This window comes from Rhizobium sp. AB2/73, assembly GCF_020871915.1.
Classification (GTDB): domain Bacteria; phylum Pseudomonadota; class Alphaproteobacteria; order Rhizobiales; family Rhizobiaceae; genus Rhizobium; species Rhizobium dioscoreae.
In genome coordinates, this window is sequence record NZ_CP067072.1 from 1,141,090 (window position 1) to 1,197,848 (window position 56,759).

General features: G+C 59.9%; 53 protein-coding genes and 1 pseudogene (2 of these 54 only partly in view). 26 read left to right on the forward strand and 28 right to left on the reverse strand.

Translation table 11 applies throughout. The features are described 5' to 3' along the window. The 8 genes from I8E17_RS24965 to I8E17_RS25000 form a co-directional block, all read right to left on the reverse strand. Positions 1-1,162, reverse strand: partial view of a hydantoinase/oxoprolinase family protein gene (locus I8E17_RS24965; RefSeq protein WP_069610036.1) — the 5' portion only. 377 nt of this gene lie to the left of the window's left edge; only the first 1,162 of its 1,539 coding nucleotides appear in the window; it begins with the start codon at positions 1,160-1,162; its stop codon lies beyond the left edge, outside the window. Further along, the gene (locus tag I8E17_RS24970) at positions 1,159-2,235 is read right to left on the reverse strand and encodes a DUF917 domain-containing protein (protein ID WP_069610037.1); all 1,077 of its coding nucleotides are present in this window, start codon (positions 2,233-2,235) and stop codon (positions 1,159-1,161) included. Before I8E17_RS24970 ends, I8E17_RS24965 begins: the two co-directional genes overlap by 4 nt. A gap of 67 nt (positions 2,236-2,302) precedes the next feature. Then, positions 2,303-3,898, reverse strand: a complete 1,596-nt coding sequence (locus I8E17_RS24975; protein WP_069610038.1) for an ABC transporter substrate-binding protein — start codon at positions 3,896-3,898, stop codon at positions 2,303-2,305. A 41-nt stretch (positions 3,899-3,939) separates the two neighbouring features. Further along, positions 3,940-5,073, reverse strand: a complete 1,134-nt coding sequence (locus I8E17_RS24980) for a DUF917 domain-containing protein (protein WP_069610039.1) — start codon at positions 5,071-5,073, stop codon at positions 3,940-3,942. Continuing rightward, entirely contained in the window at positions 5,066-6,622 is a 1,557-nt protein-coding gene (locus tag I8E17_RS24985) for a hydantoinase/oxoprolinase family protein (protein WP_069610040.1), read from the reverse strand. The genes I8E17_RS24980 and I8E17_RS24985 overlap by 8 nt, the downstream gene beginning before the upstream one ends. 17 nt (positions 6,623-6,639) lie before the next feature. Next, positions 6,640-8,286 (reverse strand): ABC transporter ATP-binding protein, encoded by a 1,647-nt coding sequence (locus tag I8E17_RS24990; protein ID WP_069610041.1) that lies wholly within the window; start codon positions 8,284-8,286, stop codon positions 6,640-6,642. Positions 8,287-8,289: 3 nt separating this feature from the next. Then, positions 8,290-9,171, reverse strand: a complete 882-nt coding sequence (locus I8E17_RS24995) for an ABC transporter permease (protein ID WP_069610042.1) — start codon at positions 9,169-9,171, stop codon at positions 8,290-8,292. Next, positions 9,171-10,199 carry an ABC transporter permease gene (locus I8E17_RS25000; RefSeq protein ID WP_069610043.1) on the reverse strand — a complete coding sequence of 343 codons (1,029 nt, stop codon included), beginning with the start codon at positions 10,197-10,199 and terminating at the stop codon, positions 9,171-9,173. Before I8E17_RS25000 ends, I8E17_RS24995 begins: the two co-directional genes overlap by 1 nt. A 137-nt stretch (positions 10,200-10,336) precedes the next feature. On the opposite strand from I8E17_RS25000, the gene I8E17_RS25005 reads away from it, so the two are divergent. Beyond that, a complete protein-coding gene (locus I8E17_RS25005; RefSeq protein ID WP_069610044.1) occupies positions 10,337-12,691 on the forward strand; it encodes a LuxR C-terminal-related transcriptional regulator in 2,355 nt (784 codons plus the stop codon). Positions 12,692-12,714: 23 nt separating this feature from the next. Here I8E17_RS25005 and mnhG read toward each other — a convergent pair whose 3' ends face one another. The 6 genes from mnhG to I8E17_RS25035 are packed head-to-tail and all read right to left on the reverse strand — an operon-like array spanning position 12,715 to position 18,715. Continuing rightward, positions 12,715-13,098 (reverse strand): monovalent cation/H(+) antiporter subunit G, encoded by a 384-nt coding sequence (gene mnhG / locus I8E17_RS25010; protein ID WP_069610045.1) that lies wholly within the window; start codon positions 13,096-13,098, stop codon positions 12,715-12,717. Continuing rightward, positions 13,095-13,376, reverse strand: coding sequence for a K+/H+ antiporter subunit F (locus tag I8E17_RS25015; RefSeq protein WP_068393522.1), 282 nt, complete (start codon positions 13,374-13,376; stop codon positions 13,095-13,097). Before I8E17_RS25015 ends, mnhG begins: the two co-directional genes overlap by 4 nt. Then, positions 13,373-13,849, reverse strand: coding sequence for a Na+/H+ antiporter subunit E (locus I8E17_RS25020; protein WP_069610046.1), 477 nt, complete (start codon positions 13,847-13,849; stop codon positions 13,373-13,375). Before I8E17_RS25020 ends, I8E17_RS25015 begins: the two co-directional genes overlap by 4 nt. Further along, on the reverse strand, positions 13,849-15,459 hold the full coding sequence (locus tag I8E17_RS25025; protein WP_069610047.1) for a monovalent cation/H+ antiporter subunit D: 1,611 nt from the start codon (positions 15,457-15,459) through the stop codon (positions 13,849-13,851). Before I8E17_RS25025 ends, I8E17_RS25020 begins: the two co-directional genes overlap by 1 nt. Then, the gene (locus I8E17_RS25030) at positions 15,456-15,794 is read right to left on the reverse strand and encodes a Na+/H+ antiporter subunit C (RefSeq protein WP_069610048.1); all 339 of its coding nucleotides are present in this window, start codon (positions 15,792-15,794) and stop codon (positions 15,456-15,458) included. Before I8E17_RS25030 ends, I8E17_RS25025 begins: the two co-directional genes overlap by 4 nt. Further along, on the reverse strand, positions 15,794-18,715 hold the full coding sequence (locus I8E17_RS25035) for a monovalent cation/H+ antiporter subunit A (RefSeq protein WP_346016510.1): 2,922 nt from the start codon (positions 18,713-18,715) through the stop codon (positions 15,794-15,796). The genes I8E17_RS25030 and I8E17_RS25035 overlap by 1 nt, the downstream gene beginning before the upstream one ends. A gap of 78 nt (positions 18,716-18,793) precedes the next feature. On the opposite strand from I8E17_RS25035, the pseudogene I8E17_RS25040 reads away from it, so the two are divergent. Beyond that, a pseudogene (locus I8E17_RS25040) lies at positions 18,794-19,078 on the forward strand (helix-turn-helix domain-containing protein); the annotation flags it as partial. A gap of 304 nt (positions 19,079-19,382) precedes the next feature. Further along, a complete protein-coding gene (locus I8E17_RS25045; protein ID WP_069610051.1) occupies positions 19,383-19,943 on the forward strand; it encodes a cytochrome b in 561 nt (186 codons plus the stop codon). Positions 19,944-20,000: 57 nt separating this feature from the next. On the opposite strand, the gene I8E17_RS25050 is transcribed toward I8E17_RS25045, so the two are convergent. After that, positions 20,001-20,387, reverse strand: coding sequence for a VOC family protein (locus tag I8E17_RS25050; protein ID WP_069610433.1), 387 nt, complete (start codon positions 20,385-20,387; stop codon positions 20,001-20,003). Positions 20,388-20,518: 131 nt separating this feature from the next. Between I8E17_RS25050 and I8E17_RS25055 the strand changes: the two genes are divergently transcribed. The 3 genes from I8E17_RS25055 to I8E17_RS25065 all read left to right on the forward strand — a co-directional run bounded on the left by I8E17_RS25055 (position 20,519) and on the right by I8E17_RS25065 (position 22,916). Next, entirely contained in the window at positions 20,519-21,061 is a 543-nt protein-coding gene (locus tag I8E17_RS25055) for an NUDIX domain-containing protein (protein ID WP_307777818.1), read from the forward strand. A 65-nt stretch (positions 21,062-21,126) separates the two neighbouring features. Then, a complete protein-coding gene (locus I8E17_RS25060; RefSeq protein WP_069610052.1) occupies positions 21,127-21,657 on the forward strand; it encodes an adenylate kinase in 531 nt (176 codons plus the stop codon). Positions 21,658-21,884: 227 nt separating this feature from the next. Further along, positions 21,885-22,916, forward strand: coding sequence for a 2-oxoglutarate and iron-dependent oxygenase domain-containing protein (locus I8E17_RS25065; RefSeq protein ID WP_069610434.1), 1,032 nt, complete (start codon positions 21,885-21,887; stop codon positions 22,914-22,916). 165 nt (positions 22,917-23,081) lie between these two features. On the opposite strand, the gene I8E17_RS25070 is transcribed toward I8E17_RS25065, so the two are convergent. Together I8E17_RS25070 and I8E17_RS25075 are read right to left on the reverse strand one after the other, a co-directional pair. Beyond that, positions 23,082-23,402: a 2Fe-2S iron-sulfur cluster-binding protein gene (locus tag I8E17_RS25070; protein ID WP_069610053.1), complete on the reverse strand. Its 321-nt coding sequence runs from the start codon at positions 23,400-23,402 to the stop codon at positions 23,082-23,084. Between the two features lie 29 nt (positions 23,403-23,431). Then, positions 23,432-24,664 carry a cytochrome P450 gene (locus I8E17_RS25075; protein ID WP_219511664.1) on the reverse strand — a complete coding sequence of 411 codons (1,233 nt, stop codon included), beginning with the start codon at positions 24,662-24,664 and terminating at the stop codon, positions 23,432-23,434. Between the two features lie 123 nt (positions 24,665-24,787). Here I8E17_RS25075 and I8E17_RS25080 point away from each other — a divergent pair, with 123 nt between their 5' ends. Further along, positions 24,788-25,669, forward strand: a complete 882-nt coding sequence (locus I8E17_RS25080) for a helix-turn-helix domain-containing protein (RefSeq protein WP_229002155.1) — start codon at positions 24,788-24,790, stop codon at positions 25,667-25,669. Between the two features lie 148 nt (positions 25,670-25,817). After that, entirely contained in the window at positions 25,818-26,744 is a 927-nt protein-coding gene (locus I8E17_RS25085; protein WP_069610054.1) for a cation transporter, read from the forward strand. 87 nt (positions 26,745-26,831) lie between these two features. On the opposite strand, the gene I8E17_RS25090 is transcribed toward I8E17_RS25085, so the two are convergent. From I8E17_RS25090 to phnF, 3 genes are all read right to left on the reverse strand, one after another. Further along, positions 26,832-27,998: an acyltransferase gene (locus I8E17_RS25090; protein ID WP_229002156.1), complete on the reverse strand. Its 1,167-nt coding sequence runs from the start codon at positions 27,996-27,998 to the stop codon at positions 26,832-26,834. Between the two features lie 130 nt (positions 27,999-28,128). Continuing rightward, positions 28,129-28,950 carry a class I SAM-dependent methyltransferase gene (locus tag I8E17_RS25095; protein ID WP_113366196.1) on the reverse strand — a complete coding sequence of 274 codons (822 nt, stop codon included), beginning with the start codon at positions 28,948-28,950 and terminating at the stop codon, positions 28,129-28,131. A gap of 101 nt (positions 28,951-29,051) precedes the next feature. Continuing rightward, on the reverse strand, positions 29,052-29,810 hold the full coding sequence (gene phnF / locus I8E17_RS25100; RefSeq protein WP_069610056.1) for a phosphonate metabolism transcriptional regulator PhnF: 759 nt from the start codon (positions 29,808-29,810) through the stop codon (positions 29,052-29,054). 222 nt (positions 29,811-30,032) lie between these two features. Between phnF and I8E17_RS25105 the strand changes: the two genes are divergently transcribed. The 11 genes from I8E17_RS25105 (at position 30,033) to I8E17_RS25155 (ending at position 39,691) form a co-directional block, all read left to right on the forward strand. Beyond that, complete coding sequence (locus I8E17_RS25105; RefSeq protein ID WP_069610057.1) at positions 30,033-31,280, forward strand: extracellular solute-binding protein; 1,248 nt, start codon at positions 30,033-30,035, stop codon at positions 31,278-31,280. A 9-nt stretch (positions 31,281-31,289) separates the two neighbouring features. Then, entirely contained in the window at positions 31,290-32,174 is an 885-nt protein-coding gene (locus tag I8E17_RS25110; protein WP_083258013.1) for a sugar ABC transporter permease, read from the forward strand. Next, entirely contained in the window at positions 32,171-33,010 is an 840-nt protein-coding gene (locus I8E17_RS25115; RefSeq protein ID WP_229002157.1) for a carbohydrate ABC transporter permease, read from the forward strand. Before I8E17_RS25110 ends, I8E17_RS25115 begins: the two co-directional genes overlap by 4 nt. Positions 33,011-33,018: 8 nt before the next feature. After that, positions 33,019-33,819, forward strand: coding sequence for a PfkB family carbohydrate kinase (locus I8E17_RS25120; protein WP_219511662.1), 801 nt, complete (start codon positions 33,019-33,021; stop codon positions 33,817-33,819). Positions 33,820-33,951: 132 nt separating this feature from the next. Further along, positions 33,952-34,413: a phosphonate C-P lyase system protein PhnG gene (locus tag I8E17_RS25125; protein WP_229002158.1), complete on the forward strand. Its 462-nt coding sequence runs from the start codon at positions 33,952-33,954 to the stop codon at positions 34,411-34,413. A gap of 2 nt (positions 34,414-34,415) precedes the next feature. Then, complete coding sequence (gene phnH / locus I8E17_RS25130; RefSeq protein ID WP_069610060.1) at positions 34,416-34,961, forward strand: phosphonate C-P lyase system protein PhnH; 546 nt, start codon at positions 34,416-34,418, stop codon at positions 34,959-34,961. Continuing rightward, a complete protein-coding gene (locus I8E17_RS25135; RefSeq protein ID WP_069610061.1) occupies positions 34,961-36,055 on the forward strand; it encodes a carbon-phosphorus lyase complex subunit PhnI in 1,095 nt (364 codons plus the stop codon). Before phnH ends, I8E17_RS25135 begins: the two co-directional genes overlap by 1 nt. After that, positions 36,052-36,963 (forward strand): alpha-D-ribose 1-methylphosphonate 5-phosphate C-P-lyase PhnJ, encoded by a 912-nt coding sequence (locus I8E17_RS25140; RefSeq protein WP_069610062.1) that lies wholly within the window; start codon positions 36,052-36,054, stop codon positions 36,961-36,963. Before I8E17_RS25135 ends, I8E17_RS25140 begins: the two co-directional genes overlap by 4 nt. Then, on the forward strand, positions 36,963-37,790 hold the full coding sequence (locus I8E17_RS25145; protein ID WP_069610063.1) for an ATP-binding cassette domain-containing protein: 828 nt from the start codon (positions 36,963-36,965) through the stop codon (positions 37,788-37,790). Before I8E17_RS25140 ends, I8E17_RS25145 begins: the two co-directional genes overlap by 1 nt. 13 nt (positions 37,791-37,803) lie before the next feature. Further along, positions 37,804-38,550, forward strand: coding sequence for an ATP-binding cassette domain-containing protein (locus tag I8E17_RS25150; protein WP_069610439.1), 747 nt, complete (start codon positions 37,804-37,806; stop codon positions 38,548-38,550). Continuing rightward, the gene (locus I8E17_RS25155) at positions 38,537-39,691 is read left to right on the forward strand and encodes an alpha-D-ribose 1-methylphosphonate 5-triphosphate diphosphatase (protein WP_069610064.1); all 1,155 of its coding nucleotides are present in this window, start codon (positions 38,537-38,539) and stop codon (positions 39,689-39,691) included. Before I8E17_RS25150 ends, I8E17_RS25155 begins: the two co-directional genes overlap by 14 nt. An 84-nt stretch (positions 39,692-39,775) precedes the next feature. Here I8E17_RS25155 and I8E17_RS25160 read toward each other — a convergent pair whose 3' ends face one another. Next, entirely contained in the window at positions 39,776-40,585 is an 810-nt protein-coding gene (locus tag I8E17_RS25160; RefSeq protein ID WP_069610065.1) for an SDR family oxidoreductase, read from the reverse strand. Positions 40,586-40,591: 6 nt separating this feature from the next. Next, positions 40,592-41,785, reverse strand: coding sequence for a phytanoyl-CoA dioxygenase family protein (locus I8E17_RS25165; RefSeq protein ID WP_069610066.1), 1,194 nt, complete (start codon positions 41,783-41,785; stop codon positions 40,592-40,594). 107 nt (positions 41,786-41,892) lie between these two features. Between I8E17_RS25165 and I8E17_RS25170 the strand changes: the two genes are divergently transcribed. Beyond that, on the forward strand, positions 41,893-42,912 hold the full coding sequence (locus tag I8E17_RS25170) for a LacI family DNA-binding transcriptional regulator (RefSeq protein ID WP_069610067.1): 1,020 nt from the start codon (positions 41,893-41,895) through the stop codon (positions 42,910-42,912). Between the two features lie 46 nt (positions 42,913-42,958). On the opposite strand, the gene greA is transcribed toward I8E17_RS25170, so the two are convergent. Further along, the gene (gene greA / locus I8E17_RS25175; protein WP_069610068.1) at positions 42,959-43,441 is read right to left on the reverse strand and encodes a transcription elongation factor GreA; all 483 of its coding nucleotides are present in this window, start codon (positions 43,439-43,441) and stop codon (positions 42,959-42,961) included. Positions 43,442-43,759: 318 nt separating this feature from the next. On the opposite strand from greA, the gene I8E17_RS25180 reads away from it, so the two are divergent. Further along, entirely contained in the window at positions 43,760-44,386 is a 627-nt protein-coding gene (locus tag I8E17_RS25180; RefSeq protein WP_069610069.1) for a LysE family translocator, read from the forward strand. Between the two features lie 26 nt (positions 44,387-44,412). On the opposite strand, the gene I8E17_RS25185 is transcribed toward I8E17_RS25180, so the two are convergent. Together I8E17_RS25185 and I8E17_RS25190 are read right to left on the reverse strand one after the other, a co-directional pair. Next, positions 44,413-45,096 (reverse strand): GNAT family N-acetyltransferase, encoded by a 684-nt coding sequence (locus I8E17_RS25185; RefSeq protein ID WP_069610440.1) that lies wholly within the window; start codon positions 45,094-45,096, stop codon positions 44,413-44,415. Beyond that, a complete protein-coding gene (locus I8E17_RS25190) occupies positions 45,096-45,587 on the reverse strand; it encodes a MarR family transcriptional regulator (RefSeq protein ID WP_069610441.1) in 492 nt (163 codons plus the stop codon). The genes I8E17_RS25185 and I8E17_RS25190 overlap by 1 nt, the downstream gene beginning before the upstream one ends. 635 nt (positions 45,588-46,222) lie before the next feature. Here I8E17_RS25190 and I8E17_RS25195 point away from each other — a divergent pair. The 3 genes from I8E17_RS25195 to I8E17_RS25205 all read left to right on the forward strand — a co-directional run bounded on the left by I8E17_RS25195 (position 46,223) and on the right by I8E17_RS25205 (position 49,286). Next, positions 46,223-47,032 carry a WecB/TagA/CpsF family glycosyltransferase gene (locus I8E17_RS25195; RefSeq protein WP_112721811.1) on the forward strand — a complete coding sequence of 270 codons (810 nt, stop codon included), beginning with the start codon at positions 46,223-46,225 and terminating at the stop codon, positions 47,030-47,032. After that, positions 47,029-48,288 (forward strand): NAD(P)/FAD-dependent oxidoreductase, encoded by a 1,260-nt coding sequence (locus I8E17_RS25200; RefSeq protein ID WP_069610070.1) that lies wholly within the window; start codon positions 47,029-47,031, stop codon positions 48,286-48,288. The genes I8E17_RS25195 and I8E17_RS25200 overlap by 4 nt, the downstream gene beginning before the upstream one ends. A gap of 251 nt (positions 48,289-48,539) precedes the next feature. Further along, positions 48,540-49,286, forward strand: coding sequence for a hypothetical protein (locus tag I8E17_RS25205; protein ID WP_083258014.1), 747 nt, complete (start codon positions 48,540-48,542; stop codon positions 49,284-49,286). Positions 49,287-49,354: 68 nt separating this feature from the next. Here I8E17_RS25205 and I8E17_RS25210 read toward each other — a convergent pair whose 3' ends face one another. From I8E17_RS25210 to I8E17_RS25220, 3 genes are read right to left on the reverse strand one after another with little or no spacing between them, the layout of a single operon-like run. Further along, the gene (locus I8E17_RS25210; RefSeq protein WP_069610072.1) at positions 49,355-50,908 is read right to left on the reverse strand and encodes a hypothetical protein; all 1,554 of its coding nucleotides are present in this window, start codon (positions 50,906-50,908) and stop codon (positions 49,355-49,357) included. A 59-nt stretch (positions 50,909-50,967) separates the two neighbouring features. Next, a complete protein-coding gene (locus I8E17_RS25215; protein ID WP_229002159.1) occupies positions 50,968-52,074 on the reverse strand; it encodes a cellulase family glycosylhydrolase in 1,107 nt (368 codons plus the stop codon). A 23-nt stretch (positions 52,075-52,097) separates the two neighbouring features. Continuing rightward, positions 52,098-54,260, reverse strand: coding sequence for a GumC family protein (locus I8E17_RS25220; RefSeq protein WP_113366198.1), 2,163 nt, complete (start codon positions 54,258-54,260; stop codon positions 52,098-52,100). A 243-nt stretch (positions 54,261-54,503) separates the two neighbouring features. Between I8E17_RS25220 and I8E17_RS25225 the strand changes: the two genes are divergently transcribed. Beyond that, on the forward strand, positions 54,504-55,916 hold the full coding sequence (locus I8E17_RS25225; protein WP_069610075.1) for a lipopolysaccharide biosynthesis protein: 1,413 nt from the start codon (positions 54,504-54,506) through the stop codon (positions 55,914-55,916). Next, positions 55,913-56,759, forward strand: the 5' portion of a protein-coding gene (locus I8E17_RS25230) for a glycosyltransferase family 4 protein (protein ID WP_069610076.1). The gene runs 296 nt beyond the window's last position; 847 of the gene's 1,143 nt are visible here — the first part of the coding sequence; the start codon lies at positions 55,913-55,915; its stop codon lies beyond the right edge, outside the window. Before I8E17_RS25225 ends, I8E17_RS25230 begins: the two co-directional genes overlap by 4 nt.

Genomic DNA, 56,759 nt, shown 5'->3' on the forward strand with positions numbered 1-56,759 from the left:
CCATATCGCGGATTCGTTCAAGGCTTGCCTTAACGAAGGCCGGATCGAGATCGCGAACGCGATCCCTGTCTCCCATCTCGATCAGACCGGCGGCGACGGCGACGTCCGAAGTCGTCAGCGTGTTGCCACCAAAGACGCGAGCCTCCGTCAGGATGCGGTAGCCGACCGAACGCGGGCCGATCTTGCCAGTTTCCGGATCGATGATCGTTCCGCCGCCAAGGGCGATCGGCAGGAGATCGGGCATACGGAACAGGGTGCGCACGCCGCCAATGTGGACGATATTGTTGGCCTCGCGCGGAAAGCCGCCGACGAGGCAGCCGATATCCGAAGTGGTGCCGCCGACATCGACCACCATGGCGTCGCTCAAGCCGGTCAGGAAGGCGGCACCCCGCATCGAATTCGTCGGACCGGAGGCAAAGCTGTGAACCGGATTGGTGGCCGCGACATCCGCTAGCGCCACCGTACCGTCGTTCTGCGTCAGGTAAAAGGGCGCGGCGACACCTGCTTCGCGCAGCGCGTCCGAAAACGCCTGCACCGTGGTCCTGCCGAGCGACTGCAACGCCGCATTGAGAAGTGCGACATTCTCGCGCTCGAGCAGACCGATCCGACCGAGGGTATGAGACAGCGTGATCCTCGCATCCGGGATCACCGACCGAACGATCTCAGCCGCCTTGACCTCGCATTCGGTGGTCAGCGGCGAGAACGTCGCGGATATCGCGATCGACGTGATGCCGGCATCGCGGACCTGCATCGCGGCATCGCGGATCTCGTCGGGGATCATCGGCACGAGCGGGCTGCCGTCATATTCATGACCGCCATGAACCATGAAGACGAGCGGATCGACTGCCGCACGCAGGTCGTCTGGCCAATCGCACATCGGCGGCAGGGAAGCGCCGGTCGGGAGTGCAATGCGGATCGCAGCCACCCTTTCCAGTCGCGCCCGTTCGACAACGGCGTTGGTAAAATGCGTGGTGCCGATCATGACGGCGTCGATCGGCCGGCCGGATACGCCGGCATGGCCGGCGACGTGGCTCAGGGCCGACTTCACGCCTGACATGACGTCCTGCGTGGTGGGAACCTTGATGGAAGCGATGATCGTCTCACCGTCGATCAGAACGGCATCCGTATTAGTGCCGCCAACGTCAATACCGATGCGTTTCATGCGAATACCGATCTGAAATCAATGTCGTAACCGAAGGCGCGAGGACCGACCGCAGCGATCCCTGCTGGCGAGGTCAAAAGCTGAGGTGCGGGCAGCGCAATAACGGTCACGCGCTGGCCGTAACGCACGGATTCCGTGCCGATGGCGCTGCCGGAAATCGTATCGAGCAGGCAAAGGAGATCCGGCGTCATTGCCACCGGCTCGCCATCGCGGAAAGCGACCGCCCATTCATTCTGGAAAGCGAGCTCCATTCGGGAGCCCTTGTCGGTGTCAATGCCCTCGATCACGGTTCGCCCGCGAAGGAAGCCGCCTGTGGTTTCGCGTGCCACATCGATCACCTTGCCGCGAAACAATTGCTTGCCGCCCTCGTGATCGAGAACTGCCTTCACGGGGTCGTCATGACGGGCACGCGCCTCGATGACGGCGCGGCCAAGCTCCGTAGCCTTCGTTATGGTGTAATGAATGCCCCAGTCCTTCACCTCGCGACCGGTGCGCGGCGCCTTGCAGGTGGCGGCAGTCGATCCAACCTCCGTGCAGACCTTGCGCGAAATTCGCTCCATCCATTTCCAGGATGCGGCCTTCGTGACGATAACCTCGTTGTCGCGTACGTCGACGAGGGAAAGCGGATACATCGGCAGATTGCCAATGGCGAAGGAGGTCATCTGCGCCTCGGGATAGGCTCGTCCCATCGCATCGGCATTGACGACCGGCCGGCCCAGCATCGCGGCGGCGAGAAAAGAGGAGAGCGCATTCGAACCACCGATCTCGACGCTCATGATCGCGCGGAAGGGCTTGCCGAGATAATCCTCCATGACCTCGACGGCGCGCGCCAGATGCACGGGATCGCTGAGACGCTCCTGCCCAACCAGCGGCGCGCCCATCTTCGAGACGACCGCAACCATATCGTCGTCATCGAGCGCCATCGGATCCATCACCTGCACGCGACGCCCCTCGGCATAGAGCCTTCGAAGGTTAAGGGTCGAGATATAGGGATTGCCACCGCCGCCGGTTCCCAGAATCCAGGCTCCCGTTGCGAGCGGCTCGATATTGTCTTCGGAAAATTCCTGAAGCATGTTTCACCTTCGGCAATAGCTCCCCGACCCCAAATGGGGCCGGGTCTATGTCATGTGCAGGCGAAGGTCAGTTCGCCTTGCAGTCCCAATGGAAGTTCGAGAAGTTCAGATCCCAGCTCTGCATGGGAATGAACTCATAGCCCTGAAGGCACTTGTTCGCCGCATAGCGCCGGTTTGGCGATACCGCCCATACGTCGGGTTGCAGCTCGGCGAGCTTGACCTGCAGCTCCTTGTAGGTCGCGCTCTGCTCCTTGATATCGGTGGTCGACCTCGCCTTGTCGATCAACGCATCGACCTCGGGATTCTGCAGCCATTCCATCGACATCCACGTGCCGGAAGCCTTGGAGTGATACTGATTATAAAAAATCGCATCCGGCGACGGGTAGTTGGGCGAGATGTTGACCTGTGTCGAGGCCGGCGTGGTCTCGGGTTTGGAGGAGAGCTCGACGATGCGGTTCCAGGGCTCGGGCTTGATGTCGAGCGTGATGCCGATCTGTTCGAGATTGGCCTGCATCAGCAGCGCTACTTCGGATTCGAAAGCGAGCGAGGCGACATAGCTGTTGACCAGCGTGATCTTCTGGCCGGCATATTTGGATTTGGCGAGCTCTTCCTTCGCCTTTTCGAGGTCGAAGACGCCGGGCTGGATATCGTCGTTGTGCGCATCCTTGAACACGGTCGAGAGCGGGCCGGTCATGTCGAAGCCCGGATAGATCGCTTCCTGAATGGTCTTGTAGTCGGTGGCATAGGCGATTGCCCGGCGCACATGCACGTCGTCGGTCGGATAGACCTTGCTGTTCAGCTTGATGACGAAGCCGCCGGCCGTCGTCGACTGGAGCAGCTTGTAGCCCGGCATCTTGCCGATGGTTTCATAGGTGTCGTTGCCAAGACCATGCGAGGAAAGTCCGAGCTCGCCCTTTTCGGCAAGCGCCTTGACGGTAGCGTCGTCGCTCGTCTGGACGAAGCGCACCTCGTCGATCGGCGTTCCCTTGGTCCAGCCGAGGAAATAGTCCGGATTACGTGCGATCACCATATCGGCGGAGCGATTGTAGCTGACCAGCTTGTAAGGACCCGAGCCGGCCGAATGCTCGCCCACATAGGCTTCGCCCCATTTGTCGTCCGGCTTGGAATTGCTTTCGATCAACTTCTCGTTCAGCGCCATCATCAGCGGCGTCACGGCCATGAACGGCGAGAACTGCCGGTCGAGCTTGACGATGACGGTTTTGTCATCAGGCGCGGTGACATTGTCGGGCTGCACAAGGCCAACGACGAGGTTCGAGGGACCCTTGTTGATACCGATCAGGCGCCGGATCGACCAGACGAAATCGGAAGCCTTGACGGGCGTGCCATCCTGGAACTTGGCGTCATCGCGAATATGGAAAGTGTAGGTCAGCCCATCCTGGGAGATGTCCCAGGATTTTGCCAGATGGGGCACGATCTCGCCCGAAGGGCTGACGGTCGTCAGCGCGTCATACATGTTCACGATCGCCATATAGCCTGTGTAGTCTGTGACCTTGGCCGGATCGAGCGAGCTGAAAATCTGCATCGTGTTGACGGCAATCGACACCTTGTCGGCCGCCGACGCAGCAACCGAAGTTAGCGGCAACGCCAAGGCGCTCGCAAGCAGAAGCGTGGAAAGACGCAGATTTCTGGAACCCATCTTCATTCTAGTTCTCCTCTTTGATGCGGGAACTGCCCCGCTTATGGTTAGGCTGCCTTCCGGCCCGGAGCCGGCAACGGCGAATAGGTGATGTCCGGATAGCCGAAGGCGGCAGGACCGACGACCTCAAGCGCGCGGGCGCTGCGCAGCAGCTCGTGGCAGGGAATGGCGACGACGGCGACGCGCTGGCCGTAGCGCAGCATTTCGGTTGTGATCGGATAGCCGGTATCGACATCGAGCAGCACGATCAGATCCGGCACGCAGACCTCGATCACACCATCGCGGCGGAAGACCAGAAATTCGTTCTGGATCGCCACGTTCGCCGTCTGGCCGTTGCAATCATCGAAGCCGGCAAGTTCCATGTCACCGACGACGAAGCCGCCGCGCAGATGGCGTTTGAGATCAGTGATCTTGCCGTTGAACACCCGCCGTCCGCCTTCCAGTGCGCAGACGGCGGCAATGGGATCTTCCTGCGCCTTGCGGGCCTGGATCACCGCTTCGCCCAGCGCGATCGCCTTGGTGAAGCTTTTTGGAATACCGTACTGATGGACATAGTGAGCCTGCATCGGCGCCGTCGCCAGCATGGCGGCACCGCCCTGCGCGACCACGCAGGCGCGCGCCATGCGCTCATGCCAGACTTCCGATACGGCATGGCTGAAAATCACCGCATTGCCATGCAGGTCGCACATGACGGAAGGCGTCGAGCTGTGACCATAGATCGAAAAGGTCGTCATCTGCATTTCGGGGAATGCGCGGCCCATGCCGTCGCAATCGAGGATGGGAAGACCGCCTAGCGCCGCCGTCACAAGCGGGTTCATCGCATTTGCGCCGCCGATTTCCTCGCAGACGATCGCGTCGATCGGCGTGCGGATCAGCTCTTCCATCGCCCGCAGGCAGCGCAATCCTTCACGCCCCTCGCGGATGCGCTCGACGCCGACGACCGGTGCCCCGATACCGCCAATCGACATGCAGAGCGCGTCCGCTTCGATGGCGTCGGTCGCCAGAACCTTCATCTCGTAACCGGCCTTCATCGCCTCCAGAGCCAGAAGCTTGCCCTGATAGGGATTGCCGCCGCCGCCGGTGCCAAGGATGCCCGCCCCGATTTCCAAAGCATCGAGATCCTCTGATGTCAGCCGGCGCAGAGCGGCATCATCATATTTCTGCTTGCGCGTCTCAGGCATGATGGCCTCCCATTTCACCGACGACCTTGACATGGATGCGCGTGGCGTTGCCTGGCAGATAGGCAAGAGGCGTATCCTCGCGCTCGATAACTTCCAGGGTTTCCGCGAGAGCGCCGGCTGCGATCGCCTTTTCGCGCGCCTCCGCTTCGGCTTCCGCGAGCACGCTCTCGCGTGTGCGGCCATTGACGAGCGAGAAGACGCGATCCGTTTCGCCGCTGATCTGGGCGATGGCGGCGCCGACTGCGTTTGCGACGGCAAAATTCTCGGGAAGGATCACCTCCAGATCGCCGATACGGTCGGGCATCAGGATCGAACCGCCACCAACAGCGATGACCGGCACCGGCGTCGAGGAAATTCGACTGCGTTCGACGCAGGCTTCGAGCATGGCGTTGATCTTTGCCACGGCCGCATCGACCAGACCCTTGTCGAGATTGGCAACCAAGGCGCAGTCACCGACGTCGGCCTTGCCGGAGGCAACGGCGATATCGGTTGCGGTCAATGTCGATCCGCCGAAGCAGAGCGCCTCCTTGCGCACGCGATAGCCGACCGACTTCGGTCCGATTGTAACGCCCGCTTCACCCTTGACGACGAGCGAACCGCCGCCGAGGCCGATCGAAAAGACATCGGGCATGCGGAAATTGGTGCGAACCCCGCCGATGTCGACGGTCGTGGAAGCCTGGCGTGGAAAGCCGTGCGAGAGAGCCCCGACATCCGAAGTCGTGCCGCCGACATCGACGACGACGGCGTCCTTGAGCCCGGTCAGAAACGCGGCGCCGCGCATGGAATTGGTCGGGCCAGAGGCAAAGGTCAGCACCGGAAAGGCACGCACGACATCGGCGGCCATCAGCGTGCCGTCGTTCTGGGTGATGTAGAACGGGCATGGTATACCAGCCGCCGCTAGCGCCTTGCCGAAGGCTGCAACGGTGCGATCCGCCAGCGACAGAAGGCTCGCATTCATGATCGCCGCACTTTCCCGCGCCAGCAGGCCGTGACGGCCGATGTCCTTCGACATCACCACAGGCAGGCCGGGGCAATGCTGCTGCAGGATTTCCTTGGCCCGCACCTCCATGGCATCGTTGATGCCGCTGAAGACGCAGGTCACGGCGGCGGCCTTTAAACCCTTTGCACGGATTTCACCTGCGATGCGCACGATGGCGTCTTCATCGAGCGGCGAAAGCTCGCGCCCATCGAACTCGTAGCCGCCCTTGACCTGATAGCCGTGATTGCCGACGATCTCGCGCAGATCGTCGGGCCAATCGACCATCGGCGGCAGACCGGCGCCCGACGGCAGGCTCAGGCGGATGGCTGCGACCTCATCCATGTGGCGGCGCTCGATGACCGCATTAGTGAAATGCGTCGTGCCGATCATGACGGCGGCAATACGGGCCCGATCGATGCCCGAGGCATCGATAACCTTCTCCAGCGCCTCGATCACGCCCGAAGTCACATCTTCGGTCGTTGAGGCCTTGACCCCAGCAAGAACGGTCTTCCCCTCCAGGACGACGGCATCCGTATTGGTGCCGCCGACGTCAATTCCAACGCGATACACGTCAGGCTCCTCTTCGATCAGTCTGTGGTTTTGACGAGGAAGCGCATGCGCTCCTCCTCGGTCACGACGGGCTTCAGACGTTCCTCCTCGTCGGTGACGACGGGGATCGCCGCGATCAGCGCGCGCGTGTATGGGTGATTGGGGGCGGCGAATACCTCTGGCGTCGGCCCTTCCTCGACGATCTCGCCGCGCAGCATGATGGCGATGCGCGAGCAAAAATTGCGCATCAGCGAAAGGTCATGCGAGATCATCAGATAGGTGAGACCCAGTTCCTCGCGCAGCTGCAGCAACAGCTCGATCACGGTTTTCTGCACCGACACGTCGAGCGCCGCAGTCGGCTCGTCGAGGATCAGGATCTTCGGCTCGGCCGCGAGCGCGCGCGCAATCGCCACACGCTGCTTCTGACCGCCGGAAAGCTCATGCGGATACTTTGCCAGATAGGATTGCGGCAGCCGCACGAGATCCATCAGTTGCTTCATCCGTGCTTCGCGGGCCGGCCCATCCATACCTATGGATCTCAGGGGCAAGGCAAGAGTCTGCTGGACATTGCGCTTCGGATTGAGCGACGTGCCGGGGTTCTGGTAGACGATCTGCGTCAGCCGTCTGCCACGCCCTGGTGCCGGCGCGTCGATGGTGACGCTGCCCGAGGTCGGACGTGACAGGTCCATGATGATGCGTGCAACCGAGGTCTTGCCCGAGCCGGACTCGCCGGCCAATCCGAAGATTTCGCCCTGACGCAACGTCAGGTTCACGTCGCGAACGGCATGGAAGCCTGGCTTCCGGCCATAGATCTTGTTCAGGCCCTCGACCCTGACGATAGGCGCGCGGTCGCTCTGCGACAGATCGGTCACGCGTTCGCCGTAAAGCGGCGGCACGGCGTCGAGGAGCGCCTTCGTATAGGATTGATGCGGGGCAGTGAGTATCTCGCGGCAAGGTCCCGCCTCGACGATATCGCCGTGATGCATGACCACCACTCGGTCCGCCACCTTGCGCACGACACCGAGATTGTGGGTGATCATCAGAAGAGCCATGTTCTCCTCGATCACCAACTGGTTGATCAGATTGAGAATCTCATCCTGGGTCGTCACGTCGAGCGCAGTGCCCGGCTCATCGGCGATCAGAAGCTTCGGCTGGTGCAACAGTGCAAGTCCGATCAGAACGCGCTGACGCATGCCGCCCGAAAGCTCGGACGGATAGGCGTTCATCACTCTCTCAGCGTCAGCAAGCTGCACCCTCCGCAAGACCGCGGAAATTCGCGTCCGCCGCTCGGCCTTCGATGAGCGAATGCCATCACGCTTGTCCGCAAAACGCATGACATCATCGAGATGCGTGCCGATCTTGAAGACCGGGTTGAAGGATGAGAGCGGGTCCTGCATGATCAGGGAAAAGGCCGTGCCTTTCAGCGCCTCGCGTTCCCTTCGCTGCATTTTCAGAACGTCACGTCCTGCGACGGAAATGACGCCGGAGTTGATGGCGGCATTCTTCGGCAAGGTGCCGATGATTGCCTTTGCCGTCACGGACTTGCCCGATCCCGTCTCGCCAATCAGAGCGACGCGCTCCCCGGCAGCGACGGTGAGGGAAATGTCACGAAGCACCTGCCGGGTGCGGCCGTAGGTCGTGAACGAGACGTTCAGAGCCTCGATCTTGAGAAGCGGCTCGCCCATCGCTTAGCTCTCCACATCAAACATGTCACGCAAGCCGTCGCCCAGGAGATTGAAGCCGAGCGTCACGTAGAAGACCGCAGCACCGGGGCACACGACCTCCCACCAGTAATCGGGCATGAACTGGCGACCGTCGGCGACCATGGAGCCAAGATCCGGAATGGGTGGCTTCACACCGAAGCCGAGGAAGCTGAGCGTGGCGCCGAACAGGATAACGAAGGCCGCATCCAGCGTTGTCTTGACGGAGATGACCGCCACGCAATTCGGCAGGATTTCGCGGAACAGGATGTGCATCGGCCCGGCGCCGGCAAGGCGGGCCGCCTCGATATAATCTTCCGACGCGATGGACTTGGAAACGGAGTAGATTAGCCGTGCATGCCAGGTCCACCAAAGCAGCGTGATGGCGATCATCGCGTTCATCAGATTCGGCTCGAGCAGATTCGACACGGCAAGCGCCATGACCAGCGGCGGCATTGCCAGCATCACATTTGTCAGGCCGGTTATGATTTTTTCGATCCAACCGCCGAAGTAGCCGGCGATAAGGCCGAGCACGGTGCCGATCGGCACCGAAATGCCAAGCACGCCGATGACCAGAAGCAGCGAAACGCGCATGCCGAAGACCGTGCGGGAAAAGATATCCCGACCGACTTTGTCGGTTCCGAACCAATGAGCGGCATCCGGCGACACGTGCCGAGCGCGGAAATCGACCACGGCGCCGACATGTTTCGGATAGGGAGTAAGCCACGGTGCGAACACAGCCAGCACGAAGACCGAAATCAGGATCAGCGTGCCGATTACCGCGGCCGGATTGCGACTGAATCGATACCACATCATGTAACCGGTGCTCAGCGCGCGGTCGGATACATCGAGCATCTTCATATCGGTCATCAGCGTGCCTCCTTGCGGCGTTGGCGCGGGTCGATCATCGAGATCAGGACATCCACCACGAGGTTCGCAACGATGAAAAACAGGCCGGCGACCAGCACCACGGCGGTCACGGCATTGAGGTCCTTTTGCAGGATGGCGTTCAGCCCGTAGGAGGCGAAGCCGCCCCAAGCGAACACCATCTCGATGACGAAGGCATTGCCGATCAGCGATGCGAATTCGAGGCCCATGATTGTCAACGGCGCGATCGACGACAGCTTGAGAAGGTAGCGGAAAATGATGATCCGCTCCGGCACACCGAAACTCTGCAGGGTCAGAACGTGATCCTTGTGCTGGTTCTCCAGCATGGAGGAACGAGTGATGCGGGTAATCTGGCCGATGCCGGCCATGGCCAGCGCGAAGGCCGGGAGCACGAGATGCTGAAGTGCATCGACGAACACATCCAGACGTCCAGCCAGCAGGCCGTCGATCAACAGAAATCCGGTCGGTCCGGGCTGAAAGCTCAGAGAATGATCGAGCCGGCCGATGATCGGCCAGTTCGGCAGACAGCGTGCGGCCAGCAATTGCAGACTGATCGCAAACAGGAAACTTGGAATGGTTACGCCGGTCAAGGATAGGATGCGGCCGATATGATCCAGCGCACGATCCCTAAAATGTGCGGTGATGACACCCAGCGGAATGGCCACCACGAACATGAAGACTACGGAGACGAGAACCAGTTCCACGGTGGCGGGCACCGTCTGCTCCAGATCGGTCGTGACGGGACGTTGCGAGACCAGCGACATGCCCAGATCGCCTTGCAGCGCCTTGCCGACATAGTCGACGTATTGATACAGAAGCGGCTTGTCCAACCCCATCTGCACACGCAGCGCATCGACCTGCTCCTGCGTTGCCGCCGGGCCGAGAGCCATGCGCGCGGGGTCTCCCGGCACGACGCGCGCCAGCGCAAAAATCATGATGGAAAGCGCGATCATGACCAGAACGAAGGTGCCAAGCCGCGTCAGGATCGCGACCAACGGATGTTGCTGCATCGACGGGAGTTTCCTTGTTCGTCAGCCAACTGACAAACAACAATCCTCATCTGCGGACGATGAACAACTGGCTGAGGGTATAGTTTTTCGGCCTTATGGTATAGGTTATTTTTCAATATTCGCTTACAAACCCCCGCATGCACAGACTGATTGCCCGACCTCATCTTTGCCATCGCATCGCGACGGAACACGCCGGCGTCATCTTCCTGCGTGCCCCCGCGGGCGCCGGAAAGAGCACAGTCCTGTCCATGGCTGCAAAGGCGATGGGCAAGGAGGTTTGCAACCTGCAGCAACCGCGCATGAGCGACGTGAGGGAGGGATGGCTCTTATGGGACGTACCGGTTTCCGCTCGATCGGCTCGCCTTTCCGCTCAGCTAATGGAGACCGTCGAGGTTCTGGTGATCGCCTGCCGTCCCGATCAGCGCATCAGCGGGCTGGCGCGGCTCATCCTGCATCGAGGTGCGGTGACGCTCGACGCCGGCGATCTGACTTTTTCCGTTGAGGAATTGGTGGAACTGCCAGCCGAAGAAGCCAACCGGTTGGTTAGGGATTATGCCGGCTGGCCGGTTTTCCTGCCGCTGACACGCCAAAAGGATCCTCGCCTATCCATCGACTATCTGCGCGAGAATTTCCTCGGCCACCTTTCGCCGGGACAGACTGCGCTGCTTTCCATCTGGCTCGAAACGCGATCTCCTGTCACCGTCGAGGAGTGGACGGGCCTTTTGCCACCACGCCTGATCGAGGCGCCGGACGAACATCAGGAACTGCTGAGACTCCTGACAGACGCCGTCAGCGAACGGCTGGCTACCTTCGAAACCACCGTCGCCGTGATCGAGGTAGCCTCCGCTTTCGAGCAGGCGGGGCGTGCGCTTGCCGCCATGTCGCTGCTCCTCGATCATGGGCACGAGGCCCATGCGGCGCAGATTCTGGAGCGCGCCCAGGGTCTGGAGCTGATCTATCGAAACAGCCTCGGGACCTTTCGCGATATCATCATGCGCTTTTCCCACGAGATGATCGCGACCAATGAAGTCGTGCTTTTTGCCATGGCTCGCACGCTCCTGAAGCTCGGAGAATTGCAACGCGTGCGCCACCTCGTCGGCAAACATCTGGGTTCGGACTATCTCGATCCGCTGAAGGTCCTGCTGCGCGGATCGCGCTTTTCCTTCGCGGCGCGAACGTTCCGGCTCAACCTCATGATTTCCGAGGACCTGATGCCGACGGACGCCATGATCACCCGCCTCGGAGAGTTCATGGCGGATTATCCGATGGGCGATTACGGCAAGTGGGCCGCCTACTACAACGCGCTGCTGGAATTCGAGATTCGCCGCAGGAATTTCCGCGAGGCGGAAGCCGCCGCGGCCCGCGCCTTGATCTATCTCGGCCATATGGGCGGCCAGCCACTGCTGGAATTCTTCATCCATCTGCATCAGACAGTGCTTCGACTGATGAGCGGCGATGCCCTTTTCGCGCGTCGTGCCGCCCAGGAAGCACGGCAGAAATTGGAGCAGGTGCCGCACGCAGCAGAGGCTGAATTCCGTATGCTGCGGCTCGCCGAAGCCTGTATCTCCTACGAAGCCGGCCAGCCGCGCGATCTTCTCCAATTCGTTCAAAACGAATTCGATGATTTTGCCGCCGCGGAAATCTGGCCGAGCCTGATGCAATTCGCTCTCCACTATGCATCACAGGTGCTGGCCGACCATTTTCCGATGGTGATCAGGCCCGGCTTTCTCGACGGACTCTGGATTCATCTGTCCGAGGGCCTGCAGTTTCACGCCATGATGGAGATCCGCACCGCCGTCGCCTACCAGAATGCCAATCGCTGGAGCGACGCGGCGGCAACGCTGTCCGCCGTCCGAATGCGTATCGGCCGCAACTGGGTGGAAAGCGCCAACGAGGAGCTGACGCGCCTGACCCGCAGGGACGAAATTTCCTATGCCATGGCATGGCTGCGCGACAGCGTGCGCCTCTCGACGCCGCGGCCTTATCTGTCGCGCCAGATCGACGCGCTGATCGCAAACCCGAAAGTCACCAACCGCGAGAAAGTCGCCCTGCAGCTATGGCAAAGCTATACCGCTTACCAGCGTCGCGACAATGCTGCGACGCGCGCGCATCTTCTATCGGCGCTTGAAGGCGCAACGCGCCTTGGCTGCAACGGCGTGCTCTCCGAGGAGCGGATCTTTCTCTCACCGATTCTCAAGAACCAGCGCATTCGCAGCTTCATCGAAACCTCATCCGAGGTCCGCACGGCACTTTCGCTCTTTGCAAGCTCCGTGAACTCGCCACAGGCGAAAGCCCTCCAGGGCGGCCTCTCGCAGCGCGAGGTCCAGATGATTCAGCTGATCGCGAGCGGCATGTCGAACAAGCGCATTGCTCATACCCTTAATGTCTCCGAGGTGACGGTGAAGTTTCACCTCGGAAATCTGTTCCGCAAGCTGGGCTGTCATCGCCGCGCCGAAGCAATCCGGGCGGCAACCGCACTCGGCTGGCTGTGAGCCTCGAGCGGATGGGTTGAGCGTTACGACGGACGCCTTTCGACCGATGTCTCCTCGGGCGGTTGCTTGGGCGGAACGTTGCCGTTCTGCTCGGCGCGATCGCGATGCAGCGCCGCGCGGGCGAGGAGCATGAAGGTGATCGGCGTCGTCACCGTGATGAAAATACCGATCAGCAGTTCATGAATGACGAGCGTCCGCGTTGCGGTCGAAAAGAAGATCATCGACGCGATCATGATTGCACCGATGCCGCCACTCGTTCCCAATGTCGGCGCATGGATGCGCTCGTAGAATGTTCCAAGCCTCAGAAAGCCGATGGCGCCGATGAGCGTCAGGAAAGCGCCGATCATGAGAAGCGCACCGACGGGGATAACGGCCCACAGAGGTATGTTTTCAAGCGGCGTGCTCATTCGATCACCTCTCCGCGCATCAGGAATTTCGCCAATGCAACGGTTGCAACGAAGCCAAGCATGCCGATGACGAGCGCCGCCTCGAAATAAACGACACGACCTGTGCCTATGCCGAAGGTCAACAACAACAGCATCGCATTCACATAAAGCGTGTCGAGCGCGATGATGCGATCCTGCGCGCGCGGGCCGCGAAACATGCGGATGGAAGCGATAGCCATGGCCGCTACGATCATCAGCTGCGCGGCCGCCACGGATATCTGGATGATCATGGCGCTCATGCGAATATCTCCATCAGCAGGCTCTCGTAGCGATTGGCGACCATATCGCGCCATTGCACCTCGTTTTCGAGATCGAGGACATGCAGCAACACGGTGTTGTCGTTGGAATCATATTCCAGCCACGCGGATCCCGGCGCGCTGGTCAGGATAACCGCAAGCAGCGCCAGCGGGATCTGATCCCGCACCCTGAGCTCAAGGACAACGAAACCCGGCGTCGTCTTGCGCGAGCGTCCCCTCAGGATGATCCAGGCCACCTGAGCATTTGATTTCAAGACGTCGAAAACGACCCGGAAGAAGAGCTTGGGCAGCAAATACCATTTCCGTAGCCGCGGTTTCTCGGGCCGCAGCGACGCCATGCCCCAAGAGGCGAAGACGGCGACAATGATGCCGAAGATAAGCTGACCGAGCGTGAAGCCGTTTAGCAGCAGCCACATCAGGATCAGGCTCAGCGCCAGGAGCGGATAAGGCAGCATCACGGACCTCCCGCTTGTACGGGCGCGACAACCGCATTGCGAACCGCATCGATATAGATATTGGGGTCGCTGAGCGCGCGAATGGTCGCGTCCATATATTGCATGACGGGGCCCGCCCAAATGGTCAATGCGAGTGTCAAGGCGAGCAGGCCCATGACCGGGACTATCTCGATGACGAGCACACGGGGAACCGTGCCCTCCAGCGAACTCCAGAATGTGCGTATGCCGGCCCGTGTCATGGCAATCAGCGCTGCTATGCCGGAGAGAATGACGAGCAGGATCAACGTCCAGACGGCGGCACTTGGCGGAATGCCGATCGCGCCGGTTCCCATCATGGCCGAGAGCATGGCGAACTTGGAGACGAAGCCGGAAAGAGGCGGAAGGCCGGCGAGCAGAATGCCGCAGGCGGCAAAGCAGATGCCAAGCATCGCCATGGTGCCGGGCATGGTCACGCCATCGCCTTCGGCCGGTTCCTTCTCCTCGGCATCGCCATAGGCCTCCATCGTGACGGCAAGAACGCTGGCGCCGGCATCCTGGCCGCGCTCGACGACCTCGATCAGCATGAAGAAAGCGCTGATCGTCAGCGTCGAACTGACGAGATACATCAGAGCGCCGGACGAGATGGAGCCGTCATTGATGCCGATTACCATCAGCAGCGTGCCGGATGAGACCAGCACCGAGAAGCCGGCAAGCCGGCCAAGCGCCTGCGACGCCAGTACACCGACCGTTCCGAAGACCAGAGTTGCCATCCCGCCATAGAGAAGTACGGTCGCGCCGAAGCCCGCGGAGGGGCCGGCGCTGAACAGCAGCATGGTCAGCCGGAGGATGACGTAGATGCCAAGCTTGCTGAGGATCGCGAATATGCCCGCAACCGGCGCCGAAGCCGCGCTATAGGCTGTCGGCAGCCAGAAGCAGAGCGGCCACATGCCGGCCTTGATGAGGAATGCGATGCCGAGCACGCCCGCGCCGGCCTGCATCAGCATGCGGCGATCTGCCGACATTTCCGGGATGCGCATGGCAAGATCCGCCATGTTCAGCGTTCCCGCCGTGCCATAGATCAGGCTGACGCCGATGAGGAAGAGCAATGCGGCTGCGAGGTTGACGGCTATGTAGTGCATGCCGGCCTTGACGCGCAGCGGCCCAGAGCCATGCAGCAGAAGGCCATAGGACGCCGCCAACATGACCTCGAAGAAGACGAAGAGGTTGAAGAGATCGCCGGTCAGGAACGCGCCGTTGACCCCCATCAGCAGCAGCTGGAACATGGTGTGGAAATGCGCACCGACCGCATGCCAGCGCGCCAGCGAGAATATCAGCGCGGCGACGGAGACGATGGATGTCAGCAGTAGCATGAGTGCCGACAAGCCGTCGAGCACGAGCACGATACCGAAGGGCGCGCTCCAGTTTCCGAGGAGATAGGCGCGCTCCAGCCCCGGCGCTCCGCCCTCCGCACGGAAGAGTGCAAGTGCAATGCCTACCAGCAGGAGCGTTGCCGCTAGGCTGATGAGTGCCTTCAGCGTGCGCGAACGCTCGTCTATGAACACAAGCAGTGCGCCCGCAATCAGCGGAACAAGGATCGGCGCAATGATGAGATGATGCGACCAACCTGTCATTTCCGGTCACTCCGCCCGTCGACGTGATCCGTGCCGGTGAGACCGCGCGAGGCAAGCAGCACGACCAGGAACAGGGCCGTCGTCGCAAAGCCGATAACGATTGCCGTCAGCACCAGGGCCTGCGGCACCGGATCGGCCAAGGCGCGTGTTGCCGTGCCGTCACCAAGCAGCGGCGGCACATTCGTCTTCACGCCGCCGACGCCGAAGATGAAGAGATTGACGGCATAGGAGAGCAGAGACAGTCCGATGATGACCTGGTAGGTGCGCGGGCGCAGGATCAGCCAGACGCCGCAAGCAGTCATCACACCGATCGCAATGGACAAGATGAGTTCCATCAATCCCCCTTTGCCTTGTCGGCATCAAGCGCACGCAAGCGTTTGATACGGATCGACTGGTGTGCAAGCGCGACGAGGATCAGAACCGTGGATCCCACGACGAGCAGGAAAACGCCGAGATCGAAGAGCAGCGCGCTTGCCGCCGGAACCTTGCCGATCAACGGCACGTCGAGATACTGGAAATGCGAGGTGAGGAACGGATAGCCGAAGAACCAGGCACCGATACCCGTCACCGTCGCGATCAGAAGCCCGGCGCTCATCCACCGCAGCGGCAGGATGCGGATGCGATCCTCCGCCCAGCGCGTACCGCCGGCCAGATATTCCAGCAGGAAGGCGATCGAGAGCGTCAAGCCGGCCGAGAAGCCGCCCCCTGGCGCATCATGCCCCCGCATGAAGATATAGACCGACAGGGCGATCACGAAGGGGAACATCCACTGCATGATGACGGAGGGCACCAGCAGATAGTCGCGCACGGTATCGCCGGCTGAACGCTCCGGCCGTTCCTCGTCGAAACGGTTCTGGATCCGCTGCTGCTCCGGCATTTCCATGCTGTCGGGCGCCGGTCGGAAACGACGCAGCAGCGCATAGACGGTCAAGGCGACGACGCCAAGGACGGCAATTTCGCCCAGCGTATCGAAACCACGGAAATCAACCAGGATGACGTTGACGACGTTGCGCCCGCCACCTTTCGAATAGGCGTTTTCGAGGAAATAATTCGCGATGGCATCCGGCACGGGCATGGTCATGACGGCGTAGGAAATGAACATCATGCCGACGCCGCAGATGACGGCGAGTGCCAGGTCGCGGAAGCGGCGGAAACGGGCGCGCAAATCGACCGTATCGTCGATTCCTTCCGTGCGCTTCGGCAGCCAGCGCAAACCCAGAAGGATGAGAACCGTCGTGACGATCTCAACGAGAAGCTGGGTAATCGCAAGGTCCGGTGCCGACAGCCAGATGAACGTCATGCAGACGATCAACCCGACACCGCCCATCATCACCAAGGCAGCAAGCCGATGATATTTGGCAAAGAAGGCGGTGCCGATCGCCAGACAAATGCCGATCGCCCAGACCGCGGCGAAGATCGGATCGGCACCCAGAAAGGAAAAATGCTTCGCTTCGAAACCGGACAGGTAAAGCGGCAGCAGGCCGGCAGCAAACCCCGTCACGACGACCCAGCGAAGCTGCGGCTGCAGCTTGCGCGTGCCGATCCGCTTTTCGGCCGTTCTCGCCCAATGCCAGGAGACTTCGACCAGCACCCGCTCGAAGATGCGCTGACCTTTAAGCCGACGGAAGATGGGCGGACCATCGTCGCACCGGGAAAAGTAATCCTTGAAAATGAAATAGAATACCGTGCCGCCGACCAATGCGACGATGCTCATCATAAGCGGCAAATTGAAGCCATGCCAGAGCGAGAGGCTGTATTGCGGCGTATCGGCGTTGAGAACGCTGACAACGGCCGCCTGCAGGAAAGGTGCCACCGAAAGCACCGGAACGATGCCGACGACCAGGCATACCACGACCAAAAGTTCAATCGGGAAGCGCATCCAGCGCGGCGGCTCGTGCGGCTTGGCGATCGGCAGATCGGTCGGCGCCGGCCCGAAGAACACCGTCTGAATGAAGCGCAGCGAATAGGCAACGCTGAAGGCGCTCGCCAGCGTCGCCACATAGGGAAGCATTCGATCGAGGATGGAATCGGCATGGGTCTCGATCGCTTCGGCGAAGAACATTTCCTTCGACAGGAAACCATTGAGCAGCGGAACACCGGCCATGGCGGCACTCGCGACGATGGCAAGCGCACCGGTGAACGGCATATAGCGGAATAGACCGCTCAGACGGCGCATGTCGCGCGTGCCGGTCTCATGATCGATGATGCCGGCCGCCATGAACAGCGACGCCTTGAAGGTCGCATGGTTCAGCATGTGAAAGATGGCGGCAACCGTCGCAAGCGGGCTGCCGAGGCTGAGCAAGGTGGTGATGAGGCCGAGATGGCTGATCGTCGAATAGGCGAGCAGCCCTTTGAGATCCTGCTGGAACATTGCGAAATAGGCGCCGAGCAGCAGCGTGATGATGCCGGCGCTCCCGACGAGGTAGAACCACTCATTGGTACCGGCGAGAACCGGCCAGAAGCGTGCAAGCAGGAAAACGCCGGCTTTCACCAGCGTCGCCGAATGCAGATAGGCGGAGACGGGCGTCGGCGCGGCCATTGCGTTCGGAAGCCAGAAATGGAAGGGAAACTGCGCGCTCTTCGTCAGCGCGCCGAGCAGGATCAGTATCAGCGCAGGCAGATAGAGCGGATGGTTACGGATGATATCGCCCGATGCCAGGATCTTGTCCAGATCGTAGCTGCCGACGATATGGCCGAGCAGGATCAGCCCGATCAGCAGGCAGAACCCACCAATCCCGGTGATCGTCAGCGCCATGCGGGCGCCGTCGCGGGCGGCGGCGGTGTTGTGCCAATAACTGATCAGCAGAAAGGAGAAGATGCTGGTCAGCTCCCAGAATATCGAGAGCAGAATGACATTGCCCGAAAGCACGATGCCAAGCATGGCCCCCATGAAGGCGAGCAGGAAGGAGAAGAAGCGGGGAACCGGGTCCTCTTCCGACATGTAGTAGCGGGCATAGACGATGACGAGAAAGCCGATCGCGGTGATAACAAGCGAAAACAGCCAGGCAAAACCATCCAGTCTGAGGCTGAAATCAAGCCCGAGCTGCGGCAGCCATTCTATGCTATAGCGGACGATGCCGCCGTCCTTGACGGCAGGATAGAAGCTTGCGGAAATCAACAGCGCCAGAAATGTGACAGTCCCGGCGATCCAGGCCGGTCCATGCCGCGACCGTGTGCGCAAGAGGCATACGGAAAGAAGACTTCCGATAAACGGCAGAGCCAAAAGTGCCAGAATAAAAACAGGCTCGCCAGTTATCCCAAAACGTCATTCCTTCGCTTGGCCGGATCACGCCAGACTGCCACGACGGCAAAACCCCTAGAAATCCGGTGTATTATGTCCTATATGATAGATATCGCCCAATATGGGCAGCTTCGAACCCTGCGTCAAGGTAAGATGGCGATGATTTTGACACCAGCGCTCTGCCGGGCAGCCCGCGGCTTCCTCGATTGGACGCAAACGGATCTTGCCCACCGTTCCGGCGTATCGCGCAGCACGATCCGTGACTATGAAGGCAATCGCCATAGCCTGCATCGGGCGACGGAGGCGCAGTTGCGCCTGGCGCTCGAGTTAGGAGGAATTGCCTTCTTCCGGATCGAAGGACATGAGATCGGCATTTGTACGAAGGCCCTGGTCGCCGAAGCGCCAGCGCCGACGCATACGGAAAGCTGCGAGATCCTTTCCAGCGCCGGCGAAAGAAACCGGACGCCGCCTAAGCCGGAACAATAGTGCCGGATAGGCTGGACGCGGCCGGCGCGACTTCCGACCACAAAGTCGCTTATGCAAGCCGAAGCCTTTCGCCGGCGCTACCTCGCGCGTCGCCTATAGAGATCACTCGCGAGAAGGTGAACGGAAAGGCCCTCAATTCAGCCATATTCAAACCGATTACCGCATCCGCGCCGTACCCAGACGACCGGAGAAACCCATGTCCGACACGACAGCGACCACAGCAGAAACATCCACCGCCCGCTATCGATTGTCGCAACGGCTCCTGCATTGGCTCATTGCCATCATCATCATTTCAGCGCTCGTCATCGGCCTTTATTGTTCCTACCTCACCCCGGGCATACCCCTGCGTCGCGCCCTCCTCGACATACACAAGTCCCTCGGCATGACGGCGCTTTTTCTCATCGCCATCCGCCTGCCGCTCAGGCTTTCGCTGGGTGAACCTGCCTATCAACGGCCGCTTGGCGTCTTCAATCACCATGCCGCCCGCGGCGCGCATATCCTGCTCTACATCTTGATGATCCTGATGCCGCTTGCAGGCTACGCCACGTCTGCTGCCGGCGGCCATGATCTGCCATGGTTCGGCCTCTTCCAATGGCCCAACCTGCTGCCACACGACAAGGGCCTGGAGCGAGCCGCCGCCGAGATCCACGAATATGGCGCCTATTGCCTGTATGCCATCGTCAGTCTGCATATCCTGGCAGCGCTCTGGCACCATTTCGTCCGCAAGGATGAGGTCCTGAGGAGAATGTCGTTTTGATCCGATTCTTTACAAGGCAAAGAATGCTCCGTCGCTTCAGGTTAACGGCAGCAAGGATCAACCCGCCATCAGGTCCGGTTGCGGTTCGCCGATCTCCACCGCATGACCGTCAGGATCATAGAAGCGGAATACGCGCTGCCCCCATTCCTGCCTTTCGACGGGATGAATGAGATTGACATGCGGCGCTATCGCCTCGAAGGCAGCATCCACGTCCTCATGTTCGAAATAGAGAAGGATGTTTCGCCGCCCATAGGGTTCGGATGCTTCGCTGCTTTCCCTCCAGACCGTTTGCTCCAGCGATTTTCCATCATGAATCGCAAAGCCGGTTTCAAACAGCACGAAGCTGCCGAAGTCATTCAAGATCTTGAGGCCCAACAGCTCACAGTAGAACGCCTTCGAACGCTCGATATCGCTGACGAAGGGGATTGGATTTACGAAACGCATTGCCAGGACCTGCTCGATTAGGGGAAGCGAAGCAAACGAAAACAACCTCCAAACTGCTTCACTATATCTAAGAACCGGATGCTGGTATCTGGCAAATGACTTTCATCTCGTCTCGCAATCGGAGGCCGCCCATGGCAGAAACCGCACGAACCATGATCGTCATGGATTCGGGAGAATCCCGCTTTCAATTGCGCGCCGGAGCAATGATCCGCCACGGCGATCATATCCTCATTCACCGCGCGCTCACGGACAACTTCTGGTCTTTGCCCGGCGGCCGGGTGGAGTTTCATGAGGCAGGCGCCGAGACACTTGCCCGTGAAATCGAAGAGGAAATCGGCTGCAAGGCGACCATCGGACCTTTACGCTTCATCATCGAAAATTTCTTCGAATTTGCCGGACGACGTGTTCACGAAGTTAGCGTCTATTACGAGGCGGAGCTGCTGCAGCCATTTCCGTTTCACGAAACGGAAGTCGTCCATCGGGTGAAGGATGGCAATGCCGACCTCGAATTTCGCTGGGCACCTTCCACGCTGGTCGGGCTCGACCGGTTCGACCTGGCACCAACTCCCATACGCAACCTCATCGTCCAATCCCGCCGGCATTCAGCATTTCGTGCGGCGCGACGCAGCCTGAGTCTCCTGCCGTCCGCATCAATTGCAACAGCAAGGAAATAACTTCATAAAAGCTCCGGTATGTTTGCCGAGTTTCCGATAGGCTCGAATCGTCAGGTCGTCATCCAATGTCGCGCATCGCCATTTTGGGAAATGCAGGCGGTGGGAAATCCACCCTCGCCCGCAAATTGAGCGAGCGCCACGCGATTCCCCATTTCGAGATCGACAGGTTGCTTTGGCAGGAAGGCTGGATTCCCACACCGATCGAGACCTATGCCGAGCAGCATGAACAAATCCTATCGGGTGAGAATTGGGTCATCGATGGCCTGGGGCACAAGAATTCGATCCCGGCGCGGATAGATCGCGCGACCGAGATCATCCTCATCGATATGCCGCTCTGGATGCATTTCTGGCTCGCGGCCGAGCGGCAGATCGCCTGGCAGTCGGGCACGATCGAAAACGCGCCCGGCGGACTTTCGGCCATGCCGCCGACGCGAGATCTGTTCCGGACCATATGGGAAATCGAGCAAGACTGGATGCCCGACATTCGCCGCCTGTGTACGGAAGCGCAAAATGCGGGCAAGGCGCTGACACGGATAGGCAGTGTCGATGAGCTGGAGGTGCTTACGAAGGAATTGGGTGAACTGCAGCCTCGATGACTATTCAGATAAGCGGCAGTCGCGAGAACGGCGACCGTAAAAACCATTCCAAAAGATCAGCGATCTTTGAGATTATCTTCTTTGCTTTGATAACGAAGGGCTTTTAGCCTTGTCTAAACCCATAAGAGCCATTTGCATCACCAAGGTTCGGACACGGCAGGCGATGGCATTGCGGTCCGAAAACAAAGATGAACTTCGAAGAGGAAACCTCATTGCCCCGCCATACCATGCCGACCGGCTCCGACGCATCGCTTCCAACGCTTGATCTCCAGCGCCTCTATGCTTCGGCGGCAGAACATCAAGCCTTTATCGCAGAGCTTCGCGCGGTGCTTTACGATCACGGCTTCTTCTATCTGACGGGGCACGGCGTCGATCCCAAGCTGATTGCCGACGTGGTGGCAACGGCCAAGCGTTTCTTCGCGCTGCCCATGGAAGAAAAGCTCAAGATCGAGATGGTCAAGTCACCGCACTTCCGTGGCTACAATCGCGCAGGCCAGGAGCGTACGCGCGGCGAACAGGATTGGCGCGAGCAGCTCGACATCAACACCGAGAGTACACCCTTCGAGATCGGCCCGGACACGCCGGCCTGGCGGCGCCTGCAGGGACCGAACCAGTGGCCGGAGGCGCTGCCGGAGCTCAAGCCTCTGCTGCTTGCCTATCAGGCCGAGGTGACGCGCATCGGCATCGACGTGCTGAAGGCGATCGCCGCAGCTCTCGGCCAGCAGGAAAACGTCTTCGCCGATATTTATGAGCCGCAGGCCTCGCAGCTTCTGAAGATCATCCGCTATCCCGGCCGCGACGTCGCCGAAACGGATCAGGGCGTCGGCGCTCACAAGGATGGCGGCTTCGTCACCGTGCTGCTCCAGGACACCACGCCCGGCCTGCGGGTGCGCACGGAAGACGGCGTCTGGATCGACGCACCGCCGGTGCCGGGCACCTTCGTCATCAATACCGGCGAGTTGCTTGAGCTTGCGACGAACGGCTTCGTGCGCGCCGACGTGCATGACGTCATCGCACCGCCTGCCGGCGTCGAACGTTTCTCCGTCGCCTTCTTCCTCGGGTCCCGACCGGATGCGACGATCCCCGTCATCGAACTGCCGGAGGAGCTGAAGCGATCGGAGCGCGGCATCTCGATCGACCCCTTGAACCCGATCTTCCGCGAAGTGGGTCAGAACCAGCTGAAGAGCCGCTTGCGTTCCCACCCGGATGTCGCCCGCGCCCACTACGCCGATCTCCTGACATCGGAACAGCCGGTTTAGGCCGGATACTCTGAAAATTCGAGCGAGGTTGCTGGCTCAGACATCTCGTCTGAAGGCCAGTTCCGAGAGCAATTCGAGGAAAAGTGCGCAGCGGTTTTCCGTCCGGAATTGCGCGAAACCAAAGAGATAGAGCGGTTCAGAGATTCCCTAAAAACTGGACCGTCCCTAGTGCTGACTATCCGGCACGACGACACGCATGCCGTCGACGACGCTGCTTGCGAGAATCTGACAGCTCAAGCGGCTGTTCGGCGCCGGCTCCATCACGAATTCGATCATCGTCACTTCCTCTTCAGAAGGCGGCGGCAGAAGATCGAGATGAGGTTGCTCGATGTAGCAATGACAGGTACCGCAGGCCAAGGCGCCGCCGCATTGCGCCACGATGCCATCGATGCCGCTCCTGACGGCCACAGCCATCAGAGTTTCACCCTCCTGCGCCTTAACACGCGTCTCACGACCAGCGGAATCGATGAACACGATTTCACACATTGCATTCTCCATATTTTCGGTAAGTCCGTTCACGCGGCAATAAGACGAACATCCAGACGTTGCGGACCGCGCACCAAGAGCCCGCGCTTGTAGGCGGGACTGTCATCCAGCAGTTCTATCGAGCGGGTGCGTCGCAGGAGCGTCGAGAAAATGATCTCCATGTCCAGCCGCGCGAGATGATTGCCGAGACAGAAATGCGCGCCGCCGCCGAAAGCCAGATGGCGGTTGGGGGTGCGCTCGACATTGAAAACATCGGGTGAGTCAAATTGCTCCGGATCACGATTGGCCGCGCCATAGAGCAGGCCGATCTTCGTGCCCTTTGGCAGCGGCGTGCCGGCAATCGTCTTTTCTTCCGTCAGGTAGCGATGAAAGAACGGCAGCGGTGACTCGAAGCGGAACATTTCCTGGATGGCAGTCGGCATCACGGCCTGGGTTTCCCGCAGCTTGCTCAGAGCATCGGGATATTGCATCAAAGCATGCATGCCGCTACCCAGCACATCGATGGTCGAGCCATGTCCGGCCATGAGGATCAGCATGCAGGTGGACACGAGCTCGTCTTCGGTCAGCTCGCCGGCAACATGCGCCTCGGTCAGCCGACAGAGAAGATCGTCGCGCGGATTGCGTACACGCTCGGCGATGAGTTCCTTGAGGAGTTCGTAGAATTCCGTCGTCGCGCGTTCGGCGATCGCCTTGCGCTCGGCGCTGCGATCGACATCGAAATACTGCACGACCTCTTCAGACCACTTGCGCAGCTGCCCGGCATATTCCTCGGGCACGCCCAACACGGAACCGATGATGTGCCCCGGAACCTGCGAGGCGAGATCTTCGACGAAATCGATCGTACCTGCCTGCAGGAGACGGTCGAGCAGGCGTTCGACGAAGTCCTGTATCATGCCGCGCTGGCGCGCAACGAGTGCCGGGGTAAATTCACGGAACACCTTGCGGCGCAGCCGGTCATGGGTTTCACCATCGGAATCCAGAAGGCTGAATTGCACGAAGCGCGAATGGTTCGGCATGTCGTGCCAGTTCTGCCGAACCTTCTGCTCCTGTATCTCCTCCGGGGAAAGAAAGAATTCGAGCGAGCGCACGAGCGTCTTGTCAGCGGCGGCAACGGCCACATCCTGATAGCGCGACAGCAGCCATATGTCGAAATGCTCGTAATAGACGGGACCGGGAGTGGCGCGCAGCTCACGGTAGGCGGCATAGGGATCGTCAGTGAACGCTTGGCTGAGCGGATCGAATACTGGGGTTGCCGTCGGCATGATCAGGACCTTTGTCCATTCTGGTTTATCGCCGTAGAATACAGCGGCACGGCATGAAAAGACATGGATGCCAACCGCAGCCATATGGATAAAACTCTCATTACCCAATAGGGTTAGGTCGCCATGACCGATAAAGCGACTTCACCAGCAACCCTCCCCCTTGACGACGTCTTCTTTCAGACTCCGGGCAAGTTGTCCCGCGCCTTTCCCTACACGCTTCTCGCCGCCGGACGCCGGATCTGCACGCCAGCGGAAATGCCGATAGCCCACCGCTTCAACCATCACACCTTGATCCTTACTCTCGGCGGAAAAGGCCTGTTGCAGGTCAACAGAGTCTCCAGCCTGCTGCATGAGGGGACGATCGCCTGGCTGGACTCCTCAATGTTGTATTCGCATCGCTGCGAGCCACGCCATGCGCACTGGTCCTATCTATGGGTGGGCTTCGTCGGATACGGGCTCGATACCCTGTTTGACAGCCTTGGCGTGGTCGCCAATCCGGTTTTCGACATGAAGGCTGTGCACAATCTACAAGGCATGTTCGAGGGGATCCTCGGTGAAGTGGAAGGAAGAGGCTTCTTTGCAGAGAGCCAGTGCTTCGCCTTGCTCGCCCAGTTGATCTCTTCATTGGTATCGGAGCGGGCCTACAATAGTGACGTTGGCGGCGCCGTTCAGCGCCTGCAGCGGGTCATGGAGACGGTTCGAGCCGATCTGTCACGCGCCTGGACGGTGGCAGAGCTCGCGCCCGCCGCCAATCTGAGCCAAGCCCAACTGTTCCGACGCTTCCGTCAGAGAACGGGAACGACGCCTATCGACTGGCTGCGGCACGAGCGCGTAAACGCCGCCAAACGGCTACTGGTGGTAACGGATGAGCAGATCGGCAAGATCGCCGCCAGATGCGGCTACCCCGATCCATTCCACTTTGCCCGTGACTTCAAGAAGCTGGTGGGCGTCACGCCGAGCGAGTTTAGACGGCAGGGCGAGAACGACAGACCACGCCGATCCTGAGGTGATTGAGTGCCTCTCAGCTTACGCTTGAAGAGGTATTTCATGACAGAACCACCTCGATTGGCTTGGGACCTATGACGCGATAGAAGTCTGTCGTGCATGCCAGATTATTCGAAATGCATGCCGCGCTTTAGCTGGGGATTAAGAAGTGACGACCGAACAAAGCGTCCTGCGCATTTCCATCATCGTGACATTCGTTCTGGCCGTCGCCGGTATCGTCTTCGGCATTCTCTCCGGCTCCTATGCGATCGTCTTTGACGGCGTCTACGCGCTTACCGATGCGAGCATGACGATCGTGGCGCTGATCGTTTCCAATCTGATCATATCCTCCGCGACGAACACGACACCCGCCGGCAAATTCGCCAAGCATTTCACCATGGGCTTCTGGCACCTCGAGCCGATGGTGCTTGGCCTCAATGGCGTCCTCCTGACGGGAGCCGCAGTCTATGCCCTGATCAACGCCATCGGCAGCATCATGGCCGGCGGCCGTCATCTCTCTTTCGATCAAGCCATCATCTACGCGGTGCTGACCATGATCATCGCCTTCCTGATGGCGGCCTATGGCAACCGCGCAAACAAGACGCTCAGATCCAATTTCATCGCACTGGACGCCAAGGCCTGGATCATGACAGGCTGCCTGAGCGGCGCGCTGCTGCTTGCCTTCATCTTCGGTTTTTTCATTCAGGGAACGAACCTGCAGTGGATGTCGCCCTATGTCGATCCGGTCGCTCTTGCTCTCGTCTGCCTCGTCGTCATTCCCATGCCGATCGGAACGATCAAGCAGGCATTCGCCGACATCCTGCTCGTGACACCTGCGGATCTTCGGGAACATGTCGATCGCGTCGCGACCGACATAGTTCGACGCTACGATTTCTTATCCTACCGCTCCTATGTCGCGCGGGTCGGCCGCGGCAAGCAGATTGAGCTCTACTTCATCGTTGCACCGGATGGACCGGCGAAAAAGCTGGTGGAATGGGACCATATCCGCGACCAAATCGGCGAAGCGATCGGCGACGAAGGGCCGGACCGCTGGCTGACTATCGCTTTTACGACGGATCCGGAATGGGCGGATTGAGCAGCCGCTACCCCGCCAATCCTTGAACACTTCGGTAAGAAAGTCGACGAAGCTGCGCACCTTGCGATCCGATGTGGCGCGAGGGAATCAAGCGCTTTCCGTGTCGGCCGTCGAAAGAGTACCGGTTGCTGCCTGCTTCCTCCGCGCGACGCGAAACACGAGGCCCTGGACGCGGCGCGTAAACGGCCTCTCGACATATCTGAAAAGCGCCTGGGCAAAAGCGGCGGCGACCAGCGTCGCGAAGACGATGAACAGACCAAGAGGAAGGGTCCCCCCGATCACCTTCATCCAGATCGCGCGCAACGGCCGCAGGATGAACGGATGGACAAGATAAAGGCTGTAGGAGGCGTCTCCTAGAGCGACTCCCCAAAAGACAGGCCGCCTCTGGGGCGGAACGGGACCGATTGCGGCGGCGAGCACGAGCAGAGCCGCAGGCAGGCCGCTTCGCAAGAATTGCGGCAGGACCGCATCGTTCCAGGGCGCGGAGACGTGCACGAAGCCGAGGAGCCCGATGGCCGCCAGCCCAAGCGCCGGCCCGGCGCCGATCCTTGCACCGCTGCGGAAAATCAGAGCGGCATAGACACCGAACAGGAACTCCAGAATGATCGGGCTCGTCCAGAACGCTATCTGGACATGGTGGGGATGGATGAGCTTTCCGACAAGCGCCATTCCTACCATGAGAACCGAAAGCCAGACGACGCCCGACCGTATCGGCAGCAGGAGTGCCGCCGCGAAGAAGACGTAAAACAGCATTTCGTAGTTCAGTGTCCAACCGAGTGCGAGCACCGGCCTGATCTCATCCACGCCGCGCCCCGACGGAATGAAGAAATAGGACGCCAGGATATGGGGCAGGGAACCGATGGGAACGGCCAGCAGCGAGGGCGCCACCAACGCGCCGAGCAGCAGGGAACTCGTCAGCAGCCAGTAAAGCGGGACGACGCGGGCGCAGCGCCGCAGGAAGAAGCGCAATGAAGCACCACTTTTGCCGAATTCGGCGGCAGCCGTATGCATCATGATGAAGCCGGAAAGAACGAAGAAGATGTCGACGCCGAAACCGAGATTCCAGGCAGAGCCATCGACCGCTGCACGTCCCGTCGCTGCTGCAAGGATCTCTGTTTCGTGCAGAGCATGGGCGATGACCACGGAAAAGGCTGCGAGCGCGCGCAGCACCTGAAGGTTCAAGAGCATATGAGCGGATTTGCCGGCGTTGCCGCCCGCATCTTGTCCCTCAGGTATTTCTTTATGAAACCTCACCGGAAAGCTCAGCGAATGTTGCCCTGGATCTCCATTTGGTATCCACGACCATATAACGACTCGTAGCCGCATGCATAAATCGGCAACCCTGCTTTAGATTATAGTTATTCTTCAGTTAATATTTCAGACATTAGGCAGGATAAGCCGTCGCCAGGATGATATGTGCCTGAATTTTAGCAGCAACTTCGCTGCTACCGTGTCGGGCTTCGATTGCGGCGGCGACATAGTCGGTCGCAGCCTGCAGCCTCTCCGCTTCTCTGGCTTCGATTTCGTTACGAAGCAGAGTTCCCTGACAATAAGCGACGGCCGGAAGACGCGGCGAAGATGCCCGGCTTTGCTCGGCCCTCGTTTCAATCACAATTTCGGAGAAACCAGCCTTCTCGAGATCGCCGCGAATCCGATCCACATCGTGATAGCCATGCGGAGTGCGCGCTAGAAAGCGTGGCGGATCGTTGGGAAAAATCCGGGCAAGCGCGTTCGTGACATCATCCGCGAATATGTTCTCTTCGATGCGGTCCCAGACGTTGAAGAGGAAATGTCCACCGGGCTTCAGAACGCGCTTTGCCTCGCGATAGGCCGAGATACGGTCCGGAAAAAACATGGCGCCGAACTGGCAAAAGACGAGATCGAAGGATGCATTTTCGAAGGGCAACGACTGGGCATCCGCCTGCTGCCATGTGATGCGGCTGTCGGGAGCCTGCCGCGAAGCGGCGTAATCGAGCATCGGCTGGTTGAGGTCGGTGACGACGTAGTTTGCGCCGGGAGATAATTTCGGCGCCAATGCGCGGGTGACAACGCCGGTGCCTGCAGCGATTTCCAATACTGCGTCGGGCCGCAAGGACGCTGCTCGCTGGGCTATATCAGCCGCGTAAGGCTCGAAAATCAACGGCACCATGTGGTGGTCGTAATTTTCCGGAATCGAGCCAGCGAATAGCTTGTCTGCCTCCAACATCGCATCACCCGCTGCGCGCCTGATAAAGCACGATACTAGCATATCGCAGCAGACGCGTCATTCAGGCTTTGAAGAGATCCAATCGCGCGGAACCGGTCTATTCAGCCCGCGTCACCGCGCGCAAGCACGTCCAGAAGCTGGCTGGTGTTGTCGATGGAGAATTGCACGCGCTCGCCCGGCCAGACGGATTCCGAATAGGAAATCGGGGTGCCCTTGAGATCGACGTCCACCTTTCTCGACACAGCCACCGGCTGAGACATGGACTGGCAGAGTTGCTTTGCCTCCTCGCTTGTCGGCAGACGGACGACGATATCCGTGCGCAGGCGGATATAGTCGGGGATGCCGTATTCGGCCAGAATGACGGTGACGCTTCGCCCGCTGCGCCGCGCCTCGTCGAAACCTGGAAAACGGCGCACCGGATAGTAAGCATGCGAATAGTTGATCGGCTCCTCGTCGGCAAAGCCGCGGCGGACAATATGATAAACCGGCTCACCAAGTGGAAGCCGCAAAGCCTCTGCGATCAATTCCGAAGCGGGGACAACCTCCTCATGAATGGCCTGGCCGAGCGGTTCCCTGCCTTGATCGAGCAGGTTCTGGGAAAAGCGCGTGCGTTCGGACAGGCGATAATCGAGGCGACTATCCCTGACGAAGGTTCCGCGCCCCTGCTCGACCAACACGAGCCCCCGGCTTTCGAGACGGGAAATGGCGCGCCGTATGGTGTGCCGTCCGACGCCGAAACGTTCCATCAGGTCGGACTCCGTCGGAAGCTGCGCCTTTGGTGACAGGCGACCGGTCAGGATATCCTCCGCAATATCGCTTTCCACCTGTTGCCATTGCCCGTGCAGCAATTTCTTCTCCATGCCTGCCTTCCGAATTCAACCATGTCATTCGAATGTCATATATCGGCTACAGCATCGATTTTCAATCTGTGCCCGATATCGGAAATCCAACAAACAGCAGCCAAAGTCAATTTTACCCTCGAGCTTTAGCGCTTAGCCACGCTTCCCTTCATATGGATGTCACTCGCCGTCGGTAGGTAAATATCCGAATGTTTGATTAATCATTCGGATATTGAGGATAAGATGGTAGGACTTAATCGTCGTCAATTTATCGCGGGCACGACCGCAGTCATCAGCACATCGATCGCTTTGACCGGCAAGGCCCGGTCCGCCGACGCGGCTATCGAGATTTCGAGCACCTGGGGCTCCGACAAGCCGTTCCAGAAGGTTGTCGACGCTTTCAATGCCAAGCAGCTCGGCATAACCGTTACCAACCGTTTTGACGGCGACTATGAGGCCGTGACCGCCAAGGCGGTCGCGAGCGTCGCCGCTGGCCGTCCGCCGGCCATGATGATCACCGGCTGGAAGTTCGGCTATTTCGCCAAGCGCACGCTCGGCGCCCGCGACCTTCGCGAGATCAATTCCGCAAAGGCAGAGGCAATCCTCGCCAATTTCCGCCCGTCGGTCCTGCCGCTGGTCACCATCGACGGCGCCGTCATCGGTCTTCCTTGGGCGATGTCGACGCCGATCACCTATATCAACAGCGACATGTGGAAGGCTGCCGGCCTCGATCCCAATCTGCCGGAAACGCCTGATACCAAGTGGCTCTACGAAAGCGCCCGCAAGCTCGATGCGGCCCTGAAAGGCAAGCATCCGACCTATCGCTCGCCGATCTCCCTCTCCAACAACGAATGGACGAGCCAGTCCTTCATCCAGAATGCCGGCGGCTTCATCATCGATCCCGATGGCAAGTTGGCCCTGAACAGCCCGGAAACCATCGCCGGCATGACCGAATATTGCGCCCCGGCCCACGAAGGCCTTTGGCTTCCCGTCAGCGACAAGGAGCAGACGGCTGCGTTCCAGTCCGGCGCACTTGCGATTTGCACGACCAGCTCGACCGCCGCCGTCACCTTCCCCTTCGGTGCGGCAAAGGCTGTCACGACCAAATTCCCGGGGCTTCCGGGACATCAGCGCAAGATGAACAGCGGCGGCAATTTCCTTGCCGTTTACACGCGCAACAAGGAACAGGCGGAGGCCGCTCTAACCTTCCTCGAATTCTGCGCATCGAAGGAAGGCCAGACGCTTTGGTCTCAGACCGGCTACCTCAACACGTCGACGCACGACATTCCGCTCATCAACGAGTTCATGAAGCCGGCGGCGGCTCAGCTCGGCGATGGCCTGACCACAGAGACGATCTGGCCCGGCAAGCGCGGCCTCGAAGGTCAGGCCGTGTGGCGCAAGTGGGTCTCGCGCATGCTGCTCAAGGAAACGACGGTTGCCGACGGTATCAAGGGCGCTCATGACGAGCTTGCTGGGCTGATTTCGGCATAGGTTCGCATCATGCCATTTCGTCTTCGATCGCTGGCCCCCTACCTCTTCGTGGGGCCAGCCGTTTTTTCCGTGGCGATATTCCTCTATGGCCCGCTGATAGCGTCGATGTTGTTATCTGTGGTCGACTGGAATCTGCTGTCGGCAGACGTCCGCTTTGTTGGCGTCGATAACTACGCGTCCATTTTCGACAATCCAGATTTCCGCATGGCGGCGTGGAATACGCTGTTTTACTGCGTCGTCCTCATCCCGGCCGAGATCGTCATCCCACTGATCTTTGCGGTCATGCTGCATTCGGTGCGCAAGAATCCGCTGCAAGGGCTTTATCGCGGCAGCCTATTCCTGCCGACGATCGTCGCCTATTCAGTGGCAGGCGTTGCCTGGTCCTGGCTTTTCAATCCGGTCAACGGTCTCTTCAACGAGGTGCTCGGCCATTTCGGCTTTCCGCCGTCGCGCTGGCATACGGATCCGAACCTTGCGCTCCTCTGTGTCAGCCTCGTCACCTTCTGGAAGACCTTCGGCCTCAACATGCTTTTGTGGCTGGCAGCGCTCGCGAACCTGCCGCATCAGCTGCGTGAGGCGTCTGAGCTCGACGGTGCAGGTTCGACGCGGCATTTCTTCGACATAAGCCTGCCGCTGATGACGCCGACGGCCTTTTTCATCAGCGTCACGACCTTCTTCCATGTGCTTGACGACATTGTCGGCGTCATCGATGTGCTGACCCATGGCGGACCGGCGGGCAGAAGCTCGAGCCTTCTCTATTTCCTGTGGCAGCAGGGTCTGTTGTTCTTCCAGTTCGGGCCGGCAAGCGCCGTTGCCGTCATCATCATCATTCTCGTGCTCGCCATCACCTGGCTGCAGTTCCGCGTCAGCGAGAAGCGGGTGCACTACAGATGAGCGATATCGGTCACAAGCTTCACAGATTGCTGCTCCATGTCGTGCTCATGGCAATCTGCATCGTCACCGTGTTTCCGCTCGTCTGGATGGTGACGGCGGCCTTCACGCCAAACGACATGATCATGGCGAGAGCCATGCGTTTCTGGCCGGAAAATCCGACGCTTTCGAATTTCGCCATCGCCGCAAGCCGTCATCCGATCTGGATGTGGCTTTGGAATTCCATGCTGACCGCCACCCTGATCACCGCCGGAAAACTCGCTCTCTCCGTGCCTGCCGGCTTTGCCTTCGGGCGACTCGAATTCAAGGGGAGGCAGCCGCTGTTCTGGTTCGTTATCGCCACCATGTCCTTTCCAAACGTGCTGGCGATCATTCCGACCTATATCGCCGTGGTGAAGCTCCAGGCCTTCAACACCTATGGCGCGATGATCATCCCATCGATCCCCTATATCGGCTTCTATGTCTTCTACATGCGGCAGGCTTTCCGGTCGCTTCCCGCTTCGATATTCGAGGCGGCACGCATGGATGGAAGCGGATTGTGGCGGCAATTCATCGAGATCGGCATCCCAAATGTCATTCCGGCAATATCCGCCCTTTCGGTGATTTCCTTCATGGGGGCCTGGAACATCTATCTCTGGGGTCAGCTCGTACTCGATGATGCCTTCAAGAAGACGCTGACGACGGGCATTGCCGCATTCGCCGATTTGGAGGGCGCCGAGCGGGCCTGGGGACCACTGATGGCAACAAGCCTGTTGTCGATCGTTCCCGTTCTCTTGATCTTCCTGCTGGCGCAGCGTTTCATCGTCGATGCGCTGGCACCAGGCATTGATGACAGATAGGCGGATGCATGCCCCGAGTAATCGTAATCGGATCGGTAAACCACGATCGCATATGGCAGCTGGATGCACCGCTGGTTCCGGGCGGACGCATACAATTTTCGTCCCGCACGACCCGCCTCGGCGGCGGCGCCTTCTATACCGGCCTGCAATTGCTGGAATTGGGTGCGGACGTCGCCATCGTTTCGAGGCTGATGCAGGACGAACAAGGGCAAACCGCATTGCGATCCCTTTCCTCGGCCGGCTTCCATACCGACTACATCATGATGGCGCCCGGAAAGACGGCACCGCTGGAAATTTTCCTTGAGCCGAGTGGAGAGCGGACGATCCTCGCACCGACCGGGCGATCTCAGCCGCTAACGGCCGCCGGCAAACTGTCGGGTGCTGGCGTCTATATCAACGCGCTCGCGCTCGACGAAAGCCTCGTCGAACAGATCGGCGCGCAGCCGCTCGTCCTCTCGCAATTTCCGCTGCGGCCGGCAACGCCGCGACCGGCAGACTATGTCATCTCCTCGCGCGACGATGTTCCGGATGATCTCAATCTCGCCTGGCAGAGGGCCGGCCAAATCGCCGGTTCACGCCTGAAGATGCTCGTGCTCACCGACGGCACGCGCCCGATTACGCTGTTTGATGGCTTGCAGGCGGTAGAAGTCGAACCGGCCGCAAAGGTCGACACAACCGACACCATTGGTGCCGGCGACCGGTTCGCCGGCTCTTTCCTGTTCGCCTTGCTGCAGGGGCAGGCACCGGCGGCCGCCGCACGGGAAGCAAGCCGCATAACGGCGGAATGGCTGCGCCGGCGCAGCGCCTAGGGAATTCGCTGCACTTCGAGAATCTCTTCGAGCAAGGCAAAACGCCATAGACAATTCATTCGAATGACTATAGTAATCATTCGAATATTTGGAGCCCCACTCCCCGAACAAATCCTGATGCCCGAGGAAAAGATGATGACTGAGGAGAAGACTGGTAACGCGGTCAACGTATCCTATACGCATGCGCAGGCACTGGACATTCTCGCCGCAGGCCGCCCGGCGCACATCAAGGCTGCAGCTGAAAAGGTGCTCGACACACTTGGCGAGGTCGATGTCGTGGTGAACCGTACCGGCCTTGCCATGCTGCCGCTGATCGATACCGTTCGCAGTACCGCCTTCCATCTCGGCGAAGTTCTGGTGTCCGAAGCGCATATCCGCGTGCCGGACCGTGCCGTGGAAGGCTATGGCGCACTGGTCGGCAGGGATCTCGAACACGCCATGGGAATGGCTGTGATCGACGCAGCGATCGCTGCCAATCATCAGGCAGCTCTCATCCTTGAGCTCCTGAATGCCGAACGGCGCCATCAGGAAGAGGAAGACCGAAAGCTCCTGCAAAAAGTCGAAGCGACCCGCGTTCAGATGGAGACATTCTGACCATGGCCAACAATCTCCTGCCCACCCTCGACGATACCCGCACCAACGCCACCTTCGAAGAACTCATGTGGGCGCTGAGCCGGCCCGGGCAGCCGCGTGAACTACCCGCCGAAGGCTTCTGGCCGCTTGCCGAAAGCCTGCTCGATCGCGAATGCAGCTTCCATGTGACAAGCGATCCGGCGCTGAACCCAAAGATGGCCGCAACCGGTGCGAGACGAATGCCGCTTGCCGATGCGGATTATGTCTTCGCTGCTATCGGCTCCTCCGAAGCTGTCGAAGCCTTGTCGACATTGCGCATCGGCAGCCTGCTGTATCCCGATGATGCCGCAACGCTGTTTGCGCTCGCGCGATTTGGTTCCGGACAGCGACTGCGTCTCACCGGCCCCGGCATCAAGGACAGCGTGACGATCGAGATCGACGGTATCGATCCCGCCTTCTGGCACATGCGTGCCAAAGCAATCCGTTACCCGCTCGGCTGGGATCTCTATCTCGTCGGCGGCAAGCGCCTGCTCGGCATTCCCCGTTCCACGACAATCGAGGTGCTCTGATGGCCTATGTTGCAACCCGCGGCGGCGAATACGCCATCGAGCAGGCGGAACGGCTTTTCCGCGCCGATCTCGGCCCGATCACCCGCGAGCGCGTCGAGGCGGTTCGAAACGGCCTTCCCTATCTCATCGACCGGCTGATGGGCGAAGCCTCGCTTTATGAGCCAGACCTTGCGGCGCTGGCGCTCGCCCAGGCCGGCGGCGATCTCTACGAAGCGATCCTGCTGCTGCGCGCCTACCGCACGACGCAGCCACGCATCGCCGTCGCCGAACCCGTCAATCAGCCGGATCTTCTGACGGTCCGACGCATCTCGGCCGCCTTCAAGGATATTCCCGGCGGCCAGATATTGGGGCCGACGCTGGACTACTCCCACCGCCTGCTTCAGGTCGATGTGCTGCAGGGCAATGCTTATGTCCCGGAACCGGTCATCCCGGCTGCCAAGCCGGCGCCGGCGATGCAACCCTCACTGACCAGCTGGCAGAAGGCGCAAGGGCTTATTCCGGACCATCCGGTCGAAACCGTCGCGCCTGAGGAAATCCCCGATCTGACGCGCGAGCCGCTGCTGTTCCCGGCAGCGCGCGCCCACAAGCTCCAGAGCTTGGCCCGCGCCGACACCGGCGGCACGCTGGCGCTCGGCTATGCCACCATGCGCGGCTATAGCGCTGTGCATCCGACCGTCAATGAGCTGCGCCTGGCCTATGCGCCAGTTCGCCTGCGCCATCCCTCGGGTACCATCTTCAGCGCCGGCCGCGTTCGTGTGAGCCAGACCGAAGTCATTTCCAAGGCGAAGGAATTGCAACTGGGCTTTTCGGCAACCTTCGGCTGGAACGAGGTGAAGGTGATTGCGGCGGCAACGCTCGACCTTGCCTCCAACCAGCCCGACCCGCACCCGGCTGCCAATGAGGAATTCGTGCTCTATCACACCGAGCCGGTCGAAAGCTCCGGCTTCTGCATTCACTTCAAGCTTCCGCATTATGTCACGTTCCAATCGACCCTCGACGCCCTGCGCCGCGTCAAGACGGACAAAAACGCTGCCGCCACGAAGCCAACCGTGACAGAAAAGCGAGCCCCGCAACAAGAGGAGCCTGCGCTATGAAACTTCAGGACTTGACCAAGCCCTGGATGGCCTTCAACTACGGTTTCCTCGATGAATCCGCCAAGCGCGAAATGCGCCGCCGCATCCTGAAGGCGATTGCCGTTCCCGGCTACCAGGTGCCCTATGCGAGCCGCGAAGTGCCGATCGCCCGCGGCTGGGGAACGGGCGGTCTGCAGGTGACGCTGACGCTGCTCAAGCCCACATCCGTCGTCAAAGTTATCGACCAGGGATCAGACGATTCAGTGAATGCGAGCAGCATCCGCAAGTTCGTGGCGCGGGTCGGTGGTGCCGTCGAGACGGAAGACACGATGGCCGCAACCATCATCCAGTCCCGCCACCGCATTCCGGAGGAAAAGCTGCGCGAGGATCAGGTCCTGGTGCTGCAGGTTCCGAACCCCGAACCACTGCGCCCCGTTCAGCCGGATATGTCCGTCGCCCGCGAAATGCATGGCGATGCCGATTATGGGCAGCTGTGGCTGGTGCTCTACGAACAGCTCGTCAAATCGGGACGGATCATGCAAGGGTCCAGCTATCCGAGCATGGTCAACGGTCGGCATGTGATGACGCCATCGCCGATCCCGCGCTGGGACGTGCCCAAGCTCAATCAGGCCGACCACCTGACAATCCTGTCCGCCGGCCGGGAGAAGCGCATCTTCGCCGTGCCGCCCTATACCCGCGTCGAACCGCTTGTTTTCGATGATGTACCGTACCGCGTCGAAGATCACCAGGACAAGACTTGCTACCGCAGCAATGTCACCGGCTTCTTCATGAACGAGCTTCCGCAGGAAGACGGTTCTTCGCAATACGAACTGTCCGACAGCCATTTCGGCGTGAAGCACATCCGCAAGTCGGAAGCCGAAGCGGTCGAGATCGGCGAGACCTGGTACAAGAATGGAAGGATGGACTGATGGCCGCGCTTGACCCCACTCAAACGGCAGAGCTGACCCGCCAGCCGCCGCGGCTGATGCTGGCCGAGCCTATCCTGACCATGCGCGGCATTGCGCGCGACTATGGCGACGTCACCGCGCTCGGCGGCGTCGATGTGACGGTCTATCCGGGCGAAGTGCTCGGCATTGTCGGCGAATCCGGCTCCGGCAAGTCGACGCTTCTGAGGATGATGAACCTCGAGGATACGCCCGACACAGGCACCTATAATCTTGCTCTTCCCGGGCACGAGAACCGCGACCTCTTCACGCTCGACCGCTTCGAGCGGCGAATGCTGCGGGCGCATCACATCGGCATCGTCTATCAGAACCCGCATCTCGGCCTGCTGATGAACCACACGAGCAGCGGCAACGTCGCCGAACGCCTGCTGATTTCAGGCAACCGCAATTTTGCCGAGCTGCGCGAACGGGCGCGCCAATCGCTCGAGGCGTCGGAATTTCCGATCGGACGCATGGATGCCCGGCCGAACGAGCTTTCCGGCGGCATGCAGCAGCGCGTACAGCTCGCCAAGGCAATCGCGCTTGAGCCGGCCGTCCTGCTGCTCGACGAGCCGACGACCGGCCTCGACGTCAGCGTCCAGGCGCTGGTCCTCGATACGCTGAAGCGGTTGCAGCGCGAGCGTTCGATCACCATGGTTCTGGTCTCGCACGATCTCGGCGTCATACGCACGATGGCAGACCGGGTTATGGTCATGCGACGCGGTAAGGTTGTAGAACAGGGTTTGGCCGACCAGATCTTCCAGGATCCGCAGCACGCCTATACGCAGCAGCTCGTTCACGCCAAGCTTTGAGAAAGCGCGAGAGATGAATATTCAGATTTCCGCCCGGCAAGCCACAGCCCCGGTGCTGCACGTCCAGGGTCTTTCGAAGCAGTTCGAAATGCACCATCTCAAGCGCACGCTGTTTGCCTTCGAGAATATCGATTTCGACCTCCACGCAGGCGAATTCATTCTGCTGAAAGGCGAGAACGGCGCCGGCAAATCGACGCTGCTGCGCACGCTCTATCGCTCCTACCTGCCGCGGGCCGGTCACGTCTATTATCACACGCAGGAAGGGATTATCGATCTCGCGACGGCCGCCGATGTCGACATTGCCGTGCTGCGCCGCCGGGAAATCGGCTTCGTCACGCAGTTCCTCAATGCTCGCCCGCGCGTTGCCGCCGAAGAGATCGTGGCCGAGCCGCTGAGGCTTGCCGGCACGTCGCATTCCGAAGCCTTGGCCGAGGCGCGGCGTTGGCTCGATGCTTTCGGCGTCAAGAAGCAGCTCTGGTCGGCTTATCCTTCGACCTTCTCCGGTGGCGAGCAGCAGAAGGTCAATCTGGCTCGCGCGCTCATCCTGCCGCAGCGTCTGCTGCTGCTCGACGAGCCGACCGCATCGCTCGATCATGCCGCCCGCAAGGCGCTGGTCGAAAGATTGGCGCAGCTCAAAACGTCCGGCGTTGCAATGATCGGTGTCTTTCATCATCCCGAGGATGTAAGGGCATTGATCGACCGGGAACTTCATCTGGAAGCCATCAAGATCGAGGACGAGCAAGACGATGTGGCTGAGTAATTTCGAAATTATACTGCAGGATCGCGTGATAGAGCGCGGCGCCATCAGGATCGAAGATGGGCTGATCGCCGATATCAGCGAACGGCCGGTTGAGGGGGCGGAAATAGACGGCCACGGCCGGTTCCTGCTACCCGGTTTTGTCGACATGCATGGCGATATGATCGAAAAATGCGTGGAGCCGCGCGTCAATGTCCGTATGCCGCTCGAACTCGGCGTTTACGACCTCGACAAGATGCTCGCCGCCAACGGCGTGACGACAGCCTATGCGGCGGTCGCCTTCACGCCGGCAACTTACGGCCATGTCCGTTCCATCGAGCATACCCATGCCATGATCGAAAAGCTTGCATCGATGCGCGAAGAGCTTTTGATCGACCACCGCGTCCATGGCCGCTTCGAGGTGACGTTCCTGCCCGCATTGAAAGAGGCAAAGACCCTGATCGACGCCGGTGCGCTGCACCTGATTTCGCTGATGGATCACACGCCGGGCCAGGGACAATATCGCGACATCGAGCTGCATATCGCCAACACGGCAAAGGCCAAGAAGATCAGCGAAGCACAGGCGGCAGAACTCGTGAAACAGCGCATGGCGGCCCGCTCCGAGCATGGCGACAGCATGGACATCATCAACGGCTTGGCGGAACTGGCGCGCGAACATGGCATCGTCCTTGCCTCTCACGATGACGACACCATCGAGAAGGCAGCGCTGCTACACAGCCTCGGCGCGGCAATCAGCGAGTTTCCGATCAATATTGCGACGGCCACCGAAGCAAGGCGGTTGGGATTGGCGACGGCCATGGGCGCGCCGAATGCGCTGCGCGGCCTTTCCTATTCCGGCAATCTTTCCGCGCGGGAAGCCTATGAAGCCGGCGTGCTGGATATCCTTGCGAGCGACTATCATCCGTCGGCCATTCTGCCGGCCGTGATCGCGCTCGCGGAAATAGGCAAGGGCGGCCTTCCCGCCTCCACTGCGCTGGCAAGCGCCAACCCCGCAAGGGCGCTGGGCCTGAATGATCGCGGCCGCATCGCCGAAGGATTGCGCGCCGATCTGGTCATCGCAGAACGCGGCCGGGTACCGCGGGTGCGCGGCACGATCCGCGGCGGCAAGATGGTCTGGTCGGACGGAACCATCAAGAGCTTTTGAGCCACTAAGGATGCCTGTTGGCATTTCGCGCCAGCACGCAACCTGCCTATTGGCGGAAGGGTATTTCCCTCCAATCTGCGTGGCTTACATCGCTTTCTCGGGATGCGGCGAGCCTTCATAGGCGCCCCAGATCGATTGATCGAAATTGATCGTGGCGCCGGTCATCAGACCGGATTCCTCCGATGACAGGAAGGCGACGGCGCGTGCGACCTCGGCCGGATCGACCAGCCGGCCGAACGGTTGTTCGGCGGCGGCCTTTGCCAGCCAGTCTTCGCCGGCACCGTGATATTCGCGCTGGATGCGATCCTCGCCATCGCTCGACATCCAGCCGATATTGAGCGCATTGACTCTGATGCGGTTCCTGAGCAGCGAGAAGGCCGTGTTGCGGGTCAGTGTATCGAGCGCACCCTTGGAAGAACAATAGGCGCTGATGAAGGGCTGCCCGGCCATCGCCGACATCGAGGAGATGTTGACGATCGTGCCTTCGATGCCGTTGGCGATCATGTTCTTGATCGCATCCTGCATCAGGAAGAACGGGGCACGCACATTGACGGCGAACATCCGATCGAACAGATCCGGATCGGTGTCGAGAATGGTGCCGCGGTCCGTGATGGCGGCGACATTGACGAGCGCATCGATGCGGCCGAATTTTTCGACGGCGGTCGCGATGACCTTGCGGCAATCCTCGACTTGACCCAGATCGGCGGCAACGAAAGCGACCGGTATTTTATAGCGGTCACTTATCTCACGCGCCTTGGCCTCTCCCTTGGCGGAGCTGCGGCCACAGATCGTCAGGCCGGCGGCGCCGCGTTCGGCAAACAACCGGGCAACTTCCGCGCCCAAGCCTTGCGTGCCGCCGGTCACGACAGCGAATTTTCCATCCAGTCGGCTCATACGATCTCAAGCCTCCCTGCGTGCGGCATGGGCGGCGATGAGTTCGGCAAATCGCTTCGCATCCGTCCCGGCATCGATCGCCTCCGCCATGATTGCCGCTTGCGTTTTCGGCGCCAAACCGCCAACGGGCGGATCGCTGTCGAGATTGGTCGGGAAGGCATAGCCCTCTGCCGTCGATGCGATCACGTTCGCAGCTTCTGCGCGGCTCAGCGCACCGGCATCGAGAGCGGCGACCAGCGCCGGATAGACTGCGACAGACATGCGGCTGCGGTTGACGCTCTCCATTGCCCGACCGAAGGCCGAGGAGACCTGCAGGAGATTGGCCATGCGATAGATGTCTTTCGAGACATTGTTACCGGCCCCATGCATGACGGCCGGATTGAAGAAGACGGCATCGCCCTTCTTCAGCGGCAATTGCACGTGATGTTCGGCGAAATAGGCCTGAAACTCCGGCCGGCCGAAGGCGATATAGCCTTCGAAGAAGGTCTGCGAATAGGGCAGGAACAGTGTCGGCCCGCTTTCGAGCGGCATATCGCAATGCGCGACCGCGCCCTGCAGCGTCAACAGCGGCGAAACGGCATGGATGTGGCCGGGATAGGCCTGCATCTGCTGCGGCGACATGAAGCCGAGGTGATAGTCGCGGTGCGGCTTCTGCGCAGTGCCGCCCGGATTGACCCGGTTCATCTGTGCGGTCATCTGATAGCCAACGCCGAGCCAGGCCTCCGATACCATGGCGACCGCCGTCGAGGCGTAATAGCGAGCAAAATTCTCCGGGTCCGCCAGGCAATGCTTTTCCAGTGCGTTCCAGATGCGGTCGTTGGCGCCGGGTTTGGCAAAGTGATCGCCGGCGCCCTTGCCCTTCTCTTTCTCCTCGCGGACGATGGCTTCGAATACGGCGGTTGCGCGATCGACCACCGCCGCATCCGGCATGGCGCTCTTGATGACGATGACGCCTGGGCCTGAGGTAAAGGCTTCCACCCACTCGGCCATCAGGGCGCGACGTTCGTCTTCATCCTCGGCGGCGCTGCGAACCTTGTCGCCATCATAGATGAGGATGTTTTTCTCGATCCCCGCCGCCAATGGCCAGTCGGCCGGATCGGCGGTCTTTTCCACCAGACCTTTGAAAGTATCGAAATTGCCGCAATCGGCCGAAAGCCAGACCTTCCGGCTGCGCCGACTGGCGAGCGTCTGAGCGTCCATGGTGTTCTCCTCCCAAAATGACGTTGGACCATGAGGTTGATCGTAGTCCCGCACCGGCCTATGAGAAAGGCGGGAAACACCTCAAAAACACCTCAGAAAGAGTGACCATGAAATCGCGCTTTCCCTTGAAAGACATCGCGCTGCAGGCCGGGCTCAGCCTCGCGACCGTCGATCGTGTCATGCATGAACGCGACGGCGTCCGTTCTGTGACCCGCACGCGGGTCGCAGCCGCGATTGCCGAGCTGGAGCGGCAATATGTGCAATCGGGCTTGGCAGGGCGGCGGCTCGTCATCGATGTCGTCATGGATACGCCGCAGCGCTTCTCGTCGGCCGTCCGCGAGGCCTTCGAGGCGGAATTGCCCGGCATGCGGCCCGCATCATTTTTCGCGCGCTTTCATGTGGCCGAGACGATGAGCGAGGCCGAGCTTTTATCCATCCTGCGCGCCATACGCCGGCGCGGCAGCCACGGTGTGGTGCTCAAGGCCGCGTCAACGCCCGCCATTGCCGATTTCGCTGCCCAACTCATGGCAGCAAGGATCCCGGTTGTTACGCTGGTGACCGACCTGCCTGAAAATTCCCGTACCGGCTACGTCGGCATGGACAATCGTATGGCAGGGGCGACCGCCGCCTATCTGCTCGGCCGCATGGCCGGCGAACGGGCGGGCAAAGTGTTGGTGACGCTCTCGAGCAGCCTTTTTGCCGGCGAGGACGAGCGTGAGCGCGGATTTCGCGATACTCTTGCGGAGCGTTTCCCCCATCTTTCGGTCGTCAGAATTTCCGAAGGGTTCGGCGTCGACCGCACGACGGAACTGCTCGTCCGCGATGCGCTGGAACGCGAGCCGGACATCCGCGCGGTCTACTCCGCTGGCGGTGGCAATCGTGCCATCTTGAAAGCCTTTACCGAGGCCCGGCGCGAATGCATGGTCTTTGCCGCCCACGATCTCGATCAAGACAATATCGGGCTGCTCGCCGCCGGCGAGATCACTTTCGTCATTCACCACGATCTGCGCCATGACGCTCGTAGCGCCTGTCAGCTCATGCTCGCCTATCACCGGATGCTGCCGGCAGATTTTCAGGTGGCACCATCGAGGGTCGCGATCGCAACGCCGTTCGAACCGGCGCATTGATCGAAAACCGCAGGCGCGCGCAGAAAGAGGGCGCGCGGAAAAACCGCTATTCGATCGCCGTGATCTCCAGCTCCTCCTTGCCAAGGGTTAGGACATCGCCAACCGTCTTTCCCATCAGCAATCTTGCGACGGGCGAGACGTAGGAAATCGATCCCGCCTTGGGATCGGCCTCGTCCTCTCCGACGATGCGATATTTTTGCACGCGGCCATCGTCACGGCTGTAGGTGACCGTGCTTCCGAAAACGACGACCTCGGACGAGGCCGGCGCCGGCATGACTTCGGCGGTTCGAACCCTTTCCGCGAAATAGCGCGCATCGCGCAATGGAATGGCCGTCTGCCGCCGGCGTTCGTTGATATCCTCGATAGCGCTTGCTGCTTCATAGGCTTTGCGCGCGTCCTGAAGCTGCAATTCCAGCGCCTTCAGGCCCGCCTCGGTGACGCGGTTGGGATGTGGAGAAATCGGCCGGTCGGGCAACACGGTTTCAGCTGCCGTTTCAGCGCTTTCTTCCTTCATGAACGCAGTGCTCAATTTCAAACTCCATTGCGAAGCGCCAAACCTTGAAATCCCGTCGGGATGTCTTTTCCATGAACAATTTCGACGACCTGTCTTTAACCACGGGAAGCAAATCGACTCCATACTATAGACCGGATGGCAATGCTGGAGGAATAGAACAGCCGATAGAAAGCCCAGATCGCCGAAGAGGCCGGATGTCCCGGCAGCGGACATCGCCAACATGTTTGTTGCAACGATCTCTAAAACGACTAGTCTTCAAGCCAGCTAACAACGGCGGATACAAAGTTCCATGTCGCGGGGACTTTGAAACGGCACTCAACTTTAGAGAGATCGATGATCAGCCTCGGTGTTTTGACGACTTATATATTGGTGGTGCTTGGTCTGATGGTCATTCCAGGGCCTGCCACGTTACTCACGCTCGCTAGGGCAGTCAGTGGCGGCAAGCGCGTGGGATTGGCAACCGGTGTTGGAATAGCCGCCGGCGATCTCTTCCATACGATGATGGCGACCTTCGGATTATCGGCATTGCTGGCCACATCCGCGCTGGCCTTCGAGATCGTCAAATATGCCGGCGTCATCTATCTGATCTATCTGGGGTTCAAGGCTTTTGTCGAGAAAAGCGGCAGCATCGATCTGCCGACTGCGCAGGCTATTACCCCCATGCGCGCATTCCGGCAGGGTTTCTTCACGGAGATACTCAACCCGAAGACTGCGCTTTTCTTCCTGGCCTTCCTGCCGCAGTTCATCCATCCGGAAAGCGGATCCGTCATTGCGCAATTCGCGCTTCTGGGCGCCATTTTCGTGACCCTCAGCATCGGCGTGACCTCGCTTCTGGCGGTCGGTGCCGGATCGATCGGTGGCTGGCTGCGGCGCAACCGCACCATCGGCCGATGGCAGGGAAAGGTCATCGGCACAATCTATATGGCATTGGGCCTGAGGCTCGCGCTGCAACAGCAGTGACCCGCCTTTACGGCGACAAGGGAAAATCAAAGCTGCTGCCGTTTGACGACGCTGAAGTTCATCTCCGAACGGATGCGAAAGCCCATCGCTTCATAAAGCGCAATAGCCGGCGCGTTCGTGACGTAGGCGTGCAGATAGGCGGTTTCACCCCGGGCCGCGATTTCGCCAGCCACGAAACGGAAGAGCAAGGTGCCGAGGCCTCGTCCCTGAAAATCAGGATGGGTGCACAGGCCGCTAAGCTCGGCAAATCCGGTCTGGCGCATGCGCTGGCCCGCCATGGCGACGAGGCGCCCGTCGATTTTCACGCCCCAGAAGGAGCCGAGGCTCTGCGCGCGCAGCGTGAAGGGGCCAGGCTTCGTGAGCGTGGCAAGCGCCAGCATATCCGCAGCATCGGCCTCCGTCAGCGGCATGACCCGGCTATCCGAAACGCGCTCGGAAGGACGCTCCGCCATCATCTGCACGAGCCTGGCACTGGAAAGGGTCACCAACCCTTCAGGAGCGATGATGGGCTCCGCCTCGACGATCGCCATGACCTCTTCTCCCAAAGGCAGCCTTGCCAGGGCTTCGAGACTTTCGGGCGAATTGTCCGCGGACGCAGCAAAGGGCACGATGGAAGGCGGGTAGCGGCGGGCAAGCGCATTGCCCTCCGACAGTGATGCATGGGCGGTTTCAAGGGCGCTCCAAATCGGACGATCGAGAATATGGCTCATCATTGCTGGTCCTTGCCGAGGGTGCCGCGCCGCGTGAGCGGAGCTTCGGCTAACCCGTCCTCAATGGCGGCCAGCTGTTGCAATATCGGCCCGGAAAGGTCGCCGCAGAGCTCACGGACCGCCTGCTCTATGCGCGGCCAGACGAATTTTTTCGAATAGTCAACGAGCTCATGTCCCCTGGAAGTCAGCGAGATCAGACGGCGGCGCTGGTCTTCGGCCGAGGCCTGCATGTCGACATAGCCCAATTCCAGAAGCTGCGAGACGGTGCGTGTCGCGCCCGGCTGAGTGATGCCGACGGCCTGGGCAAGTTCGCCGATCGTCAGCGACCCGGCGCGATCGACGGCGGCGAGAAACGGATATTGAGCGGACTGCAAAGAGACGCCCAGCTCCTCCATGATCTGCTGCGTGTCGGCCTGCAGACGCTCGCCGATCCGGCGAAACCGGCTGCCAAGACAGAGGAACCCCATCGCCTTCACAATATCTTCAGTCAAATCGACCTCCATTTCTCCGATTACATAAATTGTTATATAAATCGTTATGTAATTGCAATCAAGCCGCTGGCAGTCGCTTAGAGGATACGGATATACGATCTCAATGATTGTACTCATCGAGCAGTCCCGGCTTTTACACATCGCTGCCATCCGAAGGCAGACTAACGCTAAGGTCGTATACTGTTTGAATCTGGAACGCGCGACATAGCCCTTCAAGGAAGAGGAATAGCTGACCCGCTCCTCCGTACATGAGCTAGCCGCTGCGATGCTTCCGCATGTCCCCACGCGAACGGGATTATTCAGCAACTAATTAACATATTGAAATAATTCTTAAATACTCGTTGTGTGACGGGAGATTTAACTTCGCATTAAGTTCAGTTTATGCGCATATTATTTATTTAGAAATTTACATATTAACTGAATACTAATAAACGCCTTAACTTTCCGAGCCATATTAGCTAACCATTACGCAAGCGGAGGTAATGGTTGTGCAAGATATTGGTACAGACTCCCAAAGATATTCAGGAAGAGCTTACTCAATCACGAATGGCGTTCAAAAACCCGGCCACAACGGGCCGGACGCTACTGGTGCGCATCTTGTTTCCGAAGAGCAGATCTTAAATCAGGAGAGCCAAATGCAGCCGGCAGACGCGCCCGAACATGGAGCCGCCATTCCTGCGCAAGACTATCCGCCCACGCTTCCAAGCGTGTTGATCGGTGGGTTGCCCATCACTGTCGTCAATCGACGCAATGCCGCTTCCTTCATGATCGACGTCGCGCGCAGACGCCGCCGCGACAGCAGGCCCTATTATTTTACGTCGGCCAATGGCGAGGTCGTCGCACGCGTTCATGCTGATGCCAATATCGCCAAACTCTTTCAGCAGGCGGATCAGATCCTGGCCGACGGCCAACCCCTCGTGATGGCCTCACGCTTACTCTGCAGGGTGCAGCTTCCCGAGCGCGTGGCGACAACGGATCTCTTTCACGATGTCGCCGAACTCGCCGAAAGGGAAGGCATAAGCTTCTATCTCCTGGGAGCGACCGAGACGGCAAACCGTGAAGCCGTCGCCGCCGTGCAAACCCGCTATCCCGGCTTGCGCATCGTGGGCCATTGCCACGGCTACCTTGCCGGAGAAGCCCTGGAACGGAAGCTTGACGAGATCAACACACTCGCCCCCGACATATTGTGGATCGGCCTTGGCGTGCCGCGCGAGCAGATCTTCGTACACGATTTTGCCGCGCGACTTGCCAATGTCGGGATCATCAAGACATCAGGCGGCCTCTTCGACCATCTGGCGGAGAGAACAAAGAGGGCGCCCATCTGGATTCAGAGAGCCGGTTTCGAATGGTTCTGGCGGATGCTGATGGAACCTCGCCGCCTGTTCTGGCGCTACCTGACGACCAACCCCTACGCCATCTATGCGATCCTGAGGTATTCGAAATGATGAATAGGCTATATTCTGAACTGCCGACGGGCGAAACGGATACAGACATAGCCATTGTCGGCGGCGGGCTTTCCGGCACGCTAGCAGCCTGCCTGCTCGGCCGGGCGGGATATCGGGTGACACTCATCGATCGTCATCGCGTCTTTCCCCAGGAATTCCGCGTTGAAAGAATAGCCGGCGAGGCGATCGAAAAACTTCGGCGACTTCAGCTATTTGCACCTCTGTCGACCGCCGCCGTACCCTTCGATGAAATCGTCAACATGCACAAGGGGCACGTGGTGGACCGGACATACGGCCAGCACTATGGATTTTTCTACAACAGGCTCGTCATGGCGATGCGGAGCGCGCTGCCTGAAACGGTGAATTTGGTCGTCGGCCAGGTCCGCGCTTTGCGGATCGGAGCAGCGTACCAACGGATATCGATCCTCGGTCAGGACGAAATCACCGCGCGATTGCTGGTGGTCGCGACGGGCATGGGCGATACCCTGCGCCGGGATCTCGGGATTCTGCACCGACGGATTAGCGATAGGCGTCCGCTGGCATTCGGCTTCAACATTCGCCCGCTGCGATCCAATAGATTTCGCCATACGGCCCTGACCTATCATGGCGACGGCGACGGAATCGACCATCTCAATCTATTTCCGGTCCCTGGGACGACACGAGCCAATCTCTTTCTGTTCCGAGACCCGCGAGATCCATGGGTCAAGTCGCTGCATGACGATCCGAAAGGGATGCTCACGGCCGCCTTCCCGTCACTTGTCGACACCTTTGGCGATTTTGAAATCAGCAGCCGGGTCGATAGCTGGCTGACCGATATAACAGCTGCCGACAATTGCCGGCAGGACGGCGTCGTGCTGATCGGAGATGCTTATCTGACCTCCTGTCCGGCAAACGGACTCGGCGTCAGCCGGCTTTTGACCGACGTAGAGCGCCTGTGCTGCACATATATCCCGCAATGGATGACAGAAACCGCCATCGATCACACCAAGATCGCCGCTTATTATGACGACCCCGAAAAGCTTGATATGGACATCAGTTCGGTGCAAATGGCCGATCACCACTTCAATCTAACGGCGAAGACCGATGTTGGGTGGCATCTGCGCCGCCAGTTCCATTTCACACGGCGGCGAATCCTATACGGCATCGAAAACATAAGCCCCGCTCTTGCGACAAAGCTTCATCAGCTGAAGGCGAAGGCGATACGCGCCAAGTCTGCACTGCGATCCGCTGCGCTGAACTCGGAACCGATGACATAGCCGCGCTTTCAAGCGGGAAATGCCGTCTCAGGAAATATTCACTCATGGAAATAGTGCATGTTTCCAACATGTGAAAAACGCAATCCTATATCGATAATATTACGGAGTTGATCATGGCAGTTTTAGGCGCATTTCCTCCTGGACTTACTTGCCGACCAATCGAAGAGAACGATTGGGATGGTATCATCGATTGTCTTCGCAGAAATTTTCCAACACGCGATCGAAGCTATTGGGAGCGCGCCGTCGCACGCATGGAAAAGCGGCCTTTCGTGCCCGATCTGCCGAAATACGGCTTCGTCCTGGATATGTCCGGACGCATCGTCGGCGTCCTGCTGGCGCTATATTTTCGACATGAGGGGCTGGAGGGTGAAGAGCTCCGCTGCAATCTATCAAGCTGGTCTGTCGATCCCGAATATCGCGCTTTCGCCGGCAAGATGGTGATTGCGGCGCTCAGACGAAAGAACGTCACCTTCATTAACGTTTCTCCGGCGCCAGGGACGATAAAGGTCAATGAAGCGCTCGGCTTTCGCCGCTATGCGGACGGGCAGCTCGCGTTTCTACCGATGCTGAGTGCTGCGAGGCGGACTTATCGTGTGCTTGAAGCCCGCTCCGATCTTCCGGAAATGTCGATGCTCTCGGAAGGCGATAGGGAGATCCTTCTCCAGCATGCAGCACTCGGATGCCTGTCATTCATTTGTGTCGCCGGTGACGAAGCTTTTCCCTTCGTGTTCAAGACACGTTGTATCTTCCACGGCATCGTTCCGAGTGCCCAGGTGATTTACAGCCGCACCCCTGAGGAGCTTAGCCGGTGCGCGGGTGCACTTGGTCGCTATCTCTTGCGAAAAGGCATATTTCTCTGCGTCGTCGATGCGAACGGGCCGGTGCCCGGTCTCACCGGGCGTTATTTCGCCGGAAGCGGGACGAAATATTTCAAAGGTCCGAAACCGCCCTCCCTTGGTGACCTGACATTCACGGAACTCGTCATCTTCGGCTTCTAATCCTGACAAAGAGCCGTCAGCGGGGTTTGGAGTTTGCGCACGCTCAGGCTGATTGAAGATTAACCGCATTACAGCGAGGGCGATGGCATGTGTTCGCCCGACTGGCTGACCGTTCTTCGCGAAATGCCGAGCGAGCGCCAGCGCGTTCCAAAGGAAACACCGACAAGCAGGAGGCAGAAGCCGAGCGCCAGCGGAGAGAAGATTGCCTCCTCCTGCAATACGGCATTGGACGCGATCGTGACGACCGCGACGAAAGCAAAGAGGAAATCCGGATCACCGGTGGCAATCAGCTGCTTGCGCGCCGATAGGGCCAGCGCGGCAAGAAAACCGAAGAAGACAAAGCTGCCCACACCCATCTGATAGAGCATGACGCCGACCGCGCTTTCGACGGGTACGGATGCAACGCCTTCATCCTGTGCCCGGTCCCAATCCAGATTGAGGCTCGTACTCGAAAGATTACCGCCGATGCCGAGGCCCTGTCCGAACGGATTGTGCAGGAATTCGCGAACGCCCGCGATCAGGCCGAGAACGTGGTAATCGCCATGGGTGGCGCCGAAGAGGATGGCGGCGGCCGTCCAGACGGCGGCAAGCGCGATGACGGCAAGTAGCGTCAGTTCCGCGCGCGATCGACGATAGATCAGCCGGGCACCGATCGCCACAAGCAGCATGAATGTCGCACCTTTCGAGCCTATGACAAGCAGTAGTGGCAGGGCAGCAATCGGCAGCAGCCAACGGCCTCTGAAGAGGAGCCAGGCAGACATGATGCTCAAGCCGTAGGCGTAGCTGATGGGGTGAAAGTTCGGGCCGCCATTGCGGAAGATCGGCGGAAATAGGTCGCTGAACAGCTTGATGTTGAAGAAGGTCGTCATCATCGTGTCTTCGATGCCGCGAAGTACGAAGCCAGTCTCTCGCAGCTTCTTTTCCCATACACCGGCCTCGATCTGAGCCTTCAGGCCACGATGAATATAGAGATCGCCGTGAAACAGGCTCAGGAAATCCATCCGGAATATCTGTTCCAGATAGCCGTATATGATGGCAATGGCGCAGAGCCAGAAGATGCCCTTGCGCAAATCAATGGGATAGAGACTGGCTGCCAGAATTGCGATGTGGAAGCATGCAAGCGGCGTGATCGTATTGCGGAAATAGATGACGGCATCCTTCGGTCCGCCGTGAACAGCCCCAAGCGCTAGATAGAAACAAACAATGCCGCACAGCATGAAGCTGAACATCAGCCAGGGCCGCAATTCCGTCAGAGGCCGCACGCGGTATTGGAAAGAGGCCATAACGAAAGCGCCGAACGCCGTCATCAGAATGACGAAATTGGCGCCGCGCAGCGCATCGAACGTGTTGTGATCCGGCACAAAGGGGGTGAACCAGGCGACCACGAGGTTCTGATAGAGAAAGGAACAGGCGATGACGATCGGCATGCAGCCGGGCTGAGCAACAGACAGGACGAGCGTCAAAGTGAATGTCGCTGCAATCCCAAAAGGCGTCCAGACGGCGAAGGCAGAGACGGAAGCGATAACCGCGAGGATGGCGATGCAGAGATGGAAGACCGCATCCGAGCGCAGCGAACTAACGCCTCCCGCCCCGAAGCCGGCGCGATGTCCCGTAATGCTCATCGCCAAACTCCATTCGTCCGCATCAGTTGTCGTTCCGCACTGCCATATTCCTCAGCATTTCAGCCTCCGCCACGGCCATCCAGAAGTGCCGCGATCATGCCGACGTCAAAACCCTCGGCGCTGCGCCGGCTCTCGATGATGCCAAAACCCTGATCGAGCTCCCAATAGGCCCAGCCGACCTGATTGGCCTCTGCCGCTTGCCGCACGGCCCGAACCCAGAATCTGCGGCTTTCGGCATCGACACAGAAGTTGAGCACGCCGAACTCATTCATCATGACGGGGCAGTCATGCGTCTCGGACCAGCGCTTCAGCCTCACGAATTCGGAAGCGATCGCCGCTTCTGTCCAGGGCGTCGCCAATTGCTCCTCGATGAGGTTTGCGGCCTGCTCATCCCCGTTGGCGCGCAGCTTGCCGATGCTCTCCTGCACGAGAGGCGTTTCGATGGTAGCCGGAAAAGGCAAATTCGAAATCCGCGCCAGTGGCGACGCATCCCATGTCTCGCATTGATGGGTGAAGGCCGTGGGCGCATAGAAATGAATGGCGGCGATCTGGTTATCGTCGGCGAGCGGCGGCGTCTCGCCTATTTCCCAGATGCCCTGAGAGGGCGATGGCCCCCAGATCAGCGTATGGCTCGGGCATTTGGATCGCACGACCTCGGCAAGCCTATCCCGCAGTTGCAGCCACGCGTCACTCCGCATGGGCGGCTCATTCAAGAGCTCCGGATAGACCTTATCATCCGGGAGGTTCGCGACAACGCTGCTCATCGCCATCCAGGCTGCGGCCGCCCTTTGCGAGCCGGCCTCGAAATCCTGACGAAGAGCCTTGTGCAGACTTTCAGAGGGATGCATGTCCACAAGAACGGAAAAACCCAGCCGATTAAGGTCGGTCACGCCAGCCTCGATGCGACGGAGCGCGGCCGCATCAGTTGCCGGCAAGAGATCGCCATTGATCGGCAAGCGGATCGTCTCGAATCCCGCTTGCCGAAGCTTTTCGAGGACCGGCTCGCTTGGCGCCACTCCATCGCTGTTATCGAACCATCCGGGCAGATTGATGCCACGCGAGGGTACGATAGGCCTGGCCGCCGCACGCGCCGCGCCGGCAGCCGGGAGAGCAGCCAGAATGGAGCCGCCTGCCAGCTTGAGAGCGCTTCGGCGTGATATCATCATCGATCGCAGGCCGCGTCCCTCGTTCATCCCCTTGCAGAGACTCGATCACCCTGCCCTCCATCATCAGTCGAGCGGATGGGTCGCACCATCCGGCTACGGCGCGTATCGATGTTCTCCGGCGCAATTGTCAGCGTGGCGCTGCGCCCAATCTGATCGGCGTCGAGCCGTTGACGAAGCATATTGGCGATTTCCGCCGCTTCCTCGGCAGGGTTGAGCGCAAAAAGCATGAGATCCGCTTCAGCGAAAAGCGCTGGATCCCAATTGTCATCGACGATAGAAGGCCCCATCAGAAGCACGAAATCGAACGAGCCGGCAGTGGCCAATATATCGTCGAGGCCAAGGCGCGCCGACGGTTCCGAATTCTCGGCCACGGGCCTGTTGTACACGACGGTCCGCAGGCCGCTCGCCCCGCTGATGAAGACGCCGTTACCGCTGCGCGCCGGCGCTCCCAAGCCCGGCAGGTCTTCGAACTCGACTACGAGCACATTCTGTTCGGCCTGTTGGAGGCCAAGGCCGACCATAGCGCCCGCAAGTCTCGCCGCCAGCGGCGTGTGCAGCGAGGAGACCAGCAGTACATAGGGCTTCGGATGCTCCCTCAGATGCAGAATGATGCGCCGCATGAGCTGCAGCACATCGCGCGAAAAAGCTTCATTTCCGGCCTGGAAAAAGCGTCTTCGCATCGCGCGGATGCTGAGATAGGCACCGACGCCGGCAACGCCCGGAAGCCGATATTCACCAAGATGGACCGGCGCCGGTTCCGTCTTTGCGATTTCCGGCGAAGGGCCTTTGTGGGGCTCGACGTCAAGGAGGCTACGTCTGATGGGGCTTGCGGGATCCTGTTCCGGCTGATGTTTGGGTCCGCGCACCAGGGCAAGACCGCAGCCGATGATAAGACCGAGCGCTGTGCTGACTGGCAAAAGCAGCAGCGGCTTCGGCCAGGTCGGCTGCACCGGCGGAGCGGCGGCGCTGATCACCCGCGCCTCCTGCAGCTGCAGGCCCTGCATTTGCGATGTCTCCTCGGCGCGCTTCAGGAAATCGTCGAGGACCGTACGTGCCGCCTTCGTCTTCGCCTCCAGCTGCCGCAACTGCACCTGCGCAGCATTCGAACTGTCCAGCTTCTGGCGGAGATCATCGAGCTTTGCCTGGAGTGCCGCGACGTTCTGCCCAGCGAGATCGGACTTTGCCTTCAATTCCCGCGTGATACGCTGCGCCTCGACGGCCATAAGACCCTGCATCCTGTCCAACTCGGATCGCAATCTTTTAACGATCGGATGACGCGGCTGATACATGGCCTCGTAATTGGCGAGATCGGCGGCCCGTTGATTGTAGTTCTCGCGGAGTTTGACCGTGGCTTCGGAGGAAAGGATTTCCGAAAGCTTGGCAAGTCCAGCCGGCGAGGTGCCTGCGGCGACTGCCTGAGCATATTTATCCTTGGCCTGATCGGCCTCACTTCGCGCGCCGATCAGCTGATCCGTAAGCTTGTCTATCTGAGATTGAAGCGTGCCACCCGCAGAAGCATCGAGGATCTGATGCGAGACCTTGAAATCTCCGACCTCCTGCTCCGCATCGCTGACATTCTTCTGAAGATTGCCGATCCGGCTCGCAAGCAGGGAATTCACATCACTGTTTGCAGTCTCCCGCTCGCCCGACAGACCGGCCCTATAACGATTGACGATGGCGTTGGCGATCCGCGCCGCCTTGTCGGAATAACGGGATGCGAAACTGACATCGATGACATAGGTAAGCCCGGCACGCTCTACGGTGACGGCACGTTGGAAATTCTTGAAGATCGAATCCTTCGTGGGATGTGAAGCCAGACCAATACGCGACAGGAGGCCGCCTGCCGAAAATTCAGGGTCGTTCTCGATGTTCTCGCTCTCAAAGACCTTCATCAGAAGGTCACGCGATTCAATGACGAATACCTGGCTTGCGATAGCCGCGCTATCGCTGCCGATGCCGGGCAGAACATTGTTGAGGTTTGTCGCGCGTGGATCACGCGGATCGATCATAACGGAAGCTGTCGCGGTATAGCTCGGCTTTGCCACGGCAAGGTAAGCCAACGTCAGTAGAAGCACGGCAACGGTACACGTCAACACGGTCAGCCAGCGCTGCCAAAGGGTGGTCCACACGGCACCGACATCGAACAGCGGCGGAAGCGAGCGCTCGTCAATGTTAAACGGCTTCATCCTGTTCCTCTCCGCGGGCCGCGGGTCTCCGGCTCATCGCACATCACTAAATTCAGTATTAGTGAATAATGTTAATCATCCGTTGAATTTACACCAGAGCGTGTGATCGACTTGAGAGATCGCAAGTAACCATGTTGCGACTTCATTCTGGCGCAAGCATCAGTACTTACGATATTAGAGATACATTCTATTTCAGGCATTGCAGACCATTCGGTCGACAGCAATCAACACAGGATCAGGGCGTTGGGTGAGAAAGCTGGCAGCAGCGATACGATATCGGCCGAAACGCCGCCGCCTGCGAGCAACCTGCGCTTGTCGATCGGCGCGCTTGCCAGGAGCGGCGCCGTTGCCGGTGCCATCAAGCTCGCCAGTGCCGGCCTTTCCTTCCTGATGTTCGTCGCCGTCGCCATGACGACCGATGAGCGGCAGTTCGGTCTTTATAGCGCCGCCTATGCCGGAGCGAGCCTGGTCTCCTTCTTCGCCATCGTCGGCCAGCAAAGCGCAGTGCTCAGGTTCTGGCCGCAATATGCCGGCAACAACGATCTGAATTCGGCAAACGGCATGATGGCCCGTTCCATCCTTGTCGCACTGATGGGGCTCGCGAGCTTCAGCCTGCTCATCCTCGTCATCGGCTTTTTGCCATTCGCCGGCAGACAGACGCCCGAATGGCTGGCGATCTGCGTGGCGACCATGGTGTTGGCCTTCGCGCTCGGCTGGTCGGAATTCGTCGCCTGCGCCCTTCGCGCCAAGAATGCGCTCATCTTCGCGCTGCTGCCACGCGATGTCATTTGGCGGGCCGTGGCAATCCCCGTCTTCGTGCTTGCCCATTTCATGCAAATGAGGATGAGCGCGGTTACCGCAACCTACCTGACAGCCGGGTTGCTGCTCCTCATGATCGCGCCGCAAACATTCGTGCTTTTTCGCGATACGATGCGCGCGCAGCGCGGCCCGCTTACGACAGAACAGAAGGATGAATTCAAGACGGTAACGTTCGGACTCTGGGGCGTCACGGCGCTGCCGCCGGCGCTCAGCCAGGCGAGCACCTTGCTTGTCGCGGCCATTCTAGGCCCGGAGGCCGCGGGCGCGATTTTCGTCGCGGATCGGACAATGCGGCTGGTCGTCCTCGCGCTCAACGGCATCAACCAGGCGCTGGCGCCGCAGATCTCGGCCGCCTTCTACACTGGGGACCGGGCACATGTGCAGCGTATCACCAGCCTCGCAGCTCTGGGTGGCTTCATCATCGCCTTGTGCGTACTGGTATCCTTCCTGGTCTTCGGCGAGCTGATCCTGTCGATCTTCAATCACGCCTATGCCACGCCGACAATGCAGGTGGCGCTGATCATCTTCGGCATCGGCGCGACCATCGGCACCGCCTGCGGGCCGACCGAAATCCTCATGCAATTGACGGGCCTCCAGCACGCGCTTTTCAAGCTGCTTGTTATCGTCAACACCTTCGGGCTCTGTGCAACGGCGGTGCTGACCTATTGGTTCGGCCCGATCGGCGCAGCGCTCGCCATCGCCGGTACGATCATCGTTTGGTGCGTGACCGCCGTGTTCATCGCGCGCCGCACTATCGGCATCAACCCGTCGATCCTCGGCTTCCTTGCCGGCGAAGACGCGCTTGCCGCCCGCTCCTTCCTGAAAGGCCGCTCATGAAAATCATTCAGGTCCAGACACAGGCGGAAGCCGGTGGCGCACAGCGGATTTCCGATATGGTCGGCGAGGGACTGCGCGCGCGTGGCCATGATGTGCGGACAGTCTTCATGTATAGGAAAACCGAAGTCTACGACGGCGATCCGCACGCTGATTTCATCCTCACCAAGCCGCCACATGGTCTTCCAGGCCAGATGCGGGCGGCGATTGGACTTGCCGTCTATTTGCGCAAAGCCCGGCCGGATGCGGTCATCACCTTCCAGCACTACGGCAATATTTTCGGCACCATCGGCGCGCGGTTCGCCGGTGCGGACCTGATCATCGCAAACCAGAGCGGCGCCCCGCAAACCCGAGGCGTCAGGGGGATCCTGACGCAGATCGACAAGCTGATGGGCACGCTCGGCGCCTATCATGCCAATGTCGTCAATTCGCGCTGGACGGAAGCGCAATTCGACACCTTTCCGAAAGCCTATCGGCGGCGGACATCACGCATTGACCACGGCGTTTCCGCACCTCCGGTCGCCTTCGACAAGGCGGCGGCGCGCGCGGCTTTCGGTCTTCCTCAAGAAGCCTGGCTCACCGTCTCTTCCGGCCGCATGGCACCATCGAAAAACCAGATCGCGCTCGTCGGTGCCCTCGCCCATCTGCCCGACATTCATATCGCTATCGCCGGCACCGGCCCCGAGCAGGATGCGATCCTCGCTTTTGCTAAGGACAATGGCGTCGCCGACAGGCTGCATCTCGTCGGCGAGGTGCCTCCCTCGCGTATCTTCGAATTCCTTGCGGCGGGAGACGCCTATGCTTTTTCGTCCTTGACGGAAACCTTTGGCCTTGCCGCCGTCGAGG

Excerpts from the sequence above, each read along its gene's own strand:
- I8E17_RS25155 (WP_069610064.1), top strand. The coding sequence starts at position 38,537 with ATGTGGCTGAGTAATTTCGAAATTATACTGCAGGATCGCGTGATAGAG.
- I8E17_RS25215 (WP_229002159.1), bottom strand. The coding sequence starts at position 52,074 with ATGATGATATCACGCCGAAGCGCTCTCAAGCTGGCAGGCGGCTCCATT.
- I8E17_RS25105 (WP_069610057.1), top strand. The coding sequence starts at position 30,033 with ATGGTAGGACTTAATCGTCGTCAATTTATCGCGGGCACGACCGCAGTC.
- phnH (WP_069610060.1), top strand. The coding sequence starts at position 34,416 with ATGGCCAACAATCTCCTGCCCACCCTCGACGATACCCGCACCAACGCC.
- I8E17_RS25205 (WP_083258014.1), top strand. The coding sequence starts at position 48,540 with ATGGAAAAGCGGCCTTTCGTGCCCGATCTGCCGAAATACGGCTTCGTC.
- I8E17_RS25030 (WP_069610048.1), bottom strand. The coding sequence starts at position 15,794 with ATGGAACTCATCTTGTCCATTGCGATCGGTGTGATGACTGCTTGCGGC.
- I8E17_RS25080 (WP_229002155.1), top strand. The coding sequence starts at position 24,788 with ATGACCGATAAAGCGACTTCACCAGCAACCCTCCCCCTTGACGACGTC.
- I8E17_RS25055 (WP_307777818.1), top strand. The coding sequence starts at position 20,519 with ATGGCAGAAACCGCACGAACCATGATCGTCATGGATTCGGGAGAATCC.
- I8E17_RS25150 (WP_069610439.1), top strand. The coding sequence starts at position 37,804 with ATGAATATTCAGATTTCCGCCCGGCAAGCCACAGCCCCGGTGCTGCAC.
- I8E17_RS25160 (WP_069610065.1), bottom strand. The coding sequence starts at position 40,585 with ATGAGCCGACTGGATGGAAAATTCGCTGTCGTGACCGGCGGCACGCAA.
- I8E17_RS25115 (WP_229002157.1), top strand. The coding sequence starts at position 32,171 with ATGAGCGATATCGGTCACAAGCTTCACAGATTGCTGCTCCATGTCGTG.
- I8E17_RS25095 (WP_113366196.1), bottom strand. The coding sequence starts at position 28,950 with ATGTTGGAGGCAGACAAGCTATTCGCTGGCTCGATTCCGGAAAATTAC.
- mnhG (WP_069610045.1), bottom strand. The coding sequence starts at position 13,098 with ATGAGCACGCCGCTTGAAAACATACCTCTGTGGGCCGTTATCCCCGTC.
- I8E17_RS25140 (WP_069610062.1), top strand. The coding sequence starts at position 36,052 with ATGAAACTTCAGGACTTGACCAAGCCCTGGATGGCCTTCAACTACGGT.
- I8E17_RS25210 (WP_069610072.1), bottom strand. The coding sequence starts at position 50,908 with ATGAGCATTACGGGACATCGCGCCGGCTTCGGGGCGGGAGGCGTTAGT.
- I8E17_RS25165 (WP_069610066.1), bottom strand. The coding sequence starts at position 41,785 with ATGGACGCTCAGACGCTCGCCAGTCGGCGCAGCCGGAAGGTCTGGCTT.
- I8E17_RS25015 (WP_068393522.1), bottom strand. The coding sequence starts at position 13,376 with ATGAGCGCCATGATCATCCAGATATCCGTGGCGGCCGCGCAGCTGATG.
- I8E17_RS25005 (WP_069610044.1), top strand. The coding sequence starts at position 10,337 with ATGCACAGACTGATTGCCCGACCTCATCTTTGCCATCGCATCGCGACG.
- I8E17_RS24970 (WP_069610037.1), bottom strand. The coding sequence starts at position 2,235 with ATGCTTCAGGAATTTTCCGAAGACAATATCGAGCCGCTCGCAACGGGA.
- I8E17_RS24980 (WP_069610039.1), bottom strand. The coding sequence starts at position 5,073 with ATGCCTGAGACGCGCAAGCAGAAATATGATGATGCCGCTCTGCGCCGG.
- phnF (WP_069610056.1), bottom strand. The coding sequence starts at position 29,810 with ATGGAGAAGAAATTGCTGCACGGGCAATGGCAACAGGTGGAAAGCGAT.
- I8E17_RS25195 (WP_112721811.1), top strand. The coding sequence starts at position 46,223 with ATGCAGCCGGCAGACGCGCCCGAACATGGAGCCGCCATTCCTGCGCAA.
- I8E17_RS25020 (WP_069610046.1), bottom strand. The coding sequence starts at position 13,849 with ATGCTGCCTTATCCGCTCCTGGCGCTGAGCCTGATCCTGATGTGGCTG.
- I8E17_RS25110 (WP_083258013.1), top strand. The coding sequence starts at position 31,290 with ATGCCATTTCGTCTTCGATCGCTGGCCCCCTACCTCTTCGTGGGGCCA.
- I8E17_RS25120 (WP_219511662.1), top strand. The coding sequence starts at position 33,019 with ATGCCCCGAGTAATCGTAATCGGATCGGTAAACCACGATCGCATATGG.
- I8E17_RS25200 (WP_069610070.1), top strand. The coding sequence starts at position 47,029 with ATGATGAATAGGCTATATTCTGAACTGCCGACGGGCGAAACGGATACA.
- I8E17_RS25220 (WP_113366198.1), bottom strand. The coding sequence starts at position 54,260 with ATGAAGCCGTTTAACATTGACGAGCGCTCGCTTCCGCCGCTGTTCGAT.
- I8E17_RS25185 (WP_069610440.1), bottom strand. The coding sequence starts at position 45,096 with ATGAGCCATATTCTCGATCGTCCGATTTGGAGCGCCCTTGAAACCGCC.
- I8E17_RS25050 (WP_069610433.1), bottom strand. The coding sequence starts at position 20,387 with ATGCGTTTCGTAAATCCAATCCCCTTCGTCAGCGATATCGAGCGTTCG.
- I8E17_RS25135 (WP_069610061.1), top strand. The coding sequence starts at position 34,961 with ATGGCCTATGTTGCAACCCGCGGCGGCGAATACGCCATCGAGCAGGCG.
- I8E17_RS25145 (WP_069610063.1), top strand. The coding sequence starts at position 36,963 with ATGGCCGCGCTTGACCCCACTCAAACGGCAGAGCTGACCCGCCAGCCG.
- I8E17_RS25000 (WP_069610043.1), bottom strand. The coding sequence starts at position 10,199 with ATGCAGCAACATCCGTTGGTCGCGATCCTGACGCGGCTTGGCACCTTC.
- I8E17_RS25180 (WP_069610069.1), top strand. The coding sequence starts at position 43,760 with ATGATCAGCCTCGGTGTTTTGACGACTTATATATTGGTGGTGCTTGGT.
- I8E17_RS25045 (WP_069610051.1), top strand. The coding sequence starts at position 19,383 with ATGTCCGACACGACAGCGACCACAGCAGAAACATCCACCGCCCGCTAT.
- I8E17_RS25070 (WP_069610053.1), bottom strand. The coding sequence starts at position 23,402 with ATGTGTGAAATCGTGTTCATCGATTCCGCTGGTCGTGAGACGCGTGTT.
- I8E17_RS25125 (WP_229002158.1), top strand. The coding sequence starts at position 33,952 with ATGATGACTGAGGAGAAGACTGGTAACGCGGTCAACGTATCCTATACG.
- I8E17_RS25060 (WP_069610052.1), top strand. The coding sequence starts at position 21,127 with ATGTCGCGCATCGCCATTTTGGGAAATGCAGGCGGTGGGAAATCCACC.
- I8E17_RS24990 (WP_069610041.1), bottom strand. The coding sequence starts at position 8,286 with ATGGGCGAGCCGCTTCTCAAGATCGAGGCTCTGAACGTCTCGTTCACG.
- I8E17_RS25025 (WP_069610047.1), bottom strand. The coding sequence starts at position 15,459 with ATGACAGGTTGGTCGCATCATCTCATCATTGCGCCGATCCTTGTTCCG.
- I8E17_RS24995 (WP_069610042.1), bottom strand. The coding sequence starts at position 9,171 with ATGACCGATATGAAGATGCTCGATGTATCCGACCGCGCGCTGAGCACC.
- I8E17_RS25075 (WP_219511664.1), bottom strand. The coding sequence starts at position 24,664 with ATGCCGACGGCAACCCCAGTATTCGATCCGCTCAGCCAAGCGTTCACT.
- I8E17_RS24975 (WP_069610038.1), bottom strand. The coding sequence starts at position 3,898 with ATGAAGATGGGTTCCAGAAATCTGCGTCTTTCCACGCTTCTGCTTGCG.
- I8E17_RS25170 (WP_069610067.1), top strand. The coding sequence starts at position 41,893 with ATGAAATCGCGCTTTCCCTTGAAAGACATCGCGCTGCAGGCCGGGCTC.
- I8E17_RS25065 (WP_069610434.1), top strand. The coding sequence starts at position 21,885 with ATGCCGACCGGCTCCGACGCATCGCTTCCAACGCTTGATCTCCAGCGC.